We start from the raw sequence: 50288 nt of genomic DNA on the forward strand, positions 1-50288 counted from the left end.
TAGCCCTGTATTGACATCAAAATAAAATGCTGCGCAAATTACTGGCCACGCTTTTTGTCATTGCACTTCACGCGAGCGCCTGGGGCGGCGAAAACACGATCACCAAAGGAGTAATCGATGGAAGCGCATACGACGCAAAATCAAAAACGCTAAAAATCTTCGGACACACCACCATAGAGAAGCTCGCGGACGATGAGCCTGCATTTGAGGTACATGTCCGTGGCAACTATGGAAAAATAAAAGATCTATCCATAGAAAAAAATCATTTCGCGGCCTCGTTTGCTTTCGACAGCGCTCTCCCGGGCGGGCTGAGTGAAATGCATGTTACTGCAACGCTAGCCAACAAAGATAAAATCGATTTCTTTGCAGCAAATGGAAAACTTGGACTTGTCCACGTTTCCAAGATATATGCGAGACATTGGTGGCTGTTGGTGGTCACACTGCTCGCCATTGGATTTATTTATACAAAACACTTCGAAAAAATAACCAATGGCATCGCAGACTGGATACAAACCAGACAAAGGCCTCTTTCAATTGGAGTATTTTTCATCTTCCTGAGCCTCGTCGCCATTGGGACCACAGGTAGTTCTTTCCGTATCGTACTTGATGGACCAGTAGCAAAAGCTGTCTCCAGCACAACAGGAAGTGATTCGAAGATATTCAAGCTCCAATACTCTCGCGGGGATGAATGGGGGATATTAACGCCCAATGTGATTGCACAGGTCAACCATACTCCCAAATTCCCCATCATTAACACTAACCTTGGGATCGATGGGCAAAACATGGGGGTTCTGGGTATGACGGGCGTCCCCATAGCGCAATGGTCTGCTTTGGCACGTCCCGCAACTTGGGGCTATTTTTTCCTCCCGCTCCGCCAAGCCCAGTCCTGGCATTGGCAACTGCCATTTTGGGGTTGCCTGCTCGTTTTGTGGTGGCTCCTCAACCTGATAAAGCCTTCATCAGCCGGCCGAAACCTTGCTCTGGCATCTCTCTTCGTCGTGGCGCCCTATGCAGCGGCTTGGTCGAATTGGCCTTTATATTTCACCTTATTTCCAGCGCTGGCATTTGCATGCACTATCAAGTTGCTACGTACACAGAAGTTCAGCCATGCATTGGCGTGGGGAGCGGCAGTGGGATATGCCCTTGCAGCATGGGTACTGACTCTGTACCCACCTTGGATGGTATCCATTGGGACCCTGCTTGCACTCCTCTTCACTGGCTGGGTTATTGATCAGCGAAAAACCCTGACATTCCATCGACCCCAGGTTGCGGGCTCATTCGCCCTCTTTCTTGTGCTGATGATGTTGGTGGGAAGCTGGTGGTCGGATACCAAAGATGCCATCCATCTGATGCAGAACACGGTCTATCCCGGACAGCGCACCACCCTCACTGGCGGGGACCAGAGCTTTCTCTGGGCGTTTCGTGGATATACGAATGCAGAGTCCATCACGTTCAGCCGGGACGATGCGTGGACAAACCAGCCTGAGATAAGCTCATACATCTGGCTTCCATTCGCCATGGCGTGGCTTTGTATTTACGGCGTATTGCAGCAAAGAAGAGAGAGATGGATCCTCCTGGGTTGCGCGCTGTTCATTGCCTATTATTTCATTTTTGCCTTCGTTGGCATTCCAGAATTTATCGCGAATGCGAGTCAATGGGGCAGGGTACCAGTCAATCGGGCGGATGTTTCCCTAGGATTGGCCTTCATCATACTGCTGAGTCTCATGAATACTGCATTGCCCCGCACGACGACGGACGGGTCGAATGTCGTTCTGAGGAAATCCTTGATCGCCATCACCGTCGCATTAAGTGCTTGGCTGGCGTATTTTGTGCTGACCAGAATGCCGCTGATCACATTCCCCAAGAGCAGCGCGGTGTATATCGCTGCACTTTTGACCATTGTGATTTTCAGCGTTTGGTGGTTGACCCAGAAAAATTTCAAAGGCCCTATCTTACTCTTCCTCATCTTCTTTCTTACGGCATCGTTGGGATTCAACCCGATAACCAAGGCCCCCAAAGATGTGAAACTACACCCCGAAGTGAAAGCACTGGCATCAGATGACACGGGCACGCTTCAAAGAACGCTGTTCGTCAGCGGAGAAGGAATGGGGCCACACTTTCTGCCTGCCGTTGGCCTGCCGGTGGTAAACGGGGTGCTCGCATATCCTCATACCAGCCTTTGGAAACAGCTGGCATTGGCGGAGAAAGACTGGCCGACAGTCAACAGGTATCAGCATCTGGCTTTCAAGACAGGCCCTGTCGCCAATGGCGGCACTTATTCTGTGGCATCTCCCTGGATGGAGTGGGTTGTAGTGACTCTCGACCCTAAAACCTTCGACTTCCGCCGCACCAGTGCAAAACGGGTGGCCGCTTTCGCGGACGAAGCGTTGCGGCTCCGCGATAGTCCGATGCTGAAAGAAATCGGAAGCTACGGAGGTTTGACGTGGTTCGTTGTTACCGACCCTGAGAAAATATAGGTTTTTCATGACTATTACCCTGGCTTTTTTCACCTTCGCCTGTGTGCTGGGCATCTCCTTTGGGCAACTACTTTTCAAAAAAGCCGCAGAAACTCTACCCGCAGCGCTGTCCGTCACTGCTTTCCTGCACAACGGATGGCTCATTGCCGCCTTCGCGCTGTACGGGGTCACCACGATTGCATGGGTCTGGGTACTTCGTCACGCTCCGCTGCATCTGGCCTATCCGTTCATGGGCTTGGCATTTTTGATCGTCCCGACTTTGGCGTGGGTGTTTTTGGGTGAGCCCCTGCACTGGCGCACGCTGGCAGGCGGTGCACTCATCATGGCCGGTGTGACGCTGGCCGCCACGAGTTAAGGAACTTCGACTTATGCGAATTGCCGTTGCCATCCCTTGCTACAAAGTTACTCAGCATGTGCTTGGCGTAATTGCCGCCATCGGTCCAGAAGTCGAGACGGTGTACGCCGTCGATGACGCCTGCCCCGATGGCAGCGGCCGATTCATCGAGGAACACAATCACGATCCGCGGGTGCGTGTGCTTTACAACCCGCAAAACCGGGGCGTGGGTGGCGCCATCATCACGGCCTACAAGGCGGCCATTGCGGACGGCCTGGACATCGTGGTGAAGATCGATGGTGATGGACAAATGAACCCCGCGCTGCTGCCACAGTTCGTGCGCCCGCTGCTGAGCGGCGTGGCCGACTACACCAAAGGCAACCGATTCTTCCGGCCCGAGTCGGTACAGGGCATGCCGCCGGTGCGGTTATTTGGCAACGCTGTGCTGTCGTTTCTCACCAAGCTAAGCTGCGGCTACTGGAACATCATGGATCCAACCAATGGCTACACCGCCGCCCGCACCTGCGTGCTGTCTGAGCTGCCACTGGACAAGCTGGAGCAGCGCTATTTCTTCGAAACCGATATGTTGTTTCGTCTGAACACGGTGCGTGCAGTGGTGAAAGATATTCCCATGGACTCGGTCTATGCAGACGAAGAATCCAACCTGAAGATTGGCAAGGTGTTACCCGAATTTCTGCGTAAGCATGGTTCTCGTCTATGGCGACGTTACGTGTACAACTATCTGGTACGAGACTTCAATGTCGGCTCTCTCTATAGCCTGAGTGGGCTGGTGCTTCTCTCCGTTGGGATCATGTTCGGCGCCTGGCATTGGTTCGTGAGCAGTACCACCCACCAACCTGCAACCAGCGGCACAGTCATGTTGGCTGCCCTACCCATCTTCATTGGCATCCAGTGTTTGATCGCATTTCTGCATTTCGACGTGAGCAACCTGCCAACTGAGCCCTTGAGCCTTTCGCTCAACAACCATGCGAGAGACATAAAGAAATGACCTGCTGGCCGGGTCGGCAGTTCGCCACCCTGACCATTCTCATCGCTGCCGCGTCATCCGCAAAAACTCCGCCACACGCGGTGACTCAGCGCACGCCGATGATCGTTGCGCCGACCGTGCAGGAGCTGTATCTGTGCGACGAAGCCATTGCAGACACTCGTTTTTCGGAACTCAAGGCGGCTTTGGCCCACTGCAACAAGCGCAAACTCACCGGAGCCCCAGCAATTTCCAGACTGCTCGATGTACTGGAACCTGGCGGTCCTAAGGGCAACGTCCAGGTCGGCTACACGGCCACGCTGCCGCTGCTGTCCCTCTATCGCAACACAACCAGAGGCTGGACTATCGACAAGAACCAGGTCGACCGCTTTCTGAGTTTGATTGCGGAGATTCAACGCCCCGTAGTAGTCTACTTTTTGGCTGACCACTTCGATTCCGAGAGCCCACTGGCAGAGGCACTAGCAAAGGACAAGCGCAACCTCATGCAGTTACGGGACGGCATGCCGCTAAAGCTGGACTATTTCGGCTATCGCATCGTTCCTTACACGATGTCTACCGACCCGGCCATCCCTGTCAACAAATACCGGTTCGAGGCGCTGGACTACCTTGCAAAACGTATCAATGCACTCCCCAAACCCGTACAGAACCGCATCGTGGCGTACACGCTGGCGGGCGAGTTGCACCACATGTTTCCCAACTTTGAAAGTGGCATGGGTGCGTACCAGGACATCCAGGTGACGGACTACAGCGCCGACTCGGTGGCGGGGTTCCGCCGATGGCTGGAAGCCAAGTACAAAACCATCCAGCAACTCAACACCCGCCACGGTTTCGCCTATACGTCGTTCGATCAGGTACCTGCGCCGTCCAAGGACATCCGTAAGGAACAGCTCGTTTCGTTCGCCGAGCACTACGACGCATACGCCGACGGCACCCTGCCCATCGCAGGCTGGCTGTGGGACCCGCGGCAAACCATCGAGCGGCTCGAGTTGTATGTGGACGGCAAACCGGCCGGCGCTATTGCACACGACTTGAACCGGCTAGACGTCTACCGCGCGGAGGAGTCCATCACCACACCCAATACAGGGTATCGGGTTGATTTTGACTACAGCGCGATGGCGCCGGGCCGCCACCTCGCGCAAGTGGTTGCTCACGCCCGCTCGGGCACGCGCCACAAGCTGGGCGAAGTCGAGTTTGCCGTTGTGCCGCGCGATCAAGGCCGCGTGAATGTCGTGCGCTTCTCCGCGCTGAAAGCACTTGACGACATCAAGCGCCTGCCTGGCGTGCGCACTTGGCTCGACATGCCACGCAGCCTGCAGGATGTGTATTACAACCCTCTTGCCCGGGACTGGAACCAGTACCGCGAGTCACAGGTTTACGGTTTCCTCAACGCATTTTACGAACGTGCCATCCAAAGCGGCTTGCCCGCAGACAAGCTGTATTCCCACCAGATCGTTCCCCGCGTCAACTCGTCGTGGAACCCGCAGCTTTTTGCTGCTGACCAGACCCTGCAAGGCATTGCGCCCTGGAAGCACGGTCTGAACATGTACGGGGGCGCCACTGACAGCGCCTGGATGCGCAGCTTTATCGCCCGCAACAAGATCAGCGACTACGGCGCGCCGGAGTTCAACCCCCAGCAGTGGAAGCGCGACGGTGTGCACTTGGCCGCGATGCAATCGCACTACGCTGCTGGAGCACGGTTTATCAGCCCTTACTACTTCTCCGTGATTCCCGATCGCTTCAAAGGCAACGCCGAGCACGGCGTGAACCGGATGGAACTTGGCCCCAACAACCCCAAGGATGGATCCGACCGCTTCTACCGCGCCATCATCGAATTTGCCAAGCAATGACTACAGCCTCTGACACCGCCTTTCAGCTATCCATGCAACCCCTCAGCGATCGGCACTCACACGCATGGCCTTGCCCAAGTGGCGTCCTCACTGACATCGACGACACCCTGACTACAGACGGCGCCATCACCGCCGATGCGCTAACGGCCTTGGCAGAGCTGCAGTCCGCCGGGCTGCATATCGTACCCATCACTGGCCGCCCGGTGGGGTGGAGTGAACCCTTCGCGTTGGCCTGGCCAGTGAATGCCATCGTGGCGGAGAACGGGGCCGTGGCTTTGATTCGGCAGTCCGATGGAACCCTTCTCAAGCGGTATCAGCAGGATGGGGCCACCCGCGCGTCCAACTTCGCTCGCATGCAGGAAGTTCTTGCACATATCGAGCGTGAAGTGCCTGGCGCACGGCGCGCTACCGACTCTCCCGGGCGCGAGACAGACATCGCGATTGACCACAGCGAATTCACCCATCTGCCGCAGGAGTCGATCGACCATGCAGTGCGCATCATGCGAGCGGCGGGGATGAACGCCACGGTGAGCAGCATTCACATCAACGGCTGGTACGGCGCACACAACAAGCTGGAAGGTGCGCGGTGGATTGTGCGGGAGCTGTTCAAACGAGACCTGGACACCGAGATCGAGCGATGGGTTTACGTGGGGGATTCCACCAATGACCAGCTCATGTTTGAACACTTCCCACACAGCGTGGGCGTTGCCAACATCGCGCGCTTTGTGCCGCATCTTACGCACCTGCCGCGCTATGTGACGGCGGGTGAGCGCGGCGCGGGGTTTGCGGAACTGGCACGGTTGATTTTGAGCAGAAACAGCCGCTAGCGCTTGCTGACAAAGCGCCATCAGCTATTATTCAGATAGCAATCATCGCTGATGGCCGTGCGGGTTGCCCGGCAACGCTTACCCGGCGGATTTGGCAGCCGGTTTGCGAGGCCGGCTGCGCGGGCGTGCGGGTGCGGATGCCGGGGTGGAGGCTCCGGCATCGACCTCAGCGGCTGAGGCCTCCGACGGAGTGATGGGCAGCTCTACGCCAGCATTTGCAGCATCTCCCGCGTCCACCGCGGCAAGCGTGCTGCTCGCACGGGGCGCGGCTGTCTTGCGCACTGCGGGCTTACGTGGCCTGGATCCTGCCTCGGAGTCACCTCCACTGCGGGCGCGGCTGCGGCGGGGGGCTGCGGGCTCGATGCCTTCGATGTCGCCGAGCGCCCCGCGTTCCGGCGTGTCCGTGTTGTCCTGGCGGGGCATGGCATCGATCCCACCCTCGGGCGACGCGACCTGGGGCTCTGCGGGCTGGCTGAAATAGCGGCTGGCCGGGCGCTCGGCAGGCGCATCGGCCTGCCCGGGGTCGGGCTGTTCGCTGCGCAATGCCGGGCGAAGTTCGGTGCGGTCCGCCTCTTCGCTGCGGCGGCCTCTTTGACGCCCGGAGGTGCCGGGTGCGTCCGCGTTGTCCGAGCGTGCGTCGGGCGCTATCGCGACCGCATGGAAATCATGGCGCGAGGCACCGCCATGGCTGCCGCGTTCTGCGGCTCCATCAGGCAGTGCGAGTGCCGCAGCCCCGCCGGGCGCACCCAGGCTGCGGTACACATACGCACCCGATTTTTCATCGCGCCCAAACTCCAGCAGCCCGCGCGCCTGCGCTTCTTCGAGCAGGTTGCCAAACGTGCGGAAGCCATAGCGGCCTTCGCTGAAATCGGGCTTGCGGCGCTTGATGGCCTCCTTGAGCACCGACGCCCAGATCTTGCCCGTATCGCCGCGCTCCAGCAGCAGGGCCTCGAAGGTCTCGACGGCCAGTTCCACGCCCTGGGTGCGGCGTGCGTCCTGGCTTTCCTTGCGATTGCGTTCCTCTTCGGGGCTGCGGCGGGGGGCGGCTGACGGAGTGCTGCCCGGGCTCTGGCGCCGGGCCTGCGCGCGCTGGTTCTCCCGCACCAGGTCGTCATAAAAGATGAACTCGTCGCAGTTCGCGATCAAGAGGTCAGAAGTGGACTGCTTCACGCCCACACCGATCACCTGCTTGTTGTTCTCGCGTAACTTGGACACCAGCGGCGAAAAGTCCGAGTCCCCGCTGATGATGACGAAGGTGTTGACGTGCGACTTGGTGTAGCAGAGGTCCAGCGCGTCCACCACCAGGCGGATGTCGGCCGAATTTTTGCCCGACTGGCGCACATGGGGGATTTCGATCAGCTCGAAATTCGCCTCGTGCATGGTGGCCTTGAAGCCCTTGTAGCGCTCCCAGTCGCAATAGGCCTTTTTGACCACGATGGAGCCCTTGAGCAGCAGGCGCTCCAGGATGGGCTTGATGTCGAATTTTTCGTACTGCGCATCGCGCACGCCCAGGGCGACGTTTTCAAAGTCGCAGAACAGGGCCATGCTGATGCTGTCGGAGGAGGATGCCATATCGTGTGCGAGTTCCGTTCAATGCTGCGGATCATCACACGGAACGGGCATGCCCCCTGCCGGATCCCCGCCTTACACCGGTTTGGCCAACCCCAGCTTTTCCACCAGCGCCTTCTCACGCGCAAAGGTGTCTTCGGCAAATTTCTTGTACTCGCTGGTGCTCATGTACATCGGCACCATGTCGTACCGCGCCAATGCGGTCCGATAGCTCTCCTGCTCCATGGCCTGCTTGAACGCGTCGTGCAGGCGCTTGACCACCGCATCGGGTGTGCCCTTGGGCGCACCGATGCCAAACGGCGAGTTCTGCACCAGGTTGAGACCCAGTTCCTTGAGCGTGGGCGCGTCGGGGAACTTGGCCAGGCGCTCGGCGCCCCAGGTGTTGAGCACGCGCAGCTTGCCGGCCTCGACCTGCGGCGCAAAGCCGGTGGAGTCGGCCGCCGCCATGATCTGCCCGCCCAGGATGGACTGCATCAGGTCGGCGCTGCCCTTGTAGGGCACGTGCAGCAGCTCCAGGCCCAGTTGCTGGGCGATGAGTTCCATCGTCAGGTGCGGGCTGGTCATGGTGCCGGTGGAGCCGTAGCTGAGCTTGCCGGGGTTGGCCTTGGCCCAGGCCACGAAGTGCGTCCAGGTCTTGAGCGGCGAGTCGGCAGGCACCACCAGACCAAAGGCATAGCCGGTGACGTTGAGTACGTAGCTAATGTCCTTGACCGGGTCCCAGTTGATCTTGGTGGTGTAAGGCAGGCGGAACACGCCCAGCGGAATCTGCGCCACCGTGTAGCCATCGGCCGGAGAAGTCTGCAGCGCCTGCGCGGGCAAGGTGCCGCCCGCGCCGGGCTTGTTTTCGACAATGACGGGCTGCCCGAGGATCTTGCTGGCGTTGTCAGCCAACGCGCGCATGGTGATGTCCGTAGGGCCGCCGGCCGGGAAGGCGATGATCAGCTTGATGGGTTTGCTGGGAAAGCTCTGGGCCTGCGCCAGGAATGCGGGGGCGGCGAGGCTGGCGGCTCCCCATTGAATGATGCGGCGACGTTGCATGGCGGGCTCCTTGTCATAAAAAACGCAATTTGACTGCGCCTGTGCCGCTGCAGCATCAATACAAGCCCTTACCTGCTGTCGCGCAGGTGGCAGTGAAAGAGCAGCACAAGCCCCGCTGCACCGCAGCGCAGCGCACCTCTGGAAAACCCGCAGCACCGTAGCCGCCCTCGCTCGGGTGCTGTACCCTGCCCTGGCCGCACAGCCCTTTTCAACCCATGGAGAACGCCCCGATTCCTCCCATATCGCTCTGGCGCGCGGAGTTCACGGACCCTGCCACGGAGCGCGCGTACCGGGCTGACATCCAGCACCGCATGGCCCGGCAGTTGCGCCTGGCGCTGTACGTGTGGGCCGCATTGCTGCTGTTGTTTGGCCTGCCGGACTACCAGGCCTTGGGCGGCAGCACCGTGTTCTGGACCTTGATGGGCTACCGGATGGGCACTGCGGCGCTGCTGCTGGTCGCTGCGACGGCCCTGCGGTCACGGCCGCACCTGGCGCCCGAAGGCCGCCTGGTGTTGTGGCTTCAGCTGGCGGGTTTCCCATTTTTCTTCCTGTTTCTGCTTTTGCGACCGGAGATGCGCGCATGGACGATCGGCATGGTCATGATCGTCAACCTGAGCCTCTTCATCTTCATTCCCGGGCGCGTGGCCCTTTGCGCGTGGGTGGCGCTGGTGGGTACCGCCGGCACCGTGGCCACGCTGGTCACCACGGGCACCGCGCCCACACTGGCCCCGGGGCTTGCCTTGCTGTTGACCCTGCCCGCCGTGGTGGGCTTTATCTCGGCCAACCGCCTCCAGCGCGTGCAGCGGCAGGAGTTCATTGTGCGCACCCGCCTGCAACAGGCCAACGCAGACCTGACGGCCGAAATCGCCCGCCGCACCGAATTGCAGGCCGAGCTGCAGCGCCAGGCCACCACCGACCCTTTGACAGGCCTGCTCAACCGGCGGGAGTTTGCGCAGCGCTTTGCGCTGGATCTGGCCCGTGCCGAGCGGGACCGCAGCCCGCTCTCTGTGGTGCTGCTCGATCTGGACCACTTCAAGAAGATCAACGACCAGTTCGGCCATGCCGCTGGCGACGAGGTTCTGCGCCAGGTGGCCCGGCTGTGCCAGCAGTGCTTTCGCAGCATCGACAGCATCGGGCGCCTGGGTGGGGAGGAGTTCGCGGTGCTGCTGCCCGGCGCCAGCCTTGACGGCGCGGCCGCCGTGGCGCAGCGGCTGGGGCAGCAGCTTGCGGCAACCCCGGTGGAATTCGGCGCGCACACCATCCCGCTGAGTGCCACCATGGGCGTTGCCGAACGCCTGCCCCACGAAAAAACGCTGGATGCCGTTTTGCAGCGCGCTGACCTGGGCCTGTACGCCGGAAAGCAGGCGGGCCGCGGCCGGGTGATGGTGTCCCGGCCTGACGGGCAGATCGTGCAACATGCGGACGCAATCGCGCCACCGGTATCGTCGCCCGCCCCCGGCGCGAGCGGGGCTCAGACCTTGTAGGTTGACAGCAGGATACTGGTCTCGGTATTGGCAATGCCGGGCGTGAGCCGGATGCGGCCAAGCGCGGCATCAAAGGCCTCCAGGCTCTCGGCGCGCACCTCGGCCACGATGTCCCAGCGGCCATTGGTGGTATGCAGCGTGCCCACGGTGGGCTCGCCGCGCAGGGTGCGGATGACGGCCGGGGCGGCATTGCCCTCGACCGCAATGCTCATCCAAGCACGGATGCGCTGGGGCTCCGAGTCAGGTCGCAGGCGCACGGTGTAGCCGGTGATGACGCCACTTTCCTCCATCTTGTGCAGCCGGTTCTGCACCGTGCCGCGCGAGACGCGCAGCTTTTGCGCCAGAGTGGCCACCGGCGTGCGGGCGTCTGCACGCAGGATGCTGATGATTTCGCGGTCAGTGTCGTCAAGTTTGGTCATAGCGTTCAGAGTATCTGTCTATTCGCCAATTTTCCATTCAATTTGTACATATTGAGAACTATGGGGTAACTGTGACTGTGCAGAGAATTCTCCGCACCCTCCACCCACACCAATCCTCGCCATGTTCACCCCTTCCGTCCAAGCCCCCAGCGCCGTGGTGATGGTGCGCCCCCACCGGTTCCACCCCAACCCCCAGACCGCCGCCGACAACGCCTTTCAGGCGCGCACGGCGCAGCATGCTCCCGACGAGACTGCGCTTCGCGCCTATGCCGAGGTCACGGCCGCCGCCGCCTGCCTGCAGGATGCCGGCGTGCGCGTGCACTTGTTTGAAGACACCGGCGAGCGCAACACCCCCGATGCGGTGTTTCCCAACAACTGGTTCTCCACCCACCCGGGGGGCCATGTGGCGATCTATCCGATGTACGCCGAAAACCGGCGGCGAGAGCGGCGCAGCGACGTGATCGAGATGCTCAAAGCCGAGTACCGCGTGCAGGACGTGATCGACTACTCCGGGCTGGAGGCCGACGGCATGTTTCTGGAAGGCACGGGCGCCATGGTGCTCGACCACCTGGGCCGCATCGCCTACACCGCGCAATCGAACCGCGCCGACCCGGTGGCCCTGGAGCGCTTTTGCACGCATTTCAACTATGAACCCATGGCGTTTGCCACGGCCGATGCACAAGGCCACCCTTGCTACCACACCAACGTGATGCTGTGCGTGGGCACCGCGTTCGCCCTGGGTGGCTTCCACATGATCACGGACCCGAAACGGCGCAGCGCCGTGCGGGAACGCCTGCTGGAAACGGGCCGTGAGGTGATCGAGCTGAGCACCTGGCAGATCGGCGAGTACGCGGGCAACGCGCTCGAACTCACAGGCACCCAGGGCCGGGTGCTGGCACTGTCGGCCCGCGCAGCCGCCAGCCTCACCGCCGAGCAGCGCGCCGCCATTGAACGCAGCGCGCGCCTGTTGCCGCTGTCGGTCCCCACCATCGAGCAGGCCGGCGGATCCGTGCGCTGCATGCTGGCGGGGGTACACCTGGCGCGGCGGGGCGCCCCGGAACCAAAAATACAAGCAAAAATGGCTTCCAGAGCTTTATCAGCAAGCGTCAACAGCTATATTTTTAATAGCAAATGATTCACAGGCCACCGTCGGGATCCTGCCCCTGCAGTGGATGAATCTCCAGCGGAGCATCGCAGCCCACCCCCGAGGCAATCCACCGGCGGGCCAGCGCAGCAAGCACGGGCTGGGCCCAAGGATGGGTGAGCCCGGTCACACCGCCCGGGTCTGCCACCATGCCACACCAGTACCGCTGGTCCGCTTCGCTCCAGCGCAGGGCTGCGCAGGCGCCCGTGCGGCGGCGCGATACCAGCATCCCCAGCGGGCAGGGCTCGGCCAGGCAGCACACGCCACACCCATTGCATGGCGCGCCCAGGGCAGGCTGCATGGGAGCCTCGGGGTGCCGCCACACCACGACTTGGTGATCAGGGGGTTTTACGGGCATAGAAGTAGAGGCACCCCGCAACGGGGGCACAGGGTCGCATTGTGGCTCCGTGCCACGCGTCCTGTACTGGGCCCGCAGCCAGCGACCGAAAAAAACCCCGCGGCGAACCAGCGGGGTCAAACCGGTCGAAGGACCGGGAGGGAGACAATGCAATCGGTGCGGCGAGCGCGTGTCTGTAAAGGCGGCCGGTCAGCAGCCCGAAGGGCGATTCGGCCGCATGGGCACCACGCCCGAAACGCGCAAGGTATTGGCAGAGCCATCGGTGGCGGTGAGGGTCGTGCGGTTGAAACGCACCTGGTCGCTTTCACGCACCACGGCGGTGTCCGTGGGTTGATCGCTGCCGTATTCCTTGCCGTCAAACGTCAGAAACACCTTGTAGAGCTCTCCTGCATCCGGGCGGTAACGAATGTCGCCAAACGCAGTGGCGGGCGAGCCCACCTTGTTGGCCCCGTCGAAGTTGAATGCACACACCTCGGGTGCCGAGCCGATGGGGTTGTTCTTCTCCACATCGGTCAGGTTGATCGCGCCGTTGCCGTACACGCCATTGAGGTCCGACAAACTGGCGCTGGTCACGGTCAGCACACCGGGCTCGTTGCTGGGCGTGGGGTCGTCATCATTGCCGCCGCCGCCACAGGCGACCAGCAACACCGAAGAAGCCGCAATGGCAGACCAGGTCTTGAGAAGATGGAAAGCGTTCATGGTGAGGGGATCCTGAAGGGTTTGGGTAGGGTGTAAAGGCGGGGAAGGTCATCCCCTGCAAACCCATCGTAGGAAACCCTGACGGCGCCACACGTGCTCCAATTTCCGCGCCGCGCGTAGGACAGCGCCCGGCGCACTCACGCGCGTGGCGCGCCAATACGCCCGCCCCCGATCCAACTCAGCGCGCCAGCACCGGCGCCAGCGCCTTGCCCGTGTGCGTACCTGCCGCCACCACGTCCTCGGGCGTCGCGGCCGCCACGATACGCCCGCCTGCGTTGCCACCTTCCGGGCCCAAGTCCAGGATCCAGTCAGCCTCAGCGATCACGTCGAGGTCATGCTCGATCACGATCACGCTGTGGCCGCCATCGACCAGGCGGTGCAGCACGCGGATGAGCTTGTCCACATCGGCCATGTGCAGGCCCACGGTGGGCTCGTCCAGCACATACAGTGTGTGCGGCGCCTTCTGCCCTCGGCGGCCCACCTCGTCGCGCACCTTGGTGAGTTCGGTGACGAGCTTGATGCGCTGCGCCTCGCCACCGCTCAAGGTCGGCGACGGTTGGCCCAGCGTGAGGTAGCCCAGGCCCACGTCCTGCAAGAGCTGCAGCGGGTGCGCAATGCTGGGCATGGTGGCGAAGAAGCCCACGGCCTCATCCACCTCCATCTGCAGTACGTCGCCAATGCTCTTGCCGCGCCAGGTCACGGCCAGGGTTTCGGGGTTGAAGCGCGCGCCGTGGCAGGTTTCGCAGGGCACCTTCACATCCGGCAGAAAGCTCATCTCGATGGTGCGCACGCCCGCGCCTTCGCAGCCGGGGCAGCGGCCCTCGCCGGTGTTGAAGGAAAAGCGCCCGGCGGCATAGCCGCGTGCCTTGGCCTCCAGCGTCTCGGCAAACAGCTTGCGGATGGTGTCCCAGAAACCGATGTAGGTGGCAGGGCAGGAACGCGGCGTTTTACCAATCGGCGTCTGGTCCACTTCGAGCACGCGGTCAATGCTCTCGAAGCCCGACAGGCCCGTGCAACCGACCAGTGGCGGCGCCTTGCCAGCGTCCATGGCATCGCGCCCGGCCTTGGTACTGCGCTGTTGCACCCAGGCCTGCACGTTAGCCAGCAGCACATCGCGCGCCAAGGTGGACTTGCCCGAGCCGCTCACGCCCGTCACGGCCACCAGGCGGTGCAGTGGCACGGTGGCCGTCACGTTCTGCAAGTTGTGCAACTGCGCGCCATGCACCGTAAGCCAGCGCATGGCGGCACGTTCCTTGGCCTCGGTCAGCGCGTCTGCGGCCAGCGATGCAGCCTGGGCTGCGCGCTTCTTGACGGCAGCGCTTTGCCGGCCGGTGGGCGCTGCGGCTTCGGCCCGGGCAAAGGCGGCCGTGGCCTCGGCACTGACTTCGCTGGCCGACATGCTGCGGCGCAGTTGCAGCGGGTGCTTCATGGCGTGCAGCAGGTAGCGGCCGGTTTGCGAATCTGCCGCGCCCGTGATGTCGGACACGCTGCCCTGCGCCACCAGGCGCCCGCCGCGTTTGCCCGCGCTGGGGCCAATGTCGATGATGTGGTCGGCGCGGCGGATGGTGTCTTCGTCGTGCTCCACCACCACCAGCGTGTTGCCCTTGTCGCCCAGCTTGTGCAGGGCGTTGAGCAGGATCTGGTTGTCGCGCGCATGCAGGCCGATGGTGGGCTCATCGAGCACATAGCACACACCCTGCAGGTTGCTGCCCAGCTGCGCGGCCAGGCGAATGCGCTGCGCCTCGCCACCGCTGAGCGTGGGCGCGCCCCGGTCGAGCGTGAGGTAGCCCAGGCCCACTTCTTCGAGGAATTCGAGGCGGCTCTGGATCTCGGGCACCAAGTCGCGGGCGATGTCGCCTTCGCGCTGGGTCATGCCGCCCTCAATGCGCAGGGTCTCGATCCAGCGGCGTACATCCGTCACCGACAGCGCGGCGATTTCGGTGATGCCCACGCCAGCAAACTTCACAGCGCGGGCCGTGGCGTTCAGACGCGTGCCGTGGCATGTGGGGCAAGCGGTGTCCTGCAAATCTTCCACCTCGGGCTCGGCAAAGGTCTGCTCGCGGCCTTTTTCCTTGTCGTCCTGCACCGAGTCGTCAAACACCTTGCGCTGGTCCTTGGTGAGCTTGACGCCCGTGCCCACGCAGTCGGGGCACCAGCCGTGTTTGCTGTTGTATGAAAAGAGGCGCGGGTCCAGCTCGGCATAGCTGGTGGCGCACACCGGGCAGGCGCGCTTGGTCGAAAAGGCTTGCAGATGGCCAATACCGGCCGTGGGCAAGCCGCCCTCCATGGCCGCAGCCAGCGTGTCGATGCTGCTCAGCACATGCACCACGCCCTTGCCGTGCGTGAGCGCGTCGGCCAGCGCCTTGCGGAGCTGGGCTTCGTTCTCGGGCGACACATCCAGGCTGGCAACAGGCAGCTCAATGGTGTGCTCCTTGAAGCGGTCGATGCGCGGGAAGTTGGTAGTGGGCAGGAAGTTGCCATCCACGCGCAGATGCGTAAAGCCGCGCGGGCGCGCCCAGTCGGCCAGCTCGGTGTACACGCCCTTGCGGTTCATCACCAGGGGCGCCAGCAGGCCGATGTGCTGGCCACGGAACTGCGTGAGCAGCTGCGCGGCGATGCTCTCGGGCGTCTGCGGCTGCACGGCGGCACCGTCCTTCACGCAGTGCTGCGTGCCCAGCTTGACGTACAGCAGACGCAAAAAGTGCCACACCTCGGTGGTGGTGCCCACGGTGGACTTGCGCCCGCCGCGCGACAGGCGCTGCTCGATGGCCACGGTGGGCGGAATGCCGTACACCGCATCCACCTCGGGCCGACCAGCGGGCTGCACGATGGACCGCGCGTAGGCATTGAGCGATTCGAGATAGCGGCGCTGGCCTTCGTTGAACAGGATGTCGAACGCCAGCGTGGACTTGCCCGAGCCGCTGACGCCAGTGACCACATTGAACTTGCCACGCGGAATGTCCACGCTCAGGTTCTTGAGATTGTGCTCTTTGGCGTTGACGATTTGTATGGCGTTTTTGGCCTCTAGCGCTTTACCATCAAGCGCAACAAGCTCACTTTTTCGTAGCACCGCAGCTTTTTCATGCACCGAGTGGCCGCCCACGCCCAGGGCCAGTTCGTAGTCGCGCAGCGCCTGCCCGGTGTGCGAGGTGGCGTGCTGGCGCACGTCCTCGGGCGTGCCCTCCGCCACGATGAGGCCGCCCGCGTAGCCGCCTTCAGGGCCCAGGTCGATGAGCCAGTCGCTGGCGCGGATCACGTCCAGGTTGTGCTCGATGACGATGAGCGAGTGCCCTGCGTCGATGAGCTTGCGCAGCGCGCGCATCAACTTGGCAATGTCGTCAAAGTGCAGGCCGGTGGTGGGCTCGTCGAACAGGAAGAGCGTGCCCTTGCGGGCGACGGACTGGCGCGATTTGGATGCGCTGCGCGCGGCCTCGGCCAGAAAGCCTGCAAGCTTGAGGCGCTGCGCCTCACCGCCTGACAAGGTCGGCACGGGCTGGCCCAACGCCACATATTCGAGCCCCACATCCACGATGGGCTGCAGCGCGCGGATCACATCACGGTCATTGGCAAACAGGTCGGCCGCCTCGGCCACCGTGAGAGCCAGCACATCGGCCACATTCATCGTGCGCCCCCCGCGCTCGATGGTGATCTCTAGGATCTCGGGCCGGTAGCGCTTGCCGTCGCAATCGGGGCAGCGCAAGTACACGTCTGACAGGAACTGCATCTCCACATGCTCAAAGCCCGAGCCGCCACAGGTCGGGCAGCGCCCATCGCCGCTGTTGAAGCTGAACTTGCTGGCCGTGTAGCTGCGCTGCTTCGACAGCGGCGCCACGGCAAACAGTTCGCGGATGCTGTCCCACGCGCCCACGTAGCTCACGGGGTTGGATCGGGCGGTTTTTCCGATGGGGGATTGATCGACAAACACAACATCCGACAGATGGTCGGCGCCCAGCATGCGGTCGTGCGCGCCCGGCGTGTCGGTGGCCTTGCCAAAGTGGCGCAGCAGTGCGGGGGCCAGTACGTCCTGGATCAGGCTCGACTTGCCCGAGCCACTGACACCGGTCACGGTGACCAGGCGCTGCAGCGGGAACTCCACCGACACGTTCTGCAGGTTGTGCTCGCGTGCGCCCTCCAGAATGAGGCGAGGCGTCGATTCCGTCACCATGCGCTTGAACCCAAAACCCACGTGCTTGCGCCCACCCAGGTAGGCGCCGGTCAGCGTGTCGGCGTTGCGCAAATCGGCCGTGGTGCCGTCAAACACGATCTGCCCGCCCAGGCGGCCGGGGCCGGGGCCCATGTCGATCATGCGGTCAGCCGCCAGCATCACGGCCGGGTCGTGCTCCACCACCACCAGCGTGTTGCCCGCGTCGCGCAGGCGCAGCATGGCCTCGGTGATGCGGTGCATGTCGCGTGGGTGCAGGCCGATGCTGGGCTCGTCGAGCACGAACAGCGTGTTGACCAGGCTGGTGCCCAGCGCGGTGGTGAGGTTGATGCGCTGCACCTCGCCACCGCTGAGCGTACGGCTTTGCCGGTCTAGGGTGAGGTAGCCGATGCCCACGTCGCACAGGTAGCGAAGGCGCGTGGTGATTTCTTCGTGCAGCAGCTTGAGCGCTTGCGCATCGCCGCCCTTGGCGTCGTCGCCCACCGGTAGCTGCATGCGGTCAAAGAACTGGCGCAGTCGGTCAATGGGCAGCAGCATCAGATCGTGCAGGCACAGGCCGGGCAGCGCCTCCAGCTGCTCGCGCGACCATTGCACAGCCTCGGGCATGAAGCGTTTGCCGGGCTCCAGCACCGCGTCAGCATCCTCCTTGCGGCCAATGCGCCAGAGCAGGCTTTCGGTCTTAAGCCGCGCACCCGCGCAGGTGGGGCATGGCGTGTAGCTGCGGTACTTGGACAAGAGCACGCGGATGTGCATCTTGTAGGCCTTGCTTTCGAGGTACTCAAAAAAGCGCTTGATGCCGTACCACTGCTTGCTCCATTGCCCGTCCTTGTAGCCGGGGGCGCCGCCGATCACCCATTTCTTCTGATCGTCCGTGAGCTTGTTCCAGGGCGTGTCGCGCGGGATGCCTGCCGCCTCTGCGTGGCGCATGAGGTCGTCCTGCGCTTCCTTCCATGCAGGCGTCTGGATGGTCTTGATGGCACCGGCGCGCAGGGTGAGCTTGTCGTTGGGGATGACCAGGCCGTAGTCCACGCCGATCACGCGGCCAAAGCCCCGGCAGCTGTCGCATGCGCCCACGGCGGAGTTGAACGAGAAGGCCGAGGGGATGGGGTCGCTGTAGCGCAGGTCGCTATCGGGGCAGTGCAGGCCGGTGGAGAAGCGCCAGAGTTCTGGCGCTACCGTGACTGACTCCGTTCGCGTTGAGCCTGTCGAAACGCTTTCCCGGCCTTCGACAGGCTCAGGCTGAACGGGCTGGGGGATGACATAGACGTTCAAACGACCCGTGCCACGTTTCAGCGCCACTTCAATCGCCTCAATGACCCGCGCTTTTTCGGCATTGCCCAGGCGGAAGCGGTCTGCCACTACATCCAGCACCTTGCGCGGGCCGGTGGGCGTGGCCACCTCGCGCTCGGCCTGCACTTTGGTGAAGCCACTGGCGGACAGCCATTGCTCGACCTGCTCGGCCGATGTATTGGCGGGGAGTTCGACCGGGAAGGTCAGCACGATGCGTGGATCACTCGCGGCAGCGCAACGCGCGGCCAGCTCGGCGTAGATGGTTTCCGGCGAGTCATGGCGCACCGACTGCGCCGTCTGCTTGTCAAACAACTGGCCCGCGCGGGCGAACAGCAGCTTCAGGTGGTCGTTCAGCTCCGTCATCGTGCCCACGGTGGAGCGGCTGGAGCGGACGGGATTGGTCTGGTCGATGGCAATGGCGGGCGGCACGCCCTCGACCTTGTCCACGGCGGGCTTGTCCATGCGGTCGAGGAACTGGCGCGCATAGGCGCTAAAGGTCTCCACATAGCGGCGCTGGCCCTCGGCATAGAGCGTGTCAAACACCAGGCTGGACTTGCCCGAGCCGCTGGGCCCCGTGACCACCGTGAGTTCGCCGGTGCGGATGTCCAGATCCAGGTTCTTGAGGTTGTGCTGGCGTGCGCCGCGGATACGGATCAGTCCCTGGGTCATGAAGGCGGTCTTTCAGGTGTGAGGCCGAATATTCTAGGGATGCAGGGGTCGGTCTGCGCCGCGTCGGGCCATTACCCCTCCCGGTTGCGCTGAGGCGCAGCCAGATGCTGCAGACGCGGGCCTGCGTCCACCCCGGGGCAGAGGTTACACATGCTTACAGCGCATGGTTTTAGACTGCATTTTCTACAAGAGAGGAGACGGCCGTGAAGCAGTGGCAAAAAGCAGGGGTAGGCATCGCACTCTGGATCTCGGCGCTTTCAATGGCGCAGGCGCAGATTCTGGTCGGCCAGACAGCCGGGTTTTCCGGGCAGGTGGCTGCGGGCGTGAAGGAGACTACCGACGGCGCGCTGCTGTACATCGACGCCGTCAACGCCAAGGGCGGCGTGAATGGCCAGAAGATCGAACTGACGTCGCTGGACGACAAGTTCGACCCCAAACTCGCTGCCGAGAACGCGCGCCAGCTGATCGAGGAGCAGAACGTTGCCGCCATGTTCCTCACGCGCGGCACCCCCCACACCGAGGCCATCATTCCGCTGCTTGAAAAGCACGGCGTGGCACTGGTAGGGCCGTCCACGGGGGCCATGGTGCTCCACCAGCCGGTGCGCAAATACATCTTCAACGTGCGCGCCACTTACCAGCGCGAAGCCGAAAAGGCCATGACCCACCTGGCATCGATGGGCATCACCCGCATCGCGCTGATGTATGCGGATGACAGCTTTGGCGCCGACGGCGTGGCGGGCGCGCAAAAGGGGCTGGCAGCAGCCAAGCTCACTCCCGTCGTGCTGGAGAAGTTTGACCGGGCCAAGCCCGATTTCGCCCCCATCGTCGCCAAGATCGCCAAGGCGGATGCCCAGGCCGTGCTGATGGTGGCCTCCGGATCGGCGGTGGTGGACGCGGGGGCGGCCCTGCGTGCAGCGGGGTCTGGGGCACAGATCGTGACGCTGTCCAACAATGCGTCGGGCGGGTTCATCAAGAGCCTGGGGCCCAACGCGCGCGGCGTGATCGTGACCCAGGTGTATCCCAACGAGCGCGCGGTGACCTATGCCATGGTGAAAGAGGCGCAGGAGCTGGCGAAAGCCAAGGGCCTTTCCGAAATCACCCCCGCCATGCTCGAAGGTTTCGCCGCAGCAAAGGTGCTGGTCGAGGGGCTCAAGCGCGCAGGCCCCAAGCCCAGCCGCGACAAAATCCATGCCGCACTGGAAAGCATCCGCAAGTTCGACCTCGGTGGACTGGAGGTGTCCTACGCCGCTGACGACCACACCGGCCTGGACTTCGCCGACCTGTCCATCATTGGCACCGACGGCAAGTTCCGCCGCTAAGCCCCGCACCACCCCGGGCGGGGTTGCTCGCCCTTCCACCAAATTCGTAGACCCGGCTTAGCCGGGTCTACGCGTTTTTACGGATTCCCCGTCACATATCTTCACTATATTTGCGCCTCCACACTTCTAGCATCAAGGCACACGCATGAGATTCACACCCTGGCTCCGACGAGCCGCAGCCCTGGCAGCCTTCAGTACCCTCAGCTGGGCGCATGCGCAAATCCTCATCGGCCAGACAGTGGGCATCACGGGCTCGGCAGCAGCCACCGTGGCCGAATCCATGAAGGGCGCTGCGCTCTACATCGATCACATCAACGCACGCGGAGGGGTGGGCGGCCAGAAGGTGGAAATTGTGTCCCTCGACGACAAGTTCGACCCCAAACTCACCCTCGACAACACCCGCATCCTGATCGAGGAAAAAGGGGTCGTCGGCCTCTTCATGACGCGCGGCACCCCGCACACCCAGGGCATCATGCCGCTGCTGGACCAGCATGGCGTGCCCCTCGTAGGCCCTTCCACCGGCGCCATTGCACTGCACAAGCCGGTGCACAAATACATCTTCAACGTGCGTGCGCCGTACCAGCGCGAGGTGGAGAAAGCCATCACGCACCTCAACACCCTGGGCGTCAAACGCATTGGCGTCGTGCATGTGGACGACACCTTTGGCGCCGACGGCCTGGCGGGCGCACAGCTGGGCTTCAAGGCGAACAGCCTGGAGGCGCTGTTTGTCGAAAAGTTTGACCGGGCCAAACCCGACTTCAGCGCCATCGCTCCGCGGGTGGCCACCAAGGAACCGCAGGCCGTCATCTTCATCGGCACCGGCGCCGCGGTGGTGGACGGCATCAAGGCGCTGCGCGGCGCCGGTGTCACCGGGCAGATCGTCACGCTGTCCAACAACGCCTCGGGCGGGTTCGTGAAGGCACTGGGCGATCAGGCCCGTGGGGTGGTGGTGACACAGGTTTTCCCGTCAGAGAGATCGCTGAACCACGCCGTCATCAAAGAGGCCATGGATCTGGCTCGCGCCCGGAATGCGGGTGAACTCACACCTGCCATGGTGGAAGGCTTCGTGAGCGCCAAGGTGTTGGTCGAAGGCCTCAGACGCGCGGGCGCCAAGCCCGATCGGGCCAAGCTGCATGCCGGGCTGGAAAGCATCAAGAACTGGGATCTGGGCGGGATGGAGCTGAACTACAGCGCCACGGACCACAGTGGCCTCACGTTCTCCGACCTTGCCATCATTGGCCCGGACGGCCGGTTCCGGCGATAACCGCGCAGCGGGGTACGGCCCCCGACTTCAGCAACTACAGCACGGCGAACAGCTTTTCGCGCAGCTCGGGAAGCCGCTTCTTGCCTGCGGCGTTGCCTTCCATGGCCTGCGCCCACGATACATACACACGGCGCAGATCTTCGCTGGTCTGGCAGGCGTGGATCGCCTCGATCAGCGAAATGCGGTTGTGGTGCCCGAAGATGGTGTTGACCGTGTTGGTCATGAAGTTGCGGGCCATCTCCACATCCTTGGCGGACCTGGTTTGCGCCGGCGGCAGGTCGGCCAGCTCCGCGTTGGCCACAGCGGGTTGTGCGGGTGCGGCCGCAGGCGGGGCTGCAGCGGCAGACACCGGGGCAATGCATTCACGGGAGAGCAATTCCTCCAGCAGGTTCAGGATGTCGCTCCCCGCGACAAAGGCCCCGAGGTCTTTGCCTGTCCTGTGGCCATCCACCAGAATCAGCACGCGCCGGGCCAACACGCTCAAGCCCAGCGACCGGGTTTGAACCTCCAGCATTCCCTGCGGGGTCTTGGCGAATGGTGTGAGCAGGTAGGTCAATTCGTCGGCCATGGTGTGATGAGGATCGAGGTGGTGATGTGTGTGAGACAACGCATCAGAAAACTGAACTGCAATGCTGCATCAGGTGATGGCACGGAGCGATGGGTTTGATCGACCAGGGGCTTGGTGTTTTCCCTGAAGCCAGCCGACCCCAGCGTGTCTGTAACGCCATGTGACTGCTGGAGTTTTGATGGGCAACGGCCGCGTGCCAATGGTGTTTTCACCAACACCCCGAGATGACAACGGCACGACACAACGCATCCCCTCAGTGTTTTCCCTTGAGTCGTAAAACTCGCGTCAGCTTCGTCAATTTCATCAGTTCGCTGTAAGGAAGCGTCGCCACAGTCACCCTCGCAATCCCGTGGCCTGCCCGCGGAATGTGCAGGGGCAGCGGGGATTCTTCGCTGCGTTTCTGTTCTCAAACATGAGGGGACTTCATGAAGCAAGACACCAGCAGTCATGCCTACTGGAAAGCCACGCTCGCGCTACTCACCAAGATTCTGATCATCTGGTTTTTAGTGTCGTTCGGCGCGGGGATCCTGTTCGTTGACTTGTTCAACAAGATCAGTCTCGGCGGTTATCCGCTCGGGTTCTGGTTCGCCCAGCAGGGCTCCATCTACATCTTCATTGCGCTGATTTTTTATTACGCCAAGAAGATGGGCGACATCGACCGTCAGTTCGACGTGCATGAAGACTGAGGGCTGACATCATGGATCTTCAAACCACCATCTACGTCTTTGTCGGTCTGAGCTTTGCGCTCTACATCGGCATTGCTGTGTGGGCCCGCGCGGGTTCCACCAGCGAGTTCTACGCGGCGGGCGGCAGCGTCCACCCCATTACCAACGGCATGGCCACCGCGGCCGACTGGATGAGCGCTGCCTCGTTCATCTCCATGGCCGGCCTGATCTCCACCATGGGCTACGGCGGTGCGCTGTTCCTCATGGGCTGGACAGGCGGGTATGTGCTGCTGGCCATGCTGCTGGCACCCTACCTGCGCAAGTTCGGCAAGTTCACGGTGCCCCAGTTCATTGGTGACCGCTTCTACTCCAAGAGCGCAAGCACCATCGCCGTGATCTGCCTGCTGGTCGCATCGATCACCTACATCATTGGTCAGATGACCGGTGTGGGCATTGCGTTCTCGCGCTTCCTCGGTGTGTCCAGTGACACGGGCATCTATGTGGGCATGGCCATCGTGTTTGCCTACGCCGTGTTTGGCGGCATGAAGGGCATCACCTACACCCAGGTGGCGCAGTACATCGTGCTGATCCTGGCTTACACCGTGCCTGCCGTGTTCATCTCGCTGCAGCTCACGGGCAACCCGCTACCTCAACTGGGCCTGGGTGGTACCTACGTGGGCACCGACATGTCCCTGCTCGCCAAGCTGGACCAGGTGATCACCGAGCTGGGCTTTGGCAAGTACACCACGCAACTGCCGGGCAGCACGCTGAACATGTTCATGTACACGCTGTCGCTGATGATCGGTACCGCCGGTCTGCCCCACGTCATCATGCGATTCTTTACCGTGCCCTCGGTGAAGGATGCCCGCAGCTCGGCGGGCTGGGCACTGGTGTTCATCGCCATCCTGTACACCACGGCACCTGCCGTGGCGGCCATGGCCAAGCTGAACCTGCACTCCACGGTGAATTCCGCGGTCAAGACGGGTGGCGATCTGTATGCGCCTGAAGCCAGCCTGGTGAACGAACAGCGTCCCGACTGGATGAAGCGCTGGGAAAAGACGGGCCTGCTGAAGTGGACCGACAAGAACGGCGACGGCCGCATCCAGTACTACAACGACAAGACCACCAATGCCGACGCCAAGGCCAAGGCAGAGGCTGCCGGCTGGAAGGGTAGCGAACTGGACGTGAACGTGGACATCATCGTGATGGCCAATCCCGAAATCGCGCTGCTGCCCAACTGGGTGATCGCGCTGGTGGCGGCGGGAGGTCTGGCTGCGGCGCTGTCCACAGCGGCCGGTCTGCTGATGGCCATTTCGTCGGCTGTGTCGCATGACCTGGTCAAGGGCGTGTTCAACCCCAACATCAGCGAGAAGAACGAGCTGCTGGCGGGCAAGGTGTCCATGGCCGTGGCGATCGTGGTGGCGGGCTATCTGGGGCTGAACCCGCCGGGCTTCGCGGCCGGTACGGTGGCGCTGGCCTTCGGTATTGCCGCCAGCTCGCTGTTCCCCGCCATCATGATGGGTATTTTCAGCAAGAAGATGAACAAGGAAGGCGCCATGGCCGGCATGCTGGCAGGCCTGTTCTTCACGCTGTTCTATGTGTTCGCACACAAGGGCATCTTCTTCATCAAGGGCACGGAATACCTGGGCCTGATCGGCGGCGCCAACAGCTTCTTCGGTATCACGCCAGAAGCCATCGGTGCAGTCGGTGCCATGGTGAACTTCCTGGTTGCCTTCCTGGTGGACAAGGTCACCAAGGAGCCGCCAGCGCACATCCAGGCCATGGTGGAAGCAGTGCGTGTTCCACGCGGCTCCAAGCTGGTGGATGGTGCACACTGATGAGTAAGGTGCCAGGTACAAGCCCTGTCACCGTATAAACCCACTGTTCGCTGCAACGCAGCACGGTGACAATGGAGGCCCTGCCGGCTGCGCTGGCAGGGCCTTTTTACTGAATGATGGGGTCGGTGCTGCGCCACGCGCACCGCCCACGAGGGGAGCCTTGCATGGTTTTCGATGTCAGCGTCGCTTTGACGTGGATTCTGTATCTGGCGCTGTTCCCGATGGCGTTTTTCTGGTTCCGCCGCGCCTGGCGCATTGTGGTCAAGCGCGATTTTTCCGAGGTGGCCTTGAAGCGCGGCCTGCCGCCGCCGAACCCCGAAAAGTTTGCGCCGTTCGAAATGATCATCAACCTGATCGCAGGCACTGTGGCCACGGTGGTCATCGTCAGCGTGGCGCTGGGCCAGCTCGACTACAACACCTGGACAGCCATCGCAGGCAGCACCATCTGGTGCAAGTTCTTCCTCAGCTTTGCACTGTCTCGCCAGGCCCATGCCAGCGTGCCCCGGGCCAAGCCCGAACCCAAAGCCTGACTGCGCCAGTCAATAAGTAAGACCGAGGTAAGTGCCAAGCGCACAATGCAGGGCAGAGAGGCGTGGAGACCTCTCGCCAGGAGACCGCTGTGCACAAAGGACTCGGCTCCCAACGCCTGGTTGCGCTGTTTGCCGGCGGCTGGGTGTTGTTCAATTTCCCCCTGCTGGGGCTGTGGGACCGTGATGCCACGGTATGGGGCGTACCCGCGTTCCCCGCCGCGCTGTTTCTGCTGTGGCTGGCGCTGATTGTTGCGCTGGCCTGGCTGGTAGACCGGCCCTCGGTACGGGATGACGATGTCACGCCCTCCAGCGCGCCTGCGGCGTCTTCGGTGCCCGCTCAGACGCCCCCCGCCACTGCGCAGCCCCCTGGGGGCCCTTGCCCCCACAGGCCTGACCCACCATGCTGTCGCCTGCACTGGTCATCTCGGCCTCCCTGGGTTACCTGCTGATCCTGTTCGCCGTGGCCTACTGGGCCGACTGGCGCGGCCGGCAGGGCCGCTCGGTGATTGCCAACCCCTGGGTCTATGCACTGTCGCTGGCGGTGTACTGCACGGCCTGGACCTACTTTGGCAGCGTGGGGCGTGCCGCAACCGGCGGGGTGTGGTTTCTGCCCATCTACCTGGGGCCCACGCTGGCCATGGTGCTGGGCTGGCTGGTGGTGCGCAAGATGATCCGCATCGCCAAGGCCTACCGCATCACCTCGATTGCCGACTTCATTGCCAGCCGCTATGGCAAAAGCCCGCTGCTGGCGGGGCTGGTGACGCTGATTGCGGTGGTGGGCATCGTTCCGTACATCGCGCTGCAACTCAAGGCCGTATCGGCAGGCTATGCACTGCTGACCGCACAGGCCGGAGATGTGGCGCACGCGCCCGTGCACTGGAGCCAGGACAGCGCGTTCTACGTGGCGCTGGTGCTGGCCGGATTCACCATGGTGTTTGGCGCCCGGCACCTCGATACCACCGAGCGGCACGAGGGCATGGTGGCTGCCATTGCGTTCGAGTCGGTGGTCAAGCTGGTGGCGTTCCTGTCGGTGGGCCTGTTTGTGGTCTACAGCCTGTTCGACGGCCTGCCGGACCTGTTTGCCAGGGCGCAGGCCGTGCCCGCACTGCAGCAGTTGCTGCGGCTGGAACAGGGGGGGCAATTTGCCTGGGCACAGTGGTTTGCACTCACGCTGCTGTCGATGCTTTCGGTGGTTTTTCTGCCCCGGCAGTTCCAGGTGATGGTGGTGGAGAACGTGCGCGAGTCGCACCTGCGCCGCGCGGTGTGGGTGTTTCCGCTGTACCTGCTGCTCATCAACCTGCTGGTGCTGCCCATTGCGCTGGGGGGGCTGCTGTACTTTGGCGGTGGCGCGGCCATGAACGCCGAGAACTTTGTGTTGTCGCTGCCCCTGGCAGCAGGCCAGAATGCGCTGGCGCTGTTTGTGTTCATTGGCGGGCTGTCGGCCGCCACGGGCATGGTGATTGTGGAGACCATTGCGGTGTCCACCATGGTGAGCAACGAACTGGTGCTTCCCCTGCTGCTGCGCTGGCGGCATCTGCGCAGCGGTGCGGGGCAGGATCTGTCGCGCCTGCTGCTGGGCATTCGCCGCGCCGCCATTCTGGGCGTGCTGGTGCTGGGCTATGTGTACTTTCACCTTGCGGGGGAAGCGTATGCCCTGGTCAGCATCGGGCTCATCAGCTTTGCCGCAGTGGCCCAGTTTGCCCCGGTGATGCTGGGCGGCATGTACTGGAAGGGCGGCACCCGGCGCGGCGCGCTGGCGGGCCTGTTGCTCGGCTTTGCCATGTGGGCCTACACGCTCATGCTGCCCTCCATTGCCAAGTCGGGCTGGCTCGATGCGGGCTTTCTGGCCCACGGGCCCTGGGGCATCGGCTGGCTGCGGCCCGAGCAGTTGCTGGGGCTCAGCGGTTTTGATGGGCTGACCCATTCGCTGTTCTGGAGCCTGTTGGCCAACATCGTTGCCTACGTGGGGGTCTCGCTGTGGCGCGCGCCGTCGGGCCGCGAAGCCAGCCAGGCGCTGCTGTTTGTGGATGTTTTCGAGCGCACGGCGATCTCCAGCCCGGTGTTCTGGCGCGGGCGGGCCCGCACGGCCGACCTGCTGCAGCTGTGCGAACGCTTTCTGGGCGCGGCCAAGGCAGAGGCGCTGTTTGCCCAGTACGCCCGGCAAATGGGGTTGCGGCAGGCCGACGCCATCCGGCCCGACGCACGATTTGTTCAGTTTGTGGAAACGCAGCTGGCCGGGGCCGTGGGCAGTGCATCGGCCCGGGTGCTGGTGGCGTCGGTGGCCGACGAAGAAACCCTCAGCCCCGACGATGTGCTGCGCATCCTCGATGAAACCTCGCAGATACGCGCGTATTCGCGGGCGCTGGAAGACAAGTCGCGGTCACTGGAGCAGGCCACCGCCGAACTGCGCGAGGCCAACAACCAGCTGCAAAGCCTGGACCGCCTGAAGGACGACTTCATGTCGTCGGTCACGCACGAGCTGCGCACACCCCTTACCTCCATCCGCGCGCTGGCCGAGCTGATGCGGGACAACGCGGACATGCCTGCAGCCCAGCGCCAGCAGTTCATCGGCATCATCGTGGCCGAGACCGAGCGCCTGACGCGCCTTGTGAACCAGGTGCTGGACATGGCCAAGATCGAAGCCGGCCATGCCGACTGGCACGTGGCGGCTGTCGACCTGCGCGCACTGGTCGAACAGGCCGTGGCGACCACCGCCGAGGTGTTCCGCGAACGCGCAGCCAAGGTGTCTGTGCGCATGCCCGCCAGCCTGCCCGTGCTGCAGGCCGACCCCGACCGGCTGATGCAGGTGCTGCTCAACCTGCTGTCCAACGCCGCCAAGTTCGTGCCGCAGACCGGCGGCCAGGTGGTGGTGGACGTACAGTCTGACAACGACGGCATCACCGTCTCGGTGCAGGACAACGGGCCGGGCGTGGACCCGGCCCAGGCGCAGCTGGTGTTCGACCGCTTTCACCAGGCCAGCGACGCCGGGCAACGCCCCCAGGGCACAGGCCTGGGCCTGCCCATCAGCCGCCACATCGTTGAACATTTCGGCGGGCGCCTGTGGCTGGAGCCACCGCCGCCGCCCCCTGCAACCGGCGCATGCTTTCGCTTCTGGCTGCCGCTGCGCCCCCACTCTGACAACACCCCTGCACTGCCATGACCGCCAAGATCCTGATCGCCGACGACGAGCCCAACATCGTGATCTCGCTCGAATACCTGCTGCAGCGCGAAGGCTACGCTGTAGTGATTGCCCGTGACGGCAATGAGGCCCTGGAGAGCATTGCCCGTGAACGCCCCGACCTGGTGCTGCTGGACGTGATGATGCCGCACAAGACGGGCTTCGAGGTGTGCCAGGCGGTGCGCGCCGACACCGCACTGCAGGCGACCAAGATCCTCATGCTCACCGCCAAAGGCCGGGAAACGGATGTCGCCAAGGGCCTGGCGCTGGGCGCCAATGCCTACATGACCAAACCCTTCTCCACCCGCGAGCTGGTGCAAAAAGTGGCCGACCTGCTGGGGCGCCCCTCCGAAGGCGCGGCATGAAAAAGGTCGACCCGCGCCTGCTGCTGGCGGTGGCCCTTGCCGGGCTGGTCATGGCAGCCTGGCTGTTGCTGATGGGCATTGTGGTGTGGTCCACCCTGGAGCCCGGCGAACGCGACGCGGTGGGCGATGTACTGGCCCCGCGCATGGCCCTGGTGGCGCTGGGATGGCTGGCAGGCCTGGCCGTGGTGGGCGGTGCGCTGCACATGCTGTACCGGCGTTACGTGGGCGCACCCGCCCGGTTGCTGGAAGAGACACGGGTCGTGCTGACGGCCGCCACACCGCAGCGGCTCAAGCCCCGCGGCACCACAGAAATGCAGAACCTCGCCGCTGCCGTGAACGAACTGGCCGCGCAGCGCGACGGCCTGCGCGCGGACATGGACGCGCAGGTGGCCCGTGCCAGCCACAACGTGCAGCAGGAGAAAAACCGCCTGGCCGCGCTGATGGCCGAGCTGAACCAGAGCGTGGTGGTGTGCAACCGCGACGGCCGCATCCTGCTGTACAACCAGCGCGCGCGCCAGCTGTTTCGCGCGCTCACCCAGGGGCACAGCGGCCCCGCAGCCGCAGGGGCCGAGCTGATCGGCATCGGGCGCTCGGTGTATGCCGTGTTCGACCGGCAGGTGTTTGCCCATGCGCTGGAACGCATCCACCAGGCCATGGCCCGCGGGGCGGCCAGCCCGTCGGCCCAGTTTGTGACCACGGCGCAAGGCGGGCAGCTGCTGCGCGTGCAGGTGGCGCCTGTGCGCATGGCCCAGGACGCTGCGGACGCCCCCGGGGCTGACGCTGCGGCAGGGGTGCAAATCAGCGGCTTTGTGCTGATGCTTGAAAACGTCACCCAGAGCGTGGAGGAAGAGTCCGAGCGGGACCAGCTGCTGCATGGACTGACCGAAGGCAGCCGCGCATCGCTGGCCAACATCCAGGCGGCCGTGGACATGCTGGGCTACGCCGACCTGGAACCCGCCATGCGCGAAAAATTCCTCGCCGTGGTGCGCGACGAGGTGGGTGCCATGGGGCGGCGCGTCAACGACCTGGCGCAGCGTGCCACCCAGCGGCTCAAAACCCGCTGGCCGCTCGAAAACATGCTGGGCGCAGATCTGGCCAACGCTGCGCAGAGGCAGATCACGTCCGTGTGCGAGCGCCCCGTCACCCTGGACGAGGTGGACGCCACGCTGTGGCTCAAGGTGGACAGCTACACCCTGCTGCAGGCGCTGAGCTATCTGGCCCACCGGCTGGTGGACGAATTCGAGGTGCGCTTCCTGCAACTGCGCCTGCAGCCCGTGGGCGCCCATGCCCAGCTCGACCTGGTCTGGGCCGGCCAGGCCATGAGCAACGAAACCGTGATGAGCTGGGAAATGGATGGCATGCGCTTCGGGGCCGAGCGCACGCCCCTTTCGGTGCGCGATGTGGTCGAACGCCACGGCGGCGAGATGTGGTTTGAACGCGATCGCGTGCGCCACCAGGCGTTCTTCCGCTTTTTGCTGCCACTGGCCAGCGTGCAGGGCCCGGTGGAGATCGCCGTGGGCGACAGCAGCGGCTACAGCCGCCCCGAGTACTACGACTTTGACCTGTTCCAGATGGACGAGCAGGGCAGCGCGCTCGACGACCGGCCGCTGGCCGAACTGGCCTACACCGTGTTCGACACGGAGACCACGGGGCTGAACCCCGCCGGAGGCGACGCCATCATCCAGCTGGGGGCTGCCCGCATCGTCAACGGCAAGCTGCTGCGCCAGGAAACCTTCGAACAGCTGGTGGACCCTGGCCGGCCCATCCCGCAGGCATCGATCCCGATCCACGGCATTTCGCAGGACATGGTGGCGGGCAAACCCCGCATTGCCGACGTGCTGCCCGTGTTCCATGCCTACGCGCAGGACACGGTGCTGGTGGCGCACAACGCGGCGTTCGACATGCGCTTCCTGCAGCTGCAGGAAGCGGCCACGGGCATCGCCTTCCATCAGCCGGTACTGGACACCTTGCTGCTGTCGGCGGTGGTGCACCCGCACCAGGAGTCACACCGGCTCGAAGCCATTGCCGAGCGCTTCAACATCACCGTGCTTGGCCGGCACACCGCACTGGGCGATGCGCTGGTGACGGCCGAGATCTGGCTGCGGCTGATTCCGCTGTTGCAGGAGCAGGGCATCCACACCCTGCGCCAGGCGCGCGAGGCGGCGCAGAAAACGTATTACGCGCGGTTGAAATATTGAGTGCTTTTTGGGTTTTTTCGCTTATGGGGTGAGCGCTGGTAGCTATTATTTCGATAGTTATTTTTGTGCTTTTGCGGAGGGCGGGAGCCGGGGTGTGCGCCCGGCGGCGCAGTAACTTTCTTTTGCTTCGCCAAAAGAAAGTCACCAAAGAAAAGGCGACCCTACTGTCTGCGTCCCTGCGCTGCGCTCCGGGCAACCTGGAGTGCTCGGATGCGGGGTGCGCCGCGTAACTCACTGCGCTGCTACGCAGCTCCGTTCGGACAAACGCGGCAAGTCAGTTGACGAAGCGCGGTTGTGTCCTGCGGTACACCCGCGCCACCCCGCCTCCTGCGCGCCCCAGGCGCATACAGAAGGGGTGGGGAGCCCAGCAGCCCAACAGCCCCACGGGCCATCGCTGCGCTCGGCCTGGCGTGCGCGGCGCAAAGCGCCTGCGCCCATGGGGGCCGAGCGCAGCGATGGCCCGTGTTGGACTTCAACCCCCTTGCTGGCTGCGCCTGCGGCGGGGCGGTTGCGGGGTGTGCATGCGCGTCGGAGCGCGCATGCCTCGTAATCTGACTCGCCGTGGTTGTCCGAGCGGCGCGCGCAGCGCAAAGCGAGTTCCACGGCGCACCCCGCCACCACCCCGACGCAGGTTTGCCCCTTCGCACAGCGAAGGGGTCGCAGACTGGGGGTCGCCTTTCTTTTGGGTACTTTTCTTTGGCGAAGCAAAGAAAAGTACCTCGCCCGCCGGGGCGAATCCCGGCCCCCGCCCTCAGCACCAGCACGCCTTTCAAGCCAGCCAGCCCAGGCTTCGACAAGCTCAACCCGAACGTTCAAGGTGCATGTGCCTCGGGTCCAACCCAAGCAGCAGCAACGGGCCACACGGCGAAGTGCTCAATACCGCCCCGTCTGATACCGCTGCCCCAGCACCCCCTGCAACGTCTGCACCACCGAAAACGCCTCCTTCAGGTGGCTGCGCTCGAAGTTGGACAGCTCTTCGAGCGCCAAGAAGTTGTCCGGCGCCTCCCCCTGCCCCATCTGCCGCGCCTGGTGCGCGATGCGCAGCTTGGAGAGGAATTCCAGCGCATCACGCAGGTCGCGTGCGCTTTGGGCGCTCACCTCGCCCGCCGCCGATGCCACCTCCAGCCGGTCGTGTGTGTTGACCGCAGCAATGCCACCGGCCAGCGCGTACACCCGCGCCAGATCGACGATGGGCACGATACCGCTGTGCTTGAGGTCGATGGTGCCCGCATTCTCGCCGCTGCGGATGCGCGAGATGGTGCCAAACAGCCCGAGCGGAGGCCGGTGCTTGAGCGCATTGCCCACCATGTGCGCCAGAAACAGGCTGTTGCCGCGCGTGCGCTGCAGCACCTGGGTGCGCAGGGATTCGAGCAGCTCGGCCTTGCCATGGATGGCACGCAGATCGAAAAACACGCAGGTCAGCATCAGCGCCATGGGCTCGGGCTTGTCCACCCACTGACGGAAGTACGCGGCCCAGCGGCTGTGGGGCTGGCGCCACTTGTCGGTCATGGCCATGATGCCGCCAGGGCAGTGGATGTAGCCGCAGGCGGCGAGCCCGTCGCACACCAGGCGTGACAGGGCGCCAAAGTACTCGCCGTGCAGCGCCTCGTCATAGCGGTCGTCCAGCACCAGGCAGTTGTCCTGGTCGGACTTGGCAGTCTGCTCGCTGCGCGCCTGCGAACCGGCGGCCACCCACACGTAGTCCACCGGGGGCGGGCCCAGCTGCGCCTCGGCCAGCTGGATGAGCCGCACGGTGAGCGCGTCCGTGATGGTGGTGACGATGTGCCCGGTGCTGTAGGCGCTGGCGTCGGCCGCCGCCAGGTGCTGCTGCAAGAGCTTGACCTTGGCGCTGGCGCGCACCAGCCCGTCCAGCGCCGTCTGCTTGTACACATCGCCGGCCAGGTAGACGGCCGAGGAGCTGTGCTGCTCGGTCAGATCGGTGGCGGTGATCATGCCGATGACCCTGTCGCCGTCCATCACCGGCACATGGTGCACGTTGTGGCGGGCCATCAGCAGCAGGGCGTCAAACGCCGGGCTCTGCGCCTGCAGCGTCATGGGGGCCAGCGTGGCAATGTCGGACATCGGGCGGTCGATGTCGAGGCCCTGGGCCACCACGCGGTTGCGCAGATCCCGGTCGGTCACCAGCCCGAACAGATGGCCCTGCTCTACCAGCAGCACCGACGACACCCGCAGCTCACGCATCTGCTGCGCCCCCGCGCGGATGCTGGTGTGCGGCGGCAACGCGATGGGGTCGCGCTTGATCAGCGTGCGCACGGGAGAGTTCAGCAGCGTCAGCACGCCCTGGGAATCGCGTTCGGTCGTGACGAGCGATGCCGGGGCGGGCAGCGACGGAAAGTGGTACGTCAGCGCGGCGTGGTCGCGGCACACCGCCACCACGGCCGCCGTGTCCAGCCAGGCCACGACGCCATCGGCCGCCACGGTGGCCTGCAGGGTGTTCAGGTGCTGCGAGGGTGTGGCCCCAAAGCCGAACATGTCGGACGGGTGCAGGTGCACGAGGATGTCCAGGTCGGGGTCGGACAAATCCACCCCGCCCTCCACCACCAGGCCCAGCCGGCTGTGCAGGCGCCCCTGGGACAGCAGGCGCTCGCCCTGCCGCATGGGCTCGACGCGCCACTGCGCCGCCAGGGACTGCAGCGCGCCCGTGTCCAGCTGGCCCCAGATGCGATGGCCGGCCAGCAGGGTCTGCAGGCGGGGGCGGAGGTCAGGGGACGGTGTCATGGCAAGGGTCCGTGCAAGCTTTGGCAGCGCCCATTGTTGCAGCCCCGCAGGGTGCGCGCGACAGGGTTGTTACCTGCCCGACCTGTGTGGGCCGTGGGGCCGGTCGGGCGCGTGAATGTCCACGTTCCGCGTTTCGCGCAGCAGCAAGGTTCCACACAGCGCCGTCAGCCCGGCGATGACGACCGGGTACCACAGACCGCTGTAGATGTCGCCCGTCTGCGCCGCAATGGCGAACGACATCGGGGGCAGCAGGCCGCCAAACCAGCCGTTGCCCAGGTGGTAGGGCAGGCTCATCGAGGTGTAGCGGATGCGGGTTGGAAACATTTCCACCAGCATGGCGGCCAGGGGGCCATAGACCATGGCCACCAGCACCATGAGGTAGCTGAGGATGGCCACCACCAGCGGCGCGTGGATGCGCTCCGGGTCGGCCTGCGTGGGGTATCCGTGCAGGGCCAGCGCGCGGTCTACCGCCTGGCGGAAGCTGGCGGCCGCACGCCGGGCCTCGTCGGGCGCCTGGCCTTGCGCAGGTGGCGCGGGGATGTCGGTGGCGCCGATGCGGACCACGGCCTGCCCGGGTTGGCCGGTGGGGTCTGTCTGGTAGCTCACCGAGTAGCTGGCGAGGATGCGCTTGGCCATGTCGCAAGGGGTGGTGAACCGCGATGCGCCGGTGGGGTTGAACTGGAACGAGCAGCCCTGCGGGTCTGCCACAACCACCACACTGCTGCGGGCCTGCGCATCAACCAGTGCAGGATTGGCCGCCCAGGCCAGCGCCTTGAACGCCGGAAAATAGGTGGCCGCCGCCAGCACGCAGCCCAGCATGATGATGGGTTTGCGCCCCCACCGGTCGGACAGCGCGCCAAAAACGATGAAGAACGGCATGCCGATGACGAGTGCCGCAGCCACCATGAGCTGCGCCGTGGTGGCATCGACCTGCAGTTGCTGTGTCAGAAAGAACAGCGCATAGAACTGCCCGGTGTACCAGACCACTGCCTGCCCCGCCGTCAGCCCCACCAGCGCCAGCAGCGCCACCCGCAGGTTCGCCCAGCGGCCAAACGATTCCGACACCGGCGCCACCGAGGTGCGCCCCTGCGCCTTCATGCGCCGGAACGCGGGCGACTCGTCCAGCGACAGCCGTATCCACACCGACACCCCCAGCAGCACGATCGACACCAGAAACGGTATGCGCCAGCCCCACTGCGCGAAAGCACCTTCGCCCACCAGCGTGCGGGTGCCCAGAATCACCAGCAACGACATCAGCAGCCCCAGCGTGGCCGTGGTCTGGATCCACGCGGTGTAGGCACCGCGCCGTCCGTGCGGCGCATGCTCGGCCACATAGATCGCAGCGCCCGTGTACTCCCCGCCCATCGCCAGGCCCTGCAGCAGCCGCAGGCCGATCAGGATGACGGGCGCGGCCACGCCGATGCTGTCGTAGGTCGGAAGGATGCCCACGATGAAAGTGGACAGCCCCATGATGAGCATGGTGACCAGGAAGGTGTACTTACGCCCGATGATGTCGCCCAGCCACCCGAACAGCAGCGCCCCGAAAGGCCGCACGATGAAGCCCGCAGCAAACGCCAGCAACGCAAAGATGAACGCCGAGCCCGCATCGAGCGGGCTGAAGAACTGCCGCGCAATGATGGCCGCCAGCGCGCCATACAGGTAGAAGTCATACCACTCGAACACGGTGCCGAGCGACGACGCGAAGACGACTTTTCTTTCCTCCCGCGTCATGGCGCGGGCGGAGGCGGCGTCGGCCATGGCGGTTTGTCTCCGGAAAGGGGCGATCTGTTGTTGTGATCGGAGCCACCTCACCGGGCACGGGGCCCGGTGGTGCACACCGACGTCCGCCCATTCTTGGAGCGCTCACTGACCCTGTTCTGACAGCGGCACACCGCGACCGCAGACGGCACAGACAAAGCCCGGCGGTGCGGCGCGCGCACCACGCCGCCCGAAGACGGCAGCAGGTGGCGCGTCAGCCCGCCTTGGGCGCAAGCCCGGAGGGCACGCGCGGCGCGCTGTCCCAGTCGCTGCCGGCAAACCAGGCGTCACCCTCCAGGTACGCGCGCAGCATGGGAAGACCGTCGAGCCCCCAGAACAATTTGCCGTCCACCGCAAAAGCGGGCACGCCAAACACGCCGCCGGCCTGCGCGGCTTCGGTGTTGGCGCGCAGCAGGGCCTTGGGCGCGTCGCTGTTCGCGTCCTGCCCGGGCCGGATCTGCTCGGCCAGCTCCGTGGCAAGCTCGGCCAGCCGCTGGGCGTCGAGCGCGTCGTGCCCGCCCTGCCAGACATGGCGCAGCACCGTCCCCGCCACAAACCGGTTGATGGAACCGTCGTCGCTGCAGGCCAGCGCCAGACGCAACAGCGGCAGGGGGTTGAACGGGTGGCGAGCCGGCATCGCGAGCGGCGTGCCTTGCGCATGGCCCAGCCAGGTGACGTGGCGGTAGGTCCAGTCGCGTTTCGGCGCAATGCCCGCCGGGCCCGGGTTGCCATGCTGCTGCAGCAAAGCCCCCAGCAGCACGGGCTGGTAGGCCACGCTGTAGCTCAGGCCCTCCAGCACCTCGGGAAGCCGCTCGAATGCCAGCCACGCATAGGGCGAGACAAAATCGAGATAGAACGTGATGTGTTTCATGAAGGGTCCTTCTCCATCGGCAAGGCGATGCTCGCCCGGTTCAGCAGCTGCTGCCAGATGCCGCGGCGCTGGTGGGCGTCGGCACCGGACCAGATGCGGATCTCGTCCAGCGACCGGAAGCAGCCTTCGCAGTGGCTGCGGTCGGGCGACATGCGGCACACCGAGATGCACGGCGAGGGTACCGCCAGGTCGCTTTCAGCATCAAAATGGCCCTCAGCGCTTATCTGTAAAGCGCGAGCAGCTAGCAAATCAATAGCATTCATGCCGCTGGCCCGTTCGCAGGCACCTGCACCACATCCACCACAGGTGCGCCCGTGAGCCGCTGCAGATCGCTGGGGTGCAGTGCAAACACGCCGTGGGGGTGCCCTGCGGCCGCCCACACCACGTCAAAGCGCAGCAGGTCCTGGTCGATCAGCGTGACGGGCGGCGTGGCATGCGCCAGGGGCGCCACGCCGCCAATGGAAAAGCCCGTGCGGCTTTTCACAAACTCGGCATCGGCGCGGCCGATCTTGCTGCCCACATGGGCCTCGACCTTCTTCTCGTCCACCCGCCGGTCGCCCGAGGTGACCACCAGCACGGCCACATCGTCGGCCTTGCGGCGAAAGATGATGCTCTTGGCGATCTGCCCCACGGCAATGCCCAGCGCATCGGCCGCCTGCTGGGCAGTGCGCGCGGCATCATGAAGCATCTGCGGGCGGTGCGGGTGGCCCAGCGATTCCAGCGCCGCGGCCACGCGTTGCACGCCTTCGGGCAGGGGTTTCAGTTCAGCTCCACACACGGTGTTTTCTCCTGCGCTGGACGGGTTCACCCGGCGCGCTTTGTGAGCAGCGCATTGGCTGCCCGGGAATGGGGTTTGCGGCCGAGGAAATCACTGATGTACGCGCCCGCATCGATGAGCTTATCAAGGTCGATGCCCGTGTCGATGCCCATGCCCTGCAGCATGTAGACCACATCCTCCGTCGCCACATTGCCCGTCGCGCCCTTGGCGTACGGGCAGCCGCCCAGCCCGGCCACGGACGACTGGTAGTTCCACACCCCCAGCTCCAGCGCCGCCAGCGTGTTCGAAAGCGCCTGGCCATAGGTGTCGTGGAAGTGGCCCGACACATCGTCGATACCAAAGTGCTGCAGCGTGGCCTCCAGCGCCTTCTGCACCCTGCGCGGCGTGCCCACGCCAATGGTGTCGGCCACATCCACGCGCTGCACGCCAATGCCCTTGAGCAGGCTGGCCAGGTAGGCCACCCGCTCGGGCGCGATCTCGCCCTCGTAGGGGCAGCCCACCGTGCAGCTCATGGCCCCGCGCACGCGGATGCCTGCGGCCAGCGCGGCTTGCACCACAGGCGCGAAGCGCTCGATGCTCTCGGCAATGCTGCAGTTGATGTTGCGCTGGCTGAAGGCCTCGCTGGCCGAGCCGAACACCACGATTTCGTCGGGCTTGTCGAGCACGGCCGCTTCAAAACCCTTGAGGTTGGGCGTGAGCACCGAGTAGGCCACGCCGCTCTGGCGTGCAATGCCCGCCATCACCTCGTGGTTGTCGGCCATCTGCGGCACCCACTTCGGGCTCACGTAACTGGTGACCTCGATCTCTTTGAGCCCCGCCTGCTGCAGGCGGTGCACCAGCTCGACCTTGACGGCGGCGGGCACCGGGGTCTTTTCATTCTGCAGACCGTCGCGGGGGCCGACGTCGATGAGGTGTACGCGGGAAGGAATGCTGCTGGTCATGGGACTGCTTTCGTCAAAAGATGGGGCTGGGCAATGCGCTCTGTCAATCGGAGGTGGCGTGGGCCGCAACGGCGCCGGCCTTGCTTCGCAAGCGCAACAGCACCCAGCCCACCAGGACGCCAACGCCGCTGAACAGCAGCAGCACGCCGCCGCCCAGCACTTTAAAGGTGGTGGAACTGCCGATCTCGGCGCGCGACGGATCCTTGGCGTCGTAGCGCACGGTGACGGTCTCGCCGATGTCGTGCACCGCCTGGTTCCGACGGGCTACCCCGTCGGTGAAACGGTGCGTGCGCCCGTCGGCCGCGACAAAATCGACGATGCTGTGCCGGGCGAATCCGCGGCGGGTGGACGTACCCACGGTCACATCCTGGTGCGCCACCACGCGGCCTGCGGCCGTGTGCGTGCCGCCCAGCATGCCCAGGCCCGAAGTCAGCATCCAGGCAGCGCCCAGCGCCGAGAGCACGCTGGGGACCAGAAGAATCCAGCCGAGAAGGCCAAAGAAACGCCGAACGGTCGAAGTGCTGATGGTGGTTGTCATAAGTCTGCGATTGTCCGTGCAGCCTGCAGGGGGCTGAGCCTTCAGTAGCCGCGCCCCGCGTCCACCACGCCCGCCACCGCCTCGCCCCGCTGCAGCGCGGCGATCTTGCGCGCGATCTGGGCAATACTTTCGTCGCGCAGCGTGCGCGCCGAGGTGTGCGGGGTGATGGTGATGCGCGGGTGGTTCCAGAAGGCATGGCCAGCGGGCAGCGGCTCGGTGCGGAACACATCGAGCGTGGCACCAGCCACATGGCCGCCTTCGATGGCGGCCAGCAGGTCTTCGTCCACCAGGTGCGCGCCGCGCGCCACGTTGATCACATAGGCGCCCGGCAGAAGTCGCGCGAGGGAGTCCTTGTTGATCACGTTGGCCGTGTCAGGCGTGAGTGGCAGCAGGTTGACCAGCACCCGGCTGGCCGCCAGAAAGTCGTTGAATTGCTCCGCACCGGTGAAGGCGCGCACACCCTCGATGGCCTTGGGGCTGCGGCTCCAGCCGTTGACGGGAAAGTCAAACTGCGCCAGCGCCTTGGCTACGCGCTCGCCCAGCACGCCCAGGCCCATGATGCCGATGGGGTAATCGCTGCGCAGGCGAGGCTTGCGGTAGCCCCAGCGCCCGGCCGCCATGTCGGCCTCGTAGCCATCGAATTCGCGAAAGTGGCGGATGACCGCGTGGCACACATATTCGGCCATCTGCACCGCCATGCCCGCGTCATCCAGGCGCACCACCAGCGCCTGCGGCGGCAGTCGCAGCTTGAGCAGCGCGTCCACGCCCGCACCGATGTTGAACAGGGCCTTGAGGCCAGCCTGCTCGTCCATGAACTGCTGGGGCGGGGCCCAGACCACGGCGTAGTCGGCCTGTGGCGCGCCCGGCTGCCACACGGAAATCTCGGCGTCGGGCAAAGCGGCCGCCAGGCCCTGCAGCCAGGGCTCGGCCTTGGTGTCGGTACAGCAAAAAGTGATTTTCATGGCTGCCGAGCGTACCGCGCCATGCCGCTGCATGCTTTCACGCAGCGGAAAGCATGAGCAGCTCGGCCCCTTCGGTCACCTGGTCGCCGGGCGCGTAGAGCAGTTCCTGCACTACGCCATCGGCCGGGGCGGCAATGGTGTGCTCCATCTTCATGGCTTCCATCACGGCCAGGGCCTGGCCCTTGGTCACGGCATCGCCCGCCTTCACGGCAAACGACACCACCTTGCCCGGCATGGGGGCGGTCAGGCGCCCGCCTTCGGCCGCGGCCTCGCCCGAGTGGGCCAGCAGGTCGATGGACGTGATCTGTGTGGCGCCCAGCGGGGTGAAGACATGGTCCACCTCGCCTTGGGCATACACGGCGACGCGGGTGCGCTGGCCCGCGAACTGCAGCTCGATGCCTTGCGCCAAGGTGCTGAACACCAGGGGCCCGGCCACGGCGGTATCGCCCTCGCCCACTTTCAGGTGCAGGCTGCCGCTGCGCTCGTAAGTCAGCAGCGCCTTGGCATGTTCGTCGCCAAATTCAAACTCGAAGCGCCGCTGCACCACGCCATGCGTGTGGAAACCATCGCGGCGGCTGAACGGGTCCACGCCCTCGCTGGCGCGCTCGTGCAGCAGCGTTTGCGCCACGGCGGCAGCAGCCGCCAGGGCCAGGCCCACGGGCTCCTGGTGGAACAGCACCGCCTGCTCGCGCGGAATGAGAGCGGTGTCGAGCTTGGCCTGGGCAAACGAATCGGTGCGGGCCACGCGGCGCAAGAACTGCACGTTGGTTGCCAGCCCCACGATGTGGGTCTGCGCCAGCGCCTCATCGAGCCGGGCCAGGGCTTGCGCACGCGTGTCGCCGTGCACGATGAGCTTGGCCACCATGGAGTCGTAGAACGGGCTGATGGCATCGCCCTCGCGCACGCCGGAATCGACGCGGACCGTGCCGCGTTCAAACGTCACGCACTCGGGCAGCGCATACACGTTGAGCGCGCCGGTGGCGGGCAAGAAGTTGTTGTCGGGGTTCTCGGCGCAAATGCGGGCCTCGATGGCGTGGCCGTGGATACGCAGGTCTTCCTGCTTCAGTGGCAGGGGCTCGCCAGAGGCCACACGCAGCTGCCACTCCACCAGGTCGAGGCCGGTGATGGCCTCGGTCACGGGGTGCTCCACCTGCAGGCGGGTGTTCATTTCCATGAAGTAGAACTTCATCTGCTCGGGTGCGTCGTAGCCGCCGGGCTGCTCGACGATGAACTCCACCGTGCCTGCGCCCACGTAGTTCACGGCCCGCGCAGCGGCCACTGCGGCCTCGCCCATGCGGGCGCGCAGCTCGGGCGTCATGCCGGGGGCGGGGGCTTCTTCCAGCACCTTCTGGTGGCGGCGCTGCACCGAGCAGTCGCGTTCGAACAGGTACACGCAGTTGCCGTGCGTGTCGCCAAACACCTGGATCTCGATGTGGCGCGGGCGCTGCACGTACTTCTCCACCAGCACCGCGTCGTCGCCAAAGCTGTTGATGGCCTCGCGCTTGCAGGAGTCGAGCGCCGCGGCAAAGTCCTCAGCCTTGTCCACCGCGCGCATGCCCTTGCCACCGCCACCGGCGCTGGCCTTGATGAGCACGGGGTAACCGATGCGGTCGGCCTCGCGCTGCAACAGCGCGGGGTCCTGGTCGGCACCGTGGTAGCCCGGCACCAGGGGCACCTGTGCCTGCTCCATCAAGCGCTTGGACTCGGCCTTGAGGCCCATGGCATTGATGGCGCTGGCGGGGGGGCCGATGAAGACCAGGCCTGCGTCGGCACAGGCCTTGGCGAAGTCTTCGTTCTCGCTCAGGAAACCGTAGCCAGGGTGGATGGCCTGCGCACCCGTGGCCTTGGCGGCCTCGATGATGCGTTCCCAGCGCAGGTAGCTGTCCTTGGGCGCGCTGCCGCCGATGTGCACCGCCTCGTCGCAGACGGCCACGTGTTTGGCGTTGGCATCGGCGTCGGAATACACGGCGACGGTCTTCACACCCAGACGCTGGGCCGTGGCGGCGACACGGCAGGCGATCTCACCGCGATTGGCAATCAAAATTTTCGTAAACATCTAAGCCACCTTGGCAGAACCAGAAAAGAAAGAAGACAAGCGCCGCACCACGGCGCGCAAAAACCTGAACAGCACCACCAGCAGCAGCACCGACACTGCCACCATCACCACCAGCGCGATGCCAAACGCCACCGGGTGCTGCGTGGCCAGCCACACCACGGCCACCACCAGGCCGTCTTCAAAGAACGACAGGCCCCAGTTGGAAAACGGCTCGGGCGAGGTGTTCACGGCCGCCCGCGTGGTCATCTTGGTGGCCAGTGCCGTGGCCGAGAGGGAGCCCCCCAGCAGCCCGGCCACCACCGCCATGGTGGCGTTGTCGGCGCCAAACACGCCGTACGCCAGCGCGGCACCTGCGGGCACGCGGATGAAGGCGTGCACCGCATCCCAGGCGCTGTCCAGCCAGGGCACCTTGTCGGCGAAAAACTCCACCAGCAGCATGAAGCCGCTGACCATCAGCACCACAGGGTGCTGCAGCATGGCCAGGCCGGGCGGCAGCGGCATCCATCCCAGCACGCCCATCATCCCGACCAGAAACACCACCGCATACAGCCGGAACCCGCTGGCCCAGCCCAGCGCGGCGGCCAGTGCCAGCAGGCTGGGCATGTCGAGCTGCGCCGTGGCCGTGGCTGCTGCGTCACCCACCGCGCGTGCGGTGCCGCCATCCACATGCAGCCCCACGGTGTGGAGCCACTGCACGATGTTGAACCAGAGCGTGTCCACGTCAATCCTCCGCCGCGTCCAGCCCTGCCTCAGGCGTGCGAGACCGCCGTGGCTCCATGCCAGGGATGCCAAGCAAGGGCCGCCCCGCAGCGAGGGCATCGTCCCCCTCCCGCGAAGCGAGAGAGGGGCTGAGAGGCGCGGCTCCAAGCCTGCCCGCGCAGGCTTGGACGTCCTCGAAGGGCTGCTGCCTGCGGCGGCGGCACCGAGGCGCGCAGCGACTCAGGGGGTATTTCATACCAACCAGGCGGGTTTGCGCTTGTTGAGGAAGGACTGCACGCCTTCCTTGCCCTCGTCGCTGGCACGGATTTCGGCGATGCCTTGCACCGTAGCGGCGATCAGGCCTGCGTTGATCTCGCGTTCGGCCACGTCGATGACGAGCTTCTTGCACGCACGCACGGCGTTGGGGCTGGCGCTGGTGAGTGCCTTGAGCAACTCATCGACCTTGGCGTCGAGCTGGTCGGCAGTCACCACCTCATGCACAAAGCCGACGCGCAAAGCTTCGGCCGCACCAAAGCGCTCTGCAGTGAGGAAATAGCGGTGCGCGGCCCGCGCACCCATGGCACGGATCACATACGGACTGATGGTGGCGGGGATGAGGCCCAGCTTCACTTCGCTGAGGCAAAAACCTGCCGTGTCCACGGCCACGGCCATGTCGCACGCGGCCACCAGGCCCATGCCGCCGGCGTACACATCGCCCTGCACGCGTGCCACCGTGGGCTTGGGGCATTCATAAATCACGCGCAGCATCTCGGCCAGCTTGCCCGCGTCGGCGATGTTCTCGTCGCGCGTGTAGTCGGCCATGCGGCGCATCCAGTTGAGGTTGGCACCGGCACAGAACGCGGGCCCCTCTGCCGCAAGCACCACGGCGCGCACATCAGCGCGGCTGCCCACATCGGTGAAGGCGGCGGTGATCTCGGCAATGACTTCGTCGCTGAATGCGTTTCGGATCTCGGGCTGCGTGAGCGTGATGCGCGCCACGGCGCCGGTCTGGGTGATAGAAAGGTTCTGGCTGCTCATGGCTTGGACGGGTTTTGCAGGAAGTAGACAAGGTCCAGCTCGGGGCAAGGCTGGCCCAGCGCGGTCAATGCGGCCGTGATCTGGCCCCGGTGGTGTGTGCCGTGGTTGAACACATGCGCCAGTGTGGCCGCAAAAGGCAGCGATGCCGCCGTGCCTCGCATGGTGGTGTAGTCGAGCGTGCCGTTCCAGCGGTCGGGCTTGAACAAGGCAATCAGCGGCGCCCAGCGGGCAGCGCCTTCGCGCAGCTGGGCGTCCAGCCGCGCACGGTCGCTTTCCAGCTCGGCGTCCAGCGCCACCTTGGGCGAGATGCCGTCGGCAAAGCGCACGAACCAAAGATGGTGCTCGCCCACCAGCAGGTGGTTGAGCGTGCCGTGGATGCTTCTGAAAAACTGGCCCACATCGCGCCGGTAGTCCTCTTCCGGCAGCGCCTTCACGACATCGAGCAGGCGCGCCGTGGCCCACACGTTGTAGCGCGCAAGCTGGGTAAAGTGGGCAACAGCGTCCATGGCGGCTCCCGGCGGGGTCACATGCGGAACAAACCGAACTTCGTGTCTTCGATGGGCGCGTTGCGCGTGGCGGCCAGGCCCAGCGCCAGCACGCGGCGGGTGTCTGCGGGGTCGATCACGCCGTCGTCCCACAGGCGGGCGGTGGCGTAGTAGGGGTGGCCCTGGTCCTCATACTGGCGGCGGATGGGGGCCTTGAAGGCTTCTTCTTCCTCCATGCTCCACTGCCCACCCTTGGCCTCGATGCCGTCGCGCTTGACGGTGGCCAGCACCCCGGCGGCCTGGTCGCCGCCCATCACGCTGATGCGCGCGTTGGGCCACATCCACAAGAAGCGCGGTGAGTACGCACGACCGCACATGCCGTAGTTGCCCGCGCCAAAGCTGCCGCCGATGATGATGGTGAACTTGGGCACGCTGGCCGTGGCCACGGCCGTGACCATCTTGGCGCCGTTCCGGGCAATGCCTTCGTTTTCGTACTTGCGGCCCACCATGAAGCCGGTGATGTTCTGCAGGAACACCAGCGGAATCTTGCGCTGGCAGCACAGCTCGATGAAGTGCGCGCCCTTCAAGGCCGACTCGCTGAACAGGATGCCGTTGTTGGCGATGATGCCGACCATCATCCCTTCGATGCGCGCAAAGCCGGTGACCAGCGTGGTGCCGTAGCGGGCCTTGAACTCATCGAACTCGCTGCCATCGACGATGCGGGCAATGATCTCGCGCACGTCAAAGGGCTTGCGGGTGTCCACGGGGATCACACCATACAACTCTTCTGCTCCGAATTTAGGAGCTACTGGCGCTTGATTTGCGGGCGCTGGAGCCTTGTTTTTATTCAAATTGCGGATGGCATTGCGTGCCAGCTGCAGCGCATGCAGGTCGTTCTGCGCCAGGTGGTCGGCCACGCCGGACAGGCGCGTGTGCACGTCGCCGCCGCCCAGGTCTTCGGCCGTGACGACCTCGCCCGTGGCGGCCTTGACCAATGGCGGGCCGCCCAAAAAGATGGTGCCCTGGTTCTTCACGATGATCGATTCATCGCTCATCGCCGGTACGTAGGCGCCGCCCGCCGTACAGCTGCCCATCACCACGGCGATCTGCGAGATGCCCATGGCGCTCATGTTGGCCTGGTTGAAGAAGATGCGGCCAAAGTGGTCGCGGTCGGGGAATACCTCGTCCTGGTTGGGCAGGTTGGCGCCGCCCGAGTCCACCAGGTAGATGCACGGCAAGTGGTTCTGCTGTGCCACCTCTTGCGCGCGCAGGTGCTTCTTGACGGTGAGCGGGTAGTAGGTGCCGCCCTTCACCGTGGCGTCGTTGCACACGATCATGCAGTCCACGCCGCTCACGCGGCCAATGCCCGCGATGAGCCCCGCGCTGGGCGCATCGTTGTTGTACATGTTCAGCGCGGCCAGCGGGGCAAGCTCCAGGAACGGCGTGCCGGGGTCCAGCAGCATCTGCACGCGCTCGCGCGGCAGCAGCTTGCCGCGCGCGGTGTGCTTGGCGCGGGCGGCTTCGCCGCCGCCCTGGGCGACCTTGTCGAGCTGGGCGCGCAGGTCATCCACCAGCGTGCGCATGGCCGTCGCGTTGGCCAGAAAGTCCGCCGAACGGGCGTTGAGTTGGGTGTCGAGAATGGTCATACGTGTGGCTCTTCAAGCAGTCTTTTGTTCTTCCAGGCCCAGCAGATCCTTCATCTCGTCGCGGATCTTGAACTTCTGGATCTTGCCCGTCACCGTCATCGGAAAGCTGGTGACAAAGCGGATGTAGCGCGGCACCTTGTAGTGCGCAATCTGGCCCTTGCAGAAGGCGCGGACATCGTCCTCGGTGGGCTGGGTGCCGGGCTTGGCGATGATCCAGGCGCAGAGTTCTTCGCCGTATTTCTGGTCGGGCACACCCACCACCTGCACATCCTGCACCTGCGGGTGGCGGTACAAAAACTCTTCAATCTCGCGCGGGTAGATGTTCTCGCCGCCACGGATCACCATGTCCTTGATGCGGCCCACGATGTTGACGTAGCCCTCGGCATCCATGGTGGCCAGGTCGCCGGTGTGCATCCAGCCGTCGGCGTCGATGGCTTCTTGCGTTTTGGCGGCGTCTTCCCAGTAGCCGTGCATCACCGAATAGCCCTTGGTGCAGAACTCGCCGCGCTGGCCAATGGGCACTGTTGAGCCTGTGTCCGGGTCCACGATCTTGATCTCCAGATGGGGCTGCACCTGGCCCACGGTGGAGACGCGCTTGTCCAGCGGCGTGGAGGTAGCACTCTGGCAGCTCACGGGGCTGGTCTCGGTCATGCCGTAGGCAATGGTGATCTCGCGCAGGTTCATCTGCTCCACCACGCGCTTCATCACCTCGGTAGGGCATGGTGAGCCAGCCATGATGCCGGTGCGCAGCGTGCTCAGGTCGAACTCGGCAAAACGCGGGTGGTCCAGCTCGGCAATGAACATGGTGGGCACGCCGTGCAAGCCGGTGCAGCGCTCGTCCTGCACCGTCTGCAGCACCGTCAGTGGGTCAAACCCGTCGTTGGGGTACACGATGGCAGAGCCATGCGTGAGGCAGGCCAGGTTGCCCAGCACCATGCCGAAGCAGTGGTACAGCGGCACGGGGATACACAGGCGGTCGTCGGGCGTGAGCTTCATGCACTCGCCAATGAAGAAGCCGTTGTTCAGGATGTTGCGGTGCGTCAGCGTGGCGCCCTTGGGGAAGCCCGTGGTGCCGCTGGTGAACTGGATATTGATGGGGTCGGTGGCTCGGAGCGTTGCCGCCACCTGGGCCAGGCGTGGGTCGGCCACATCGCCGCGCGCCATCAGGTCGGAAAAGCGCAGCAGGCCCGGCTCTTCGCCACCCACGCCAGGCTCGTCGATCCAGACCACGGTGTGCAGATGCGGCAGCTGCTGCGCCTCCAGCTGGCCCGGCGTGCCGTGCGCCCATTCGGGCGCCAGCTCGCGCAGCATGCCCAGGTAGTCGCTGGTCTTGAAACGCGCCATGGTCACCAGCAGCTTGCAGCCTACCTTGTTCAGGGCGTATTCCACTTCAGACGTGCGGTAGGCAGGGTTGATGTTGACCAGCACCAGGCCCACCTGCGCGGTGGCCAGCTGCATCAGCACCCATTCGGCGTTGTTGTGCGACCAGATGCCCACGCGGTCGCCGGGCACCAGGCCCATCCCCAGCAGCGCGCTGGCCAGGCGGTGCGCCTCGGTCTGCAGGCTGCGGTAGGTGTAGCGCAGCCCCTGGTGGCGGCTTACCAGCGCCTCGCGCTCGGGCTGGCGGGCCACCATGTCGGCAAAGAAGGCGCCGAGGGTCTGCTCGATCAGGGGAACACCGGTGGCGCCACGGGCGTAGCTGTCCACCAGCGGTGCGGAGTTCGTTGCGGCGGTACTCGTCACGGGGTTGTCTCCTGTGTCATCCGGCCCACGCCACAAGACAACGCGGGCGGGCGATCCGTAAGCATAGAAGCCTGAACCCCTGACGGGTGGACACAATGGTTGCAAATCGTGCCACGGCTGGCACACTCTGTGGCGTGAAGACCACCGACCCTACCGACCATCGTCTCCCAACCACTCCATCTGCCCCTGCCGCAACGCCCATCGCCTTTGTGCGTGCCATTGTTCTGGCGTACGAGCGGCGCGGCCTGAGCCCCGAACGTGCCTTGGCCCAGGCACAGATTGCGCCGCAGCTGCTGCCCGACGACAGCGCCCGCATCACCGCCTGGCAGATGGAGCAGATCTCCGACGCCGCCATGCAGGAGCTGGACGACGAAGCCCTGGGCTGGTTCAGCCGCCGCCTGCCCTGGGGCAGCTACGGCATGCTGGCGCGTGCCAGCATCAGCTCGCCCACGCTGCAGGTGGCCCTGGCCCGCTGGTGCCGCCACCACGGCCTGCTGACGGACGACATCGCCCTGCACCTCACCACCCAGGGTGACGCCGCCACCCTGGCCATCACCGAGGCACGCGACCTGGGCGCGCTGCGCGAGTTCTGCCTGGTATCCGTGCTGCGCAATGCCCACGGCCTAGCGTGCTGGATGGTGGACTCGCGCATTCCGCTCATCGCTGCCGAATTCGCATTCGATGCGCCACCACATGCCGATGCCTACGCCGTGCTGTTCCGAGGCCCAGTCACCTTCCACGCGCCACGCACCGCCATCCACTTCGACGCCCGCTACCTGCACCTGCCCCTGCGCCGCGACGAGCAGGCCCTGCGCCAGATGCTGCAGCACGCCCTGCCGCTGACGGTGCTGCACTACCGCCGCGACCGCCTGCTGGTGCAGCGCGTGCGCCAGCTGCTGGGCGCGCCCCTGCCTGGGCAACCGGCCCACGCCCTGCCCCAGCACAGCGCCGAATCGCTGGCCGCCCTGCTGCATGTGTCGCCGCGTACGCTGCACCGGCAGCTGAAGGAAGAACGCGCCACGCTGCAGGGCCTGAAAGACGAGGTGCGCCGCACCCGCGCGGTAGAGCTGCTGCACCGCACGCAACGGCCCATCAAGCAGGTGGCGGAGGCAGCGGGGTTTGAGAACGAGAAGAGTTTTATCCGGGCGTTTCGCGGGTGGACGGGGCAGTCGCCAGCGGAGTTTCGGAAAGCATTGCAGGTCTAGAGCGCACAGGACCAACGGCGCAGCTGGGCTACCAGTGTGTGAAACTTCAGCGGGTGCAATGACGGCAGAGCAACTTACTCTGAAGAGCCAATGGCGAACCAATGGGGCATCCCCAAACACATAGAAGAAGCGGTGCTGAAGCGCGACCAACGCTGCGTTTATTGCGGATGTGAATTCGGCTCGCAGCGGGCAACCATGCGTTCGTGGGAACACATCATCAATGACATCAACATCACAACGCTGGAGAACATCGCACTTTGCTGTGTGGGCTGCAATGCATCCAAGGGAGCGAAACTGCTTTGCGATTGGCTTGATTCACCAAAAGCGAAGCACAGGGGCGTGCTTGAACATAAGCTGGCTCCTGTCGTCATCGCTGCGCGGGAACATGCCAAACGGACTGCAATGCACACCGCAGGGTCAAAAGATAGCCAATCTGAAAACCGAATTACAACAGCAGCACAAAGTTCGTTCCACCCAGTAGACCAATGATCCACCTCCACCACTGCATCAGCGCCCGCTCCTTCCGTCCCCTGTGGATGCTCGAGGAACTGCAGCTCCCCTACACCCTCCACATGCTCCCCTTCCCACCGCGCGCCAGAGCCCGGTGGTTTCTGGAAGAGAACCCACAGGGCACGGTGCCGCTGCTGGTGCAGGGCGATGTCCGCATGACTGAATCGGCCGCGATGTGCCAGTACTTGGCCGCCACGCACCCCGACGCGGGGCTAGATGTGGCGCCCACGCACCCGGCGTATGGCGCCTACCTGAACTGGCTGCACATGAGCGATGCGACGCTGACCTTTCCGCAGACGCTGGTGCTGCGCTATGGGCGTTTTGAGCCCGCAGAGCGCCAGCAGCCGCAGGTGGTGGAGGACTACAGCCGCTGGTTTCTGGCGCGGCTGCGGGCGGTAGAGGCGGCCGTGGCGCACAGCGAATACCTGTGCGCAGGCCGGTTTACGGCGGCGGACGTGGCGGTGGGGTATGCGCTGCTGCTGGCGCAGCACCTGGGGCTGGATGTGCAGTTTGGCCCGGCTACGCAGGCCTACTGGCAGCGTCTGCAGCAGCGGCCCGGCTACCAGCGGGCGATGGCGGCACAACTGCGGGCGGCTGAGGAGCAGGATGTGCCTGCCACCCCGGCGCCCGATACGCGGCCCTGAGAATGGTCAAACTGGGGTGGGCAGATGGCCAGAGGTGTGAGCCCCACATGCTCCCAGGCCATCAGGATGTGGTGCCGCCGCCCATCGTGCCCTGCAGCACGGCCACCAGGTGCTGTTTGGCTTCGGCCAGTTGTGCCTTGTCGGCGTCGTGCACCTTGCGAAAGAATGCCGCGCACTCGGCGGCACCCGCAGCTTCGGCGTCCTTGATGTACTGGTCATAGGCCACCAGCGCCTGGGCCTTGTTCTGGATCAGGGTGACCCAGTCGTACGCCAGGTTGCTCAGGGGATGGGGATCGGAGGAATGTGGTTGTTCTTGCATGGGTGTGCTCCTGTCGAGGGTGCCGCCAGAAGGCGGCGCCCGCCTGCACGCATAAAGGGTGCACGCAGCACCCTTGGCGGGAGGAAAGCCGTGTGGGCTAACGCTTAA

The 50288-nt window shown here is 64.6% G+C and carries 41 protein-coding genes; 19 read left to right on the forward strand and 22 right to left on the reverse strand.

Features of this window, described 5'->3' with window-relative positions; translation table 11 throughout:
• Positions 1 to 26: 26 nt before the first annotated feature.
• The 5 genes from KYG_RS24620 to KYG_RS22920 are packed head-to-tail and all read left to right on the forward strand — an operon-like array spanning position 27 to position 6491.
• On the forward strand, positions 27 to 2477 hold the full coding sequence (locus KYG_RS24620; protein ID WP_008907321.1) for a hypothetical protein: 2451 nt from the start codon (positions 27 to 29) through the stop codon (positions 2475 to 2477).
• 7 nt (positions 2478 to 2484) lie between these two features.
• Complete coding sequence (locus tag KYG_RS22905; protein ID WP_008907322.1) at positions 2485 to 2832, forward strand: EamA family transporter; 348 nt, start codon at positions 2485 to 2487, stop codon at positions 2830 to 2832.
• A gap of 13 nt (positions 2833 to 2845) precedes the next feature.
• Positions 2846 to 3820, forward strand: a complete 975-nt coding sequence (locus tag KYG_RS22910) for a glycosyltransferase family 2 protein (protein WP_008907323.1) — start codon at positions 2846 to 2848, stop codon at positions 3818 to 3820.
• Positions 3817 to 5664 carry a beta-galactosidase gene (locus KYG_RS22915; protein ID WP_034696000.1) on the forward strand — a complete coding sequence of 616 codons (1848 nt, stop codon included), beginning with the start codon at positions 3817 to 3819 and terminating at the stop codon, positions 5662 to 5664. Before KYG_RS22910 ends, KYG_RS22915 begins: the two co-directional genes overlap by 4 nt.
• A gap of 32 nt (positions 5665 to 5696) precedes the next feature.
• A complete protein-coding gene (locus KYG_RS22920; RefSeq protein WP_034696014.1) occupies positions 5697 to 6491 on the forward strand; it encodes an HAD-IIB family hydrolase in 795 nt (264 codons plus the stop codon).
• A 78-nt stretch (positions 6492 to 6569) separates the two neighbouring features.
• Here KYG_RS22920 and KYG_RS22925 read toward each other — a convergent pair whose 3' ends face one another.
• Together KYG_RS22925 and KYG_RS22930 are read right to left on the reverse strand one after the other, a co-directional pair.
• A complete protein-coding gene (locus KYG_RS22925) occupies positions 6570 to 8063 on the reverse strand; it encodes an NYN domain-containing protein (protein WP_008907326.1) in 1494 nt (497 codons plus the stop codon).
• A gap of 72 nt (positions 8064 to 8135) precedes the next feature.
• Complete coding sequence (locus KYG_RS22930; protein WP_008907327.1) at positions 8136 to 9098, reverse strand: tripartite tricarboxylate transporter substrate binding protein; 963 nt, start codon at positions 9096 to 9098, stop codon at positions 8136 to 8138.
• Positions 9099 to 9313: 215 nt separating this feature from the next.
• Between KYG_RS22930 and KYG_RS22935 the strand changes: the two genes are divergently transcribed.
• A complete protein-coding gene (locus KYG_RS22935) occupies positions 9314 to 10582 on the forward strand; it encodes a GGDEF domain-containing protein (RefSeq protein ID WP_008907328.1) in 1269 nt (422 codons plus the stop codon).
• Here the strand turns inward: KYG_RS22935 and KYG_RS22940 are convergent.
• The gene (locus KYG_RS22940) at positions 10570 to 11001 is read right to left on the reverse strand and encodes an Lrp/AsnC family transcriptional regulator (protein ID WP_008907329.1); all 432 of its coding nucleotides are present in this window, start codon (positions 10999 to 11001) and stop codon (positions 10570 to 10572) included. The two genes, KYG_RS22935 and KYG_RS22940, sit on opposite strands and share 13 nt — an antisense overlap.
• 121 nt (positions 11002 to 11122) lie before the next feature.
• Here KYG_RS22940 and ctlX point away from each other — a divergent pair, with 121 nt between their 5' ends.
• Positions 11123 to 12136 (forward strand): citrulline utilization hydrolase CtlX, encoded by a 1014-nt coding sequence (ctlX, locus tag KYG_RS22945; protein WP_008907330.1) that lies wholly within the window; start codon positions 11123 to 11125, stop codon positions 12134 to 12136.
• Between the two features lies 1 nt (position 12137).
• Here ctlX and KYG_RS22950 read toward each other — a convergent pair whose 3' ends face one another.
• The 3 genes from KYG_RS22950 to uvrA form a co-directional block, all read right to left on the reverse strand.
• Positions 12138 to 12446: a hypothetical protein gene (locus KYG_RS22950; protein WP_085942659.1), complete on the reverse strand. Its 309-nt coding sequence runs from the start codon at positions 12444 to 12446 to the stop codon at positions 12138 to 12140.
• Between the two features lie 246 nt (positions 12447 to 12692).
• Positions 12693 to 13202, reverse strand: a complete 510-nt coding sequence (locus tag KYG_RS22955) for a hypothetical protein (RefSeq protein ID WP_008907332.1) — start codon at positions 13200 to 13202, stop codon at positions 12693 to 12695.
• Positions 13203 to 13380: 178 nt separating this feature from the next.
• The gene (gene uvrA / locus KYG_RS22960) at positions 13381 to 19323 is read right to left on the reverse strand and encodes an excinuclease ABC subunit UvrA (RefSeq protein ID WP_008907333.1); all 5943 of its coding nucleotides are present in this window, start codon (positions 19321 to 19323) and stop codon (positions 13381 to 13383) included.
• A gap of 260 nt (positions 19324 to 19583) precedes the next feature.
• Between uvrA and KYG_RS22965 the strand changes: the two genes are divergently transcribed.
• Together KYG_RS22965 and KYG_RS22970 are read left to right on the forward strand one after the other, a co-directional pair.
• On the forward strand, positions 19584 to 20642 hold the full coding sequence (locus KYG_RS22965; RefSeq protein ID WP_237707318.1) for an ABC transporter substrate-binding protein: 1059 nt from the start codon (positions 19584 to 19586) through the stop codon (positions 20640 to 20642).
• A 145-nt stretch (positions 20643 to 20787) separates the two neighbouring features.
• Positions 20788 to 21906, forward strand: coding sequence for an ABC transporter substrate-binding protein (locus tag KYG_RS22970; RefSeq protein WP_008907335.1), 1119 nt, complete (start codon positions 20788 to 20790; stop codon positions 21904 to 21906).
• A 34-nt stretch (positions 21907 to 21940) separates the two neighbouring features.
• Here the strand turns inward: KYG_RS22970 and KYG_RS22975 are convergent, their stop codons facing one another.
• A complete protein-coding gene (locus tag KYG_RS22975; protein ID WP_008907336.1) occupies positions 21941 to 22474 on the reverse strand; it encodes a hypothetical protein in 534 nt (177 codons plus the stop codon).
• A 425-nt stretch (positions 22475 to 22899) separates the two neighbouring features.
• Between KYG_RS22975 and KYG_RS22980 the strand changes: the two genes are divergently transcribed.
• From KYG_RS22980 to KYG_RS23005, 7 genes are all read left to right on the forward strand, one after another.
• Positions 22900 to 23160, forward strand: a complete 261-nt coding sequence (locus KYG_RS22980; protein WP_008907337.1) for a DUF4212 domain-containing protein — start codon at positions 22900 to 22902, stop codon at positions 23158 to 23160.
• Positions 23161 to 23171: 11 nt separating this feature from the next.
• A complete protein-coding gene (locus tag KYG_RS22985; protein ID WP_008907338.1) occupies positions 23172 to 24977 on the forward strand; it encodes a sodium:solute symporter family protein in 1806 nt (601 codons plus the stop codon).
• Positions 24978 to 25141: 164 nt separating this feature from the next.
• Complete coding sequence (locus tag KYG_RS22990) at positions 25142 to 25507, forward strand: hypothetical protein (protein ID WP_008907339.1); 366 nt, start codon at positions 25142 to 25144, stop codon at positions 25505 to 25507.
• 89 nt (positions 25508 to 25596) lie between these two features.
• Positions 25597 to 25956 carry a hypothetical protein gene (locus KYG_RS25320; protein WP_237707317.1) on the forward strand — a complete coding sequence of 120 codons (360 nt, stop codon included), beginning with the start codon at positions 25597 to 25599 and terminating at the stop codon, positions 25954 to 25956.
• Positions 25908 to 28667: a sensor histidine kinase gene (locus tag KYG_RS22995; RefSeq protein ID WP_008907341.1), complete on the forward strand. Its 2760-nt coding sequence runs from the start codon at positions 25908 to 25910 to the stop codon at positions 28665 to 28667. Before KYG_RS25320 ends, KYG_RS22995 begins: the two co-directional genes overlap by 49 nt.
• Complete coding sequence (locus tag KYG_RS23000; RefSeq protein ID WP_008907342.1) at positions 28664 to 29050, forward strand: response regulator transcription factor; 387 nt, start codon at positions 28664 to 28666, stop codon at positions 29048 to 29050. Before KYG_RS22995 ends, KYG_RS23000 begins: the two co-directional genes overlap by 4 nt.
• Complete coding sequence (locus tag KYG_RS23005; protein WP_008907343.1) at positions 29047 to 31248, forward strand: exonuclease domain-containing protein; 2202 nt, start codon at positions 29047 to 29049, stop codon at positions 31246 to 31248. Before KYG_RS23000 ends, KYG_RS23005 begins: the two co-directional genes overlap by 4 nt.
• Before the next feature lie 873 nt (positions 31249 to 32121).
• Here KYG_RS23005 and KYG_RS23010 read toward each other — a convergent pair.
• From KYG_RS23010 to KYG_RS23080, 14 genes are all read right to left on the reverse strand, one after another.
• On the reverse strand, positions 32122 to 33987 hold the full coding sequence (locus tag KYG_RS23010) for a putative nucleotidyltransferase substrate binding domain-containing protein (protein ID WP_008907344.1): 1866 nt from the start codon (positions 33985 to 33987) through the stop codon (positions 32122 to 32124).
• Between the two features lie 69 nt (positions 33988 to 34056).
• Positions 34057 to 35745 carry an MFS transporter gene (locus KYG_RS23015; protein ID WP_008907345.1) on the reverse strand — a complete coding sequence of 563 codons (1689 nt, stop codon included), beginning with the start codon at positions 35743 to 35745 and terminating at the stop codon, positions 34057 to 34059.
• 214 nt (positions 35746 to 35959) lie between these two features.
• Complete coding sequence (locus KYG_RS23020) at positions 35960 to 36616, reverse strand: 2-hydroxychromene-2-carboxylate isomerase (protein WP_008907346.1); 657 nt, start codon at positions 36614 to 36616, stop codon at positions 35960 to 35962.
• A complete protein-coding gene (locus KYG_RS23025; RefSeq protein WP_034696006.1) occupies positions 36613 to 36879 on the reverse strand; it encodes a DUF1289 domain-containing protein in 267 nt (88 codons plus the stop codon). The genes KYG_RS23020 and KYG_RS23025 overlap by 4 nt, the downstream gene beginning before the upstream one ends.
• Entirely contained in the window at positions 36876 to 37394 is a 519-nt protein-coding gene (locus tag KYG_RS23030) for a YbaK/EbsC family protein (protein ID WP_008907348.1), read from the reverse strand. Before KYG_RS23030 ends, KYG_RS23025 begins: the two co-directional genes overlap by 4 nt.
• A gap of 26 nt (positions 37395 to 37420) precedes the next feature.
• A complete protein-coding gene (locus KYG_RS23035) occupies positions 37421 to 38335 on the reverse strand; it encodes a hydroxymethylglutaryl-CoA lyase (RefSeq protein ID WP_008907349.1) in 915 nt (304 codons plus the stop codon).
• 43 nt (positions 38336 to 38378) lie between these two features.
• On the reverse strand, positions 38379 to 38873 hold the full coding sequence (locus tag KYG_RS23040) for a DUF3592 domain-containing protein (protein WP_008907350.1): 495 nt from the start codon (positions 38871 to 38873) through the stop codon (positions 38379 to 38381).
• 41 nt (positions 38874 to 38914) lie between these two features.
• Entirely contained in the window at positions 38915 to 39835 is a 921-nt protein-coding gene (locus KYG_RS23045) for a glyoxylate/hydroxypyruvate reductase A (protein WP_008907351.1), read from the reverse strand.
• A gap of 37 nt (positions 39836 to 39872) precedes the next feature.
• Positions 39873 to 41891 (reverse strand): acetyl/propionyl/methylcrotonyl-CoA carboxylase subunit alpha, encoded by a 2019-nt coding sequence (locus KYG_RS23050; RefSeq protein WP_008907352.1) that lies wholly within the window; start codon positions 41889 to 41891, stop codon positions 39873 to 39875.
• Positions 41892 to 42611 (reverse strand): DUF4126 domain-containing protein, encoded by a 720-nt coding sequence (locus tag KYG_RS23055; protein WP_008907353.1) that lies wholly within the window; start codon positions 42609 to 42611, stop codon positions 41892 to 41894.
• 231 nt (positions 42612 to 42842) lie between these two features.
• Positions 42843 to 43628: an enoyl-CoA hydratase/isomerase family protein gene (locus tag KYG_RS23065; RefSeq protein ID WP_008907354.1), complete on the reverse strand. Its 786-nt coding sequence runs from the start codon at positions 43626 to 43628 to the stop codon at positions 42843 to 42845.
• Positions 43625 to 44134 (reverse strand): DinB family protein, encoded by a 510-nt coding sequence (locus tag KYG_RS23070; RefSeq protein ID WP_008907355.1) that lies wholly within the window; start codon positions 44132 to 44134, stop codon positions 43625 to 43627. The genes KYG_RS23065 and KYG_RS23070 overlap by 4 nt, the downstream gene beginning before the upstream one ends.
• Before the next feature lie 17 nt (positions 44135 to 44151).
• On the reverse strand, positions 44152 to 45759 hold the full coding sequence (locus KYG_RS23075; protein ID WP_008907356.1) for a carboxyl transferase domain-containing protein: 1608 nt from the start codon (positions 45757 to 45759) through the stop codon (positions 44152 to 44154).
• A 12-nt stretch (positions 45760 to 45771) separates the two neighbouring features.
• Positions 45772 to 47502, reverse strand: a complete 1731-nt coding sequence (locus KYG_RS23080) for an AMP-binding protein (protein ID WP_008907357.1) — start codon at positions 47500 to 47502, stop codon at positions 45772 to 45774.
• 95 nt (positions 47503 to 47597) lie between these two features.
• On the opposite strand from KYG_RS23080, the gene KYG_RS23085 reads away from it, so the two are divergent.
• The 3 genes from KYG_RS23085 to KYG_RS23095 all read left to right on the forward strand — a co-directional run bounded on the left by KYG_RS23085 (position 47598) and on the right by KYG_RS23095 (position 49861).
• Positions 47598 to 48707 carry an AraC family transcriptional regulator gene (locus KYG_RS23085; protein ID WP_034696009.1) on the forward strand — a complete coding sequence of 370 codons (1110 nt, stop codon included), beginning with the start codon at positions 47598 to 47600 and terminating at the stop codon, positions 48705 to 48707.
• Between the two features lie 90 nt (positions 48708 to 48797).
• A complete protein-coding gene (locus KYG_RS24155; RefSeq protein WP_202798352.1) occupies positions 48798 to 49196 on the forward strand; it encodes an HNH endonuclease in 399 nt (132 codons plus the stop codon).
• The gene (locus tag KYG_RS23095) at positions 49193 to 49861 is read left to right on the forward strand and encodes a glutathione S-transferase family protein (RefSeq protein ID WP_008907359.1); all 669 of its coding nucleotides are present in this window, start codon (positions 49193 to 49195) and stop codon (positions 49859 to 49861) included. The genes KYG_RS24155 and KYG_RS23095 overlap by 4 nt, the downstream gene beginning before the upstream one ends.
• Before the next feature lie 61 nt (positions 49862 to 49922).
• On the opposite strand, the gene KYG_RS23100 is transcribed toward KYG_RS23095, so the two are convergent.
• The gene (locus tag KYG_RS23100; protein WP_008907360.1) at positions 49923 to 50180 is read right to left on the reverse strand and encodes a hypothetical protein; all 258 of its coding nucleotides are present in this window, start codon (positions 50178 to 50180) and stop codon (positions 49923 to 49925) included.
• Positions 50181 to 50288 lie beyond the last annotated feature (108 nt).

This window comes from Acidovorax sp. NO-1, assembly GCF_000238595.1.
GTDB lineage: Bacteria > Pseudomonadota > Gammaproteobacteria > Burkholderiales > Burkholderiaceae_C > Acidovorax.

Excerpts from the sequence above, each read along its gene's own strand:
- KYG_RS24620 (WP_008907321.1), top strand. The coding sequence starts at position 27 with ATGCTGCGCAAATTACTGGCCACGCTTTTTGTCATTGCACTTCACGCG.
- KYG_RS22905 (WP_008907322.1), top strand. The coding sequence starts at position 2,485 with ATGACTATTACCCTGGCTTTTTTCACCTTCGCCTGTGTGCTGGGCATC.
- KYG_RS22910 (WP_008907323.1), top strand. The coding sequence starts at position 2,846 with ATGCGAATTGCCGTTGCCATCCCTTGCTACAAAGTTACTCAGCATGTG.
- KYG_RS22915 (WP_034696000.1), top strand. The coding sequence starts at position 3,817 with ATGACCTGCTGGCCGGGTCGGCAGTTCGCCACCCTGACCATTCTCATC.
- KYG_RS22920 (WP_034696014.1), top strand. The coding sequence starts at position 5,697 with ATGCAACCCCTCAGCGATCGGCACTCACACGCATGGCCTTGCCCAAGT.
- KYG_RS22925 (WP_008907326.1), bottom strand. The coding sequence starts at position 8,063 with ATGGCATCCTCCTCCGACAGCATCAGCATGGCCCTGTTCTGCGACTTT.
- KYG_RS22930 (WP_008907327.1), bottom strand. The coding sequence starts at position 9,098 with ATGCAACGTCGCCGCATCATTCAATGGGGAGCCGCCAGCCTCGCCGCC.
- KYG_RS22935 (WP_008907328.1), top strand. The coding sequence starts at position 9,314 with ATGGAGAACGCCCCGATTCCTCCCATATCGCTCTGGCGCGCGGAGTTC.
- KYG_RS22940 (WP_008907329.1), bottom strand. The coding sequence starts at position 11,001 with ATGACCAAACTTGACGACACTGACCGCGAAATCATCAGCATCCTGCGT.
- ctlX (WP_008907330.1), top strand. The coding sequence starts at position 11,123 with ATGTTCACCCCTTCCGTCCAAGCCCCCAGCGCCGTGGTGATGGTGCGC.
- KYG_RS22950 (WP_085942659.1), bottom strand. The coding sequence starts at position 12,446 with ATGCAGCCTGCCCTGGGCGCGCCATGCAATGGGTGTGGCGTGTGCTGC.
- KYG_RS22955 (WP_008907332.1), bottom strand. The coding sequence starts at position 13,202 with ATGAACGCTTTCCATCTTCTCAAGACCTGGTCTGCCATTGCGGCTTCT.
- uvrA (WP_008907333.1), bottom strand. The coding sequence starts at position 19,323 with ATGACCCAGGGACTGATCCGTATCCGCGGCGCACGCCAGCACAACCTC.
- KYG_RS22965 (WP_237707318.1), top strand. The coding sequence starts at position 19,584 with ATGGCGCAGGCGCAGATTCTGGTCGGCCAGACAGCCGGGTTTTCCGGG.
- KYG_RS22970 (WP_008907335.1), top strand. The coding sequence starts at position 20,788 with ATGAGATTCACACCCTGGCTCCGACGAGCCGCAGCCCTGGCAGCCTTC.
- KYG_RS22975 (WP_008907336.1), bottom strand. The coding sequence starts at position 22,474 with ATGGCCGACGAATTGACCTACCTGCTCACACCATTCGCCAAGACCCCG.
- KYG_RS22980 (WP_008907337.1), top strand. The coding sequence starts at position 22,900 with ATGAAGCAAGACACCAGCAGTCATGCCTACTGGAAAGCCACGCTCGCG.
- KYG_RS22985 (WP_008907338.1), top strand. The coding sequence starts at position 23,172 with ATGGATCTTCAAACCACCATCTACGTCTTTGTCGGTCTGAGCTTTGCG.
- KYG_RS22990 (WP_008907339.1), top strand. The coding sequence starts at position 25,142 with ATGGTTTTCGATGTCAGCGTCGCTTTGACGTGGATTCTGTATCTGGCG.
- KYG_RS22995 (WP_008907341.1), top strand. The coding sequence starts at position 25,908 with ATGCTGTCGCCTGCACTGGTCATCTCGGCCTCCCTGGGTTACCTGCTG.
- KYG_RS23000 (WP_008907342.1), top strand. The coding sequence starts at position 28,664 with ATGACCGCCAAGATCCTGATCGCCGACGACGAGCCCAACATCGTGATC.
- KYG_RS23005 (WP_008907343.1), top strand. The coding sequence starts at position 29,047 with ATGAAAAAGGTCGACCCGCGCCTGCTGCTGGCGGTGGCCCTTGCCGGG.
- KYG_RS23010 (WP_008907344.1), bottom strand. The coding sequence starts at position 33,987 with ATGACACCGTCCCCTGACCTCCGCCCCCGCCTGCAGACCCTGCTGGCC.
- KYG_RS23015 (WP_008907345.1), bottom strand. The coding sequence starts at position 35,745 with ATGGCCGACGCCGCCTCCGCCCGCGCCATGACGCGGGAGGAAAGAAAA.
- KYG_RS23020 (WP_008907346.1), bottom strand. The coding sequence starts at position 36,616 with ATGAAACACATCACGTTCTATCTCGATTTTGTCTCGCCCTATGCGTGG.
- KYG_RS23025 (WP_034696006.1), bottom strand. The coding sequence starts at position 36,879 with ATGAATGCTATTGATTTGCTAGCTGCTCGCGCTTTACAGATAAGCGCT.
- KYG_RS23035 (WP_008907349.1), bottom strand. The coding sequence starts at position 38,335 with ATGACCAGCAGCATTCCTTCCCGCGTACACCTCATCGACGTCGGCCCC.
- KYG_RS23040 (WP_008907350.1), bottom strand. The coding sequence starts at position 38,873 with ATGACAACCACCATCAGCACTTCGACCGTTCGGCGTTTCTTTGGCCTT.
- KYG_RS23045 (WP_008907351.1), bottom strand. The coding sequence starts at position 39,835 with ATGAAAATCACTTTTTGCTGTACCGACACCAAGGCCGAGCCCTGGCTG.
- KYG_RS23050 (WP_008907352.1), bottom strand. The coding sequence starts at position 41,891 with ATGTTTACGAAAATTTTGATTGCCAATCGCGGTGAGATCGCCTGCCGT.
- KYG_RS23065 (WP_008907354.1), bottom strand. The coding sequence starts at position 43,628 with ATGAGCAGCCAGAACCTTTCTATCACCCAGACCGGCGCCGTGGCGCGC.
- KYG_RS23070 (WP_008907355.1), bottom strand. The coding sequence starts at position 44,134 with ATGGACGCTGTTGCCCACTTTACCCAGCTTGCGCGCTACAACGTGTGG.
- KYG_RS23075 (WP_008907356.1), bottom strand. The coding sequence starts at position 45,759 with ATGACCATTCTCGACACCCAACTCAACGCCCGTTCGGCGGACTTTCTG.
- KYG_RS23085 (WP_034696009.1), top strand. The coding sequence starts at position 47,598 with ATGGTTGCAAATCGTGCCACGGCTGGCACACTCTGTGGCGTGAAGACC.
- KYG_RS24155 (WP_202798352.1), top strand. The coding sequence starts at position 48,798 with ATGGCGAACCAATGGGGCATCCCCAAACACATAGAAGAAGCGGTGCTG.
- KYG_RS23095 (WP_008907359.1), top strand. The coding sequence starts at position 49,193 with ATGATCCACCTCCACCACTGCATCAGCGCCCGCTCCTTCCGTCCCCTG.
- KYG_RS23100 (WP_008907360.1), bottom strand. The coding sequence starts at position 50,180 with ATGCAAGAACAACCACATTCCTCCGATCCCCATCCCCTGAGCAACCTG.